The sequence below is a fragment of the Pseudomonas sp. OV226 genome (assembly GCF_003148705.1).
Taxonomy (GTDB): domain Bacteria; phylum Pseudomonadota; class Gammaproteobacteria; order Pseudomonadales; family Pseudomonadaceae; genus Aquipseudomonas.
Window position 1 is genome coordinate 1 of record NZ_QGGS01000034.1, and the last position, 42,735, is coordinate 42,735.

A 42,735-nucleotide genomic window follows, 5' to 3' on the forward strand; every position below is an offset into this window, starting at 1 on the left:
TCCCCAAACGGTGAGAGGCTCATGAAGATTCGTTTCGATAGTCAAAAAGAGCACAACCCCACTGAGGAGCATGGCCTGAACGTGCTCTACGCTCCGGGTAAGCGTATGGCATTTCGCCTACGTTGGTACTTGATCCTATTCTTGGTAGCTAGCCCTTTACTCTGGCTTTTCGGCAAGTTCTTCTATGGCGTCCTGGTGATTGACGCGCCGGCGCAACTGCTTTTGCCGATTCAGGAGGTGCGCTCACGAGATGCCGCTCGGGTCGAGCAGGTGTTCGTCACAGTGGGTGATCACGTGCAAGCCGACCAACTGCTGGTCAACCTCGACAATCCAGAGTGGCGTGCCCGGCTGTTACAACTTGCCGCCATGCCCGTTGAAGCTGCACGGCGTGGCGATTCCGATTTGGGTAGGAAAGAGCGTCAATTGCTCAAAGCCCGGGTGGGCAGGGCAGAGCAACGTGTTCAGCAGTTGGAGAGCCTGCTTCAGCAAGGCGCTGCCACTCGCGGTGAAGTGCTGGCCGCACAGGCCGAGCGCGATGGTTTTCGATCGGGTTTGTTGGCTTTCGAGCGTCGTGAGCAGACCGTTCTTCAATCGCCTCAAGGATTTGATCGAGAAGTGATCCAGCAAAATGCGGAACAACAATGGCTGAAGACACGGCTGGCCGCCTTGTTAGTGAAGGCGCCGCAGAGTGGTCGTATAGCAGAAGTGCTTGTTACTCCAGGTGAGAGCGTTGGCCCAGGAACGGTGCTGATGCGTCTGGAGCAGGTGACCGACCCATTGCTGTGGATTTACCTGGAGCCGCTTAACATCAACTATGCGCGGGCAGGTCAGCCTCTGAAAGTGCACATGCCCGATGGAGAGTGGCTGGATGCTCACGTGGTGCGGGCGGTAGACAGTGCCGCTCGCACGCCGACGGTGCTGCGTGGGCCATTTGCCGCGAGTGAGATGGGATTGCAGGTTGCAGCCAGGTTTGATCAACCATTGCCGGCACGGTGGAGAATCGATCAACTGCCATTGAGTGTTCATTTTCCCTATGATTGGCGGCGGATGCTGGGGGGAATCTCCCCTGAAATCAGTGTTCGTCAGAAGTAGGATTTCCGCCTAACCGGATCAAGGAAATTTTGCGTGAATACATCACGTTTTTCAGACAGCCAAATCATCGCCATTCTCAAGCTGGCGGCCGCTTTCGACTCAAAGAGCTCGCAGCGCATAGTGTCGCCGCGTCGGCCGGCGCTCTGGGACAAGGCTGACTCGATCCTAACGTACTATCAGGAGGCTGTAGCTCAAACCATGGTCAACAGCGAACAACTCGACAAATAGGAGGACTGGTACAAGCCGGTAAAACGCTTTAGGGGCGACCTCGGAGGTCCTTCATTTTCTCGCCCACCTTAAGTTAAGGCCCGACACCCGTCAGTTTTTCTTTTGTCTGTCTCGCCGACAAAAAACCTTCCACTTATTGAGGTCCAAGTACGTGCATATCCAGTGCTCTATGCAGCTCTGCAACACCGGAGTCTCAGATTCGAATGCATAAGAGCCATATGATACTCAGATCATATGGCTTTGTTTCAACTGAGATTACGTGTCTTGCCTGTTGCTCAAAACTTCTCCGGTAGCAGCATTGAGCTCTACATCCCACTCAATGCCATTGGAGTCGCGCAATTCAACTTGGTATTCGTAGCCATCGAAGTGGTTATCTAGGTCGGTATCGGTAATAGTCGTGCCAGGGTGTAGTTTCTGTGCGGTTTGGTTCAGCTCCTCCAGCGGCTTGATCTTGCCTTCTTTGACCAACTGCGGGATCCGATCCAATCGAACATCGGCTTGGGCCAAGCCTGCGGTGAGGATCAGGGCTGCTGCGGTGAACAGAGCTGTCATGGGGTTCATTTCATCTTTCCTTGGTTTAATAATTTTAAGTGAGAATCAGGTTGCTCGTTGGACCGCGCCCTTCCCGGGCGGGGCTTGTAGGCGTAAGGCCGGCCTCAGGGGTGAGTCGGAGTTCCGGCTTAATGCATCAGTTGGTTGGTACATAGGGCGGCATCTGCAGCATCGTGTGGCGACAGCGGTGCGAGCGCCTTGATCCGCTACCAGCACTGTCTTGGTGCAAGCGTTGAAGCATTTAGTCCAATGAGCCTCTCCACCAAAAGGAATGATTTGGTTGTCTGTCAGGCATCACATAATCTGAATCATCGACTAGATTGCCATTTTGGCAGGAGAGCTCCCCGTAACCGTTGTACAACGCCTCATTTATCTCGCGGGCTCGTTGTATCTTAATGACTTCCGCTCCTGTGCAGCTGTATCGTCGCCAGTAGCGCCGGGCTTCGCGCCAGTTGACCAGCAGCAGGGGAAACTTCATTTGGTACGCTGTGCCAATCAATTCAAATAGAAACATATCCCAATCACAGCAACGGCGATCAATCCATATCTCCTTGCAATTTTTATGGGGCATGTCGACTTTTCCTAATCGTTTGTCAGTCTCGTCAAATGTTGCACACACGCGCACCGCAATTTTCCTACTAGTAGGAGCTCATCGCATTTAGCTTGTGAGCGAACTGAACTTAAAAGATAAAGGTATCGACACCGCAAATATCGCCATTTTGCGACAAAGACAAGACCGTTTATGACAGTCGCAACCCAAGCGTTTTCTCGAACTTAATCGGGGGGGGGGGAGGGCGCAGAATTGAGGTGATCGAGTCTCGGACTCGAGACGATTTTCCGCTGTAGGCTCCATAGCCAATAAATGGAGTGCCGGCTTGACCCGGCAGTTCATCAAGGGAATTCCTAGAGGCCTCGTCTTGCCGTTTTTCTTCGGAATAAGCATCCTGCGAAACGGATGCGGTGTGTACGGTAGCCCCGTGTCCATTGATACAAAACGGATTCACTGAGCTCGCCACCAAGTTTCGAATAATCAGGGTTCGTTGAGGGATAACGTTTATTTCTCGTGAAACGCTTCCTGAACTCTCAAGATCGGCTGTAACAGGTAGTCCAGCATGGTCTTTCGACCTGTCAGGATGTCGACCGTGGCTGTCATACCTGGAATGATACGCAGCTCTTGGCTGCCGCCTTTAGTCAAACTATTGCCATGAGTGCGCACCATGACGCGATAGTAGGTGGTCTCTGCCCCAGGGCGATTCCTTGCCTCGTCGTCTTTCAAGGCACCAGGGCTGATGTGTTCAACGCTTCCCTTGAGTCCGCCGTAGGTAGAGAAGTCATAGGCAGACAATTTAATCATGGCATCCTGGCCCGGATGCAGGAAGGCGACATCGGCCGGTTTTACCTTGGTCTCCACCAGCAACGTATCGTCCAGTGGGGTTACCTCCATGATCTCAGCTCCTGGCTGGATGACGCCGCCTATCGTGTTAATCCGAATATTGTTGATGATACCGTTCACGGGCGAGCGCACCTCGGTTCGTTCCAAAGTATCGAGGCGCCCGGCCACTGTTTCCCCCAAGGTAGAAAGCTCGCCTTCGACTTTGGAGAGTTCAGCGCTGGCGTCGGATCGGTAGCGGTTGCGCCGTTCGATGATTTGTAGCTGCGCCTCATTGGCTTGACGCTTGAGTTTGAGCACCTCAGTGGCGGACAACAGGCCTTTGACGGACAACTCCTGAGCAATCCCTAGCTCCTGACTGACCAGTGCCCGTGCCTGATTGAAACCGGCGATGGACTCATCTAGCGCACGGCGCTTGGCGTTGTAGTTCTCCTGTTCACTGGTGACGATGGTCCGATCTACCAAAACTTCGGGCGGAAAAACCAGCTCTGTCCCTAGCGATTCGGCCCTCAAACGTGCCGCCTGGGCGCGCAGTGCTCGCACGCGGTTGGCGCTTTCCTTGAACGAAGCCTCAGCACGCGTGGGGTCGATGCGTGCCACGACCTGGCCTTTCTGGACCACGTCGGCCTCATGAACCAGTAGTTCTTGGAGGATGCCGCCCTCAAGGCTTTGCAGCACCTGTTCATGCGAGCTGGGCACGACGCTGGCAGTGCCTGTGGTGACTTCTTCGATCTGGAAGCAGGCCGCCCACAGGATTGCTGCTGCCAGCAGCGTAACTCCGCCCAAAGCCAGTATCAGCCAGCCGCTGGAGCGATCGTCGCGCACAGCGAGGGTGATCTCGTTGGAGAAATCATCGACGCTGTATTGATCTGCGTGCTGCGTTTTGAACTGATAGTTCGGCGCTTTGCCCGCTGACGCGGCTGCGAAGGTGGATTTTCGAAAAAATTTCATCATTGAGCTCAGTGTGCGAAGGTCGCGGTGGGTTGCCATGTCTTGGCGGCAGAGCGCAGCTCTGAACCGGAAGGGATTTTCCCACTGTTGAGTGCCTGGAGAATCTGCTCCTTCGGGCCATCGGCCACTTTAACTCCGTCGTCCATTACCACTATGCGTTCGACGAACTGCAGCAAGGCCGGCTTGTGGGTGACGATGATCACGGTGCGACCCTCCATCGCTGGTCCGAGTGCACTCATGAGCGTGCGTTCCGAGCCCATGTCCATGCCAGAGGTCGGTTCATCCAGAAGGAGCACGCTCGGCCGTGCGAGTAAAGCTCTCGCCAAGGCGATGGCTTGCTTCTGTCCCCCAGAGAGGGTATCGCCTCGTTCACCCACTGGCATTCCGAACCCCATCGGGTGCCGTGCCACGATATCGCTGACGCCGGTTAGCGAGGCGACATGCAACATTTGCTCATCGCTCGCATGGGGTGCCGCCATGAGCAGGTTGTCGCGCAGAGTGCCATACATCAGGCGCGGTTCCTGTGAAACCAATGCCACGTGTGAGCGCAGCTCGCCGGGATCGACCTGGCGGGAATCCACACCATTGATCACAATACGTCCCCCGGTCGGCTGATAGAGCCCGGCCAAGAGGCGCAAGAGGGTCGATTTGCCGCTGCCCATCTTGCCTAGAATGGCAATGCGCTCGCCTGGCCGCACGCTCAGCTCAAGGCCGTCTGCCACCGGGGGCAGCTCCTTCTTGTAACGGAAGCTGAGATCATGGCAGCGAAAGACCTCAGGTCCTTCGGCAGGCAATTGCACGTATACCTGTTTAGGCGAGCGATCCTTCGGTTTCGCCATGACTTGCTCAAGAGAAGCCAGCGAGGTACGCGCTTGCTGTAGGCGCACTGCCATTGCAGCCAGCACACCGATCGGTGCGATGGCACGGGCACTGAGTGTCATAGTGGCGATGATGCCGCCCATCGAGATAGTGCCATCGCCGACCAGATATGCGCCCCACAACAGCAGCGCCACCGTGCTGAACTGTTGAAACGACTGCAGCAGTGTCGTCGCCCAGCTGCTGAGAAAGCGTGTTTGCATGGAGAGCTGCGCCAGTTGCACGCTGGCCGCGTCATGCCGACTCGCGATCCAGCTTTCAGCTCGCAGAGCTTTGATCGTTTCTAGGTTGTCCAGGCTTTCCACCACAAGGCCGTGACGGTTGCTGGCGACTTTCATCGAGTTCTGCGAATCTCGCTTGAGCGGGATCTGGATCAACAGGGCTAGCGCTACGACGGCCAACATAGTGCCCACAACTACCCAGACCAATGGTCCAGCCACCAGGTATATAACCAGCAGAAACAACAGTGCGAACGGCAGATCCGCGACAGCCGTCAGTGTGGCCGAAGTCACCATGTCACGAACAGTTTCGAAACTTTGCACGACATTTGCAAAGGCACCGCTGGACTGCGCACGGCTTTCCAAACGGGTGGCGAGTACGTGGCGGAAAATCTTCGCACCCAGGATTAAGTCGATTTTCTTGCCCGCCCGGTCCAGCACCCAAGCACGGCCCACGCGCGCGCCGAATTCGAACAGGAGGGCCAGGCTGACGCCGATGGCCATTGTCCACAACGTTACATATGCCTGGTTGGGCAGGACCCGGTTGTAGACGCTCATCGTGAAGATGGACATTGCCAGTGCGAGCACATTGATGACCACCGAAAGTGCAACGGCTTCGGCAATGAAGCGCTTGAATCGCCAGACGGTACCCCAAAACCAGTGCTTTTCCTGAACCCTGACCAGCTCATCCGAGCGGTTGTCCACCCGTGTTTCGGCCTTGAATAGCAGCGCATTGCCGCTATAGCTCATGCGCAGCGCAGCGGTCTCGACGGCCACCGGCTCATCGCCCAAAGAAGGGTCGACGACCCGGCAGTGCGTTTCACCCAAGCGGTAGAGTACAACCAGCCGCTCCTCCAGCAGGAGAATTGCCGGAAGATTCGACGGCTTCAGCGCCTCGAAATCGACTTCATGCCATCCCGCATACAATCCATGGCGCCGCAGTGCATCCACACTCCATTGGCGTGAAACACTGGCGTTAGCCCCGTGGAGGTCTTGGATCGAAGGGGCGCTGGGCTGGTTATCGCCGAGATCATGCAGACTTAGAGAGTGGCCTGCCTGTCTCAATGCTGCACGCAGACAGCGCAGCATTGACGAGTTGCCCAGGTCCAAGGGTGGGGCGCTCTGCTGGTCCGATGTGTTACTAGTGTCGGCCTTCGCCGGCCTATGCATGTCCACGACTTTCATATTACTACCCAAAAGTGCTCGCTAGGCTCAACGTCAGCCGCGTAGCGAGGCAAATAAAAAGACTTTCCTGTAGGCGTTGCGACACTCTGATCACTTCAGGTTCGGTAACCCGGCCGCAGGCGTCGCCGACAAAGTGCTGTTGAGGCTGGCGCGTAATGCTTGAGCGTTCCGCGGGTTCTGCGCGGCGGAAGTATTTCCCGCTGGGCGATGCTTTCCGGTGGCGTTCGCGATATCGGCAAGGCGTGGTGTTTGCCAAGGGCGGCTTACGTCGGCCAGATCGGAAAGTTGGCCGAGGGCAGACATGATCAGCCACTGTGAGCTCAGGTACTGGATGCGCTGCTCTTCGTAGCTGATGCGGGCATTGTAATATTCGCTATCGAAACCCATTAGGTCGGTCAAGGGGCGGCGTCCAGCGAAGAACTGCTCCTCACCTGTTGCGCGCATCCGGTCTGCGGCGTCCACTGCCGCTTCCAATTCGGTAAGCTGCTGCTTGCGAATCGGCAGTGCAACCCACAAGCGCTGAAACTCCTGCTGCAATTCACGACTTGCATTTTCCACGGCAGATTCCGCCGCCGCCGCGTGTTGCGCTTGGCTGTGCGTGTTGGCTGCTCCGCCGCCGCCGTCTAGCAACGACAGGTTGCTACTGAGTTGGACCACCACACTGCCAAACTCCATTCCGCCGTTCTGTCGGTCGCGCTGGCTTTGCGCGCGAACATCGATGGTCCAGCGTGGGCGATTCCATTTCGAGGCCGCATCGAGTGCTGCAAGCGACTCGTCCTGGTGCGCGCGCGCGGCGAGCAACTCAGGGTGGTTTAGCAAAAGTTGTTCGGCTTGTTCTTCGGACTGGGGTAGCAACATCATTCGGCTCAGGTCCGGCAAGTCATGAGTCAAGGTCACCGGTTGGTGCAAAAGGTTGGTGATCTGCTTCCATGCTTCATGCTCGCCAATGGCGCGGCCTTCGCGGTTGGCCATGGCCGATGCAAGTCTAGAGTCGACTTGATGGACTTCAGAGGCTCTTCCCGGATCAATTCGGGCGATGGCCGAGACCTTGTCACGCAACGCTTGCAGAGTGTTGACTTGCTCCTGGAGAATATTGCCGGTGACATGTTGCGAAAGGGCGGTCGTATAAAGGGTTGTCAGCTGCTTGTTGATGATTTCGCGCTGCCATTTGACGCTAGCCAGCGATGCCTGATAGGCGGCGCTGCGTTCATTCACAGTCGCATCGAGTCGGCCATGGTCGTAAAGCAGCTTATTCGCCGAGACGAAAGGCGAGAAAAGCTCGTCGTGGTATCCCGGCTGGTCCGTGTAGCTCCGCGAGTCGATGCCCGCATTGACATGCACTTTTCCTTCAGCCTTGGCCACGGTGATATCTGACTCGCTCGCATTGGCTTCAGACCTTGCCGCCGCTACGGACGGATGTTCACCCGTCATGCGTAGCAAGTCTGGAAGCTCTTCGCAGTAGGCGCGTGGACTGGACAGGCATAGAGCGATGCTGGCCATGCCGATGTAAAGAGTCGGCGGCTTCGAAAATCGCCGCCAACGCTTTTGAACACCGAAAAATCTAAATCGCATGTCATTCTCCCGGCAACTTCAGATAGGAAGTGCCACTGGGGCAAATTCTATGAAGCGGCCTAGGGGATGTATTTAGGATTCGTCCTATACGCGTGCAGACTTGTACTATCTGGTCGCGCGGTCTGACATGCCGCCAGAGGATGGCTCGGGGTGCTAGGGCTGCGCCGGGAGCCTGAAGCGGATAGCCGTGAAATCGGATGGTGCCCGTATGACTTGAGCCAAGCGAGGGAGAATAAACTGCAGGGTGATGTTGCGGTTCTGTCGGATACGGCAAAGGTACTGCGCCCAGGGGCTGCTTACTCCTTGTCGGCCTCTTTCTGAACGCTGGGGTGAGCCTCAGGCAGAGTGCCTGTTAGAGAGGTGAAGCCGAATTCCTGGGCAAAACGGAAGATGTCAGCATCGCGTTCGATTCCGAGTTTTCGCATAGCGCTCATCTTTTGTGCGCTGATTGTTTGCTTGCTGCGGTGCAGTTGTTCGGCAATCTCTTTGACCGTGTGGCCTGCCACAAACAGTCGCACCACTTCGGCTTCTCGCATTGTGAGCGCATTCGTACCGTCAAACCAGTCTGTGATCAGGCCCGAGCGAGTACCACTGGGAAGGGCGCTGGGCGAAAAATAGATCGCACCTCTTCCAACTGCGTCGATAGCCGCCACGAGGTGAGCGATATCGTCTGCCTTGCTAAGTACCGCCTTTACGCCCAGGTTCGACATTTCCCTGGTAACGGCAGGATTGTCCAGCATTGTGAAAACAATGATGCACAAGGCGGGAAAGCGTCGGCGCAGGAATGACAGCAGTGATATACCATCGCCAAATTGGCCGCCGGGCATGGCGTAATCGGTGATGAGAATGTCGCAGGGTATACGTGCCAGCAATTCGACAATTTCTGTTGAATTGCTGGCGGTGCCGACCACCTGCAGAGAGGGGATGGAACTCAATTTGTACGATATACCGGCGAGCACCGCAGGGTGATCATCGGCCAGCACCAATTGAAGTTTTGTTTTGATCATCGAGTAGTCCGACTGAGTGAATGCCATACTACGGGCGAGGGTATAGCCGCTCATTTACAACTCTGATACAGAGTAGACGTTCTGAGGTCAGGGGGTACGCGCACGTTATCACCCGAGCTAGACTCGGTACTGTCCTCGCTGACCGCGCTAAATTGAACCGCCATTCGTTTGGATTGACCACGAACGAGCGATAGTAGCACTGTCCTTTTTCTCTCGGAAGGCTTGTGTCTCTGGGCTTGCCGGCGCCGATTGCTTTTCTTAGATTGCAGCTTCAGACAGATGGCCGAGTAAACGCCAGACTCACTGGATTGCAGGGTTCAGCCTGGTTGGCCCCAGAATGTCGATTGGGTGGTATTTCTGCCTCCAACATGTCATACCCCGGAGGCGGCGTATCCTGGGGGCTATGTAGTCAACTAACAGCCCGAGGCACAACAATGGCTACGCCCCGTCACTTCCGCCGTCTTGCAAGCTGCCTTCTATGCCTTCAATTCCTACTGCTCGCTGATGCGACAGCGACTGTCGAGCCATTCCCTGTGCGTATTGTCAGCAATATGCGTGTTGCCCGCGATGCCCTGCCGTTGAATACAGAGGAGTCCCAATGGCTGGCGCAGCACCATACGCTCACGATCGGCGTCGTCTCGAACGAAATGGTGCCCTTTGACATTATCGGACTGAGCAACGAATACGAAGGTATCTCGGCAGACTACCTAGGAGCCATCGCGGCTATGCTCGGGGTGACGCTGCAGGTCCGCACTTTCCTCACCGTCGAGCAGGCAAGCGAAGCACTCGCGGCAAATGAAGTCGATCTTCTTCCTTCGATACCGACGCAATGGTGGGGCAGCGGTAGGCTCACCAACCCCTACATCCCGGCCAGATTGGTCCAGGTGACCACGCCAGGCAAGCACCTGAACCCGCAGGCAGAGGTTACCGTGGGTTATGTTCGAGGACATGCCATGTCGCAAATCCTGCAGCGTGCGTTTCCGCACGCACGCCTGCAACCTTATGCAAGCACCTTCTTGGGGCTATCAGCCGCAGGCTCCGGCAGCATTGATGTGTTTGTCGATTACGGCGCCAGCGCTGCATACCTGATCGACCAATACCAATTGCTGTCTTTGCGCCCGGTGGAGCTGGAGGCGCCGGATATGCAGTTCCATTTCGCTGTGGGTACGGACAATGCCATGCTGGCGCGGTTGATCGATCGCGCATTGGCGGCACTCCCTGTGCGCGCCCGTAGTGAGGTTAAGGCACGCTGGACGCCAAACTACGATCCGAGCGACGTGTCCTCGAACGTCAGCTTGTCGGAGGCCGAGCGCCAGTGGATCGCGACCCATAGGGTCGTGCATTACGCGGCGGTGCATGACCGCATGCCATTTATCTTTCTCGACGCGGCTGGCCATCTGGGTGGCCTGAGCATTGAGTTGCTTGACCTGATTGCCGATAAAACGGGCCTAATCTTTCGTCCGGTTGACCAAGGGCAAGCCGACACAGCGAGCATCGATATGCAGCCAGTCGCCATACGAGACATGACACCCGAGTCGGGCATGGTCGTTACCGATGGTTACTTTCGTGGCTACTGGGTGGTTGTTTCGCGCGTCACCAGTGCCGATCACATCCGCCTAGAAGACCTGGCGGGCAAGCGCATCGCCTACCTACCTCCAAATGGAGTCGTCGAGCAAATCAAGGAGCGCATTCCAAGCGTTCAACTGCACCCTGTAAAGTCGATCAGCGACAGCTACAAACTGGTGGTATCAGGGGATGCCGATGTTACGGTTGGCAACATCAATACAGCGAACTATTTTGTCCGCTACTACGGCGACCTCCTGAAAGTCGCGGGCGGTATCAGTGAGGCCCCCGTGGACATCGCTTTCGGGGTGCGTTCGGACAAGCCTGAGCTGGTGAACATCATCAATCGAACGCTGGAAACTCTATCACCAGAGGATATGTGGCGTATGCGTTCCCACTGGATGCACGTGCGCCCGTCCGATATTGACTGGGCCCGCTATTACCCTTGGTTTTTCGGAGGCGCCGGAGGCCTATTGGCATGCTTTGCCCTGTTCTTGTTGTGGAACCGGTCCTTGCAGCGCCAGATCTACTTACGCAAGCGCAGCGAAGACAAGTTGCGCGATGAACTGGCGTTTCGTAATGCGATGGTGGATGCCATCCCGCAGGCCATTGCTGTGCGTGATCGCGATCTCAGGTTGGTGACTTGTAATGCGATGATGGAGCATTTGTACGGACTGCGGCGCGACGAATTGTTCGGGCGCAGCGTTTCAGAGCGACCTTTACCCGGCAAGACCAAGGCGCAATCGAACGAGACTGAACAACGTTATCGGGCCGTGCTCGAGAAAGGTGCGCCGATAAGCCTGGACATCGATTTGGTCGTCGCGGGGGTGCCGGCGAAACTGTCCCATTGGGTCTCCCCGGTCGTGCTGCAGGCAGGTGATCCTCCTGTTGCGCTCATTTCAGGGCTGACCGACGTGACCCCACGTCAGCGTCTGCTTGAAATGGTCGAGGCGGCCAGGACCGAAGCAGAAATGGCGAGCCGCGCCAAGTCGAATTTCCTGGCCACCATGAGCCACGAGATCCGCAGTCCGATGAATGCCGTTCTGGGCGTCCTTGAGTTGCTGCAGTGCAAGACCCGCCTGGATGAGGGAGACCGCACCTCCATTGAGCTAGCCTACAGCTCTGCTGCCTCGCTACTGCGACTACTCGACGACATCCTGGATATATCGAAAATCGAGGCCGGCGGTTTGGAAATCACGGCTCACACAGCGCGCCTCGGCCCCCTCGTCGAGGAGGTTGTCGCCGTCTTCGCCAGCCTGGCTCGCCAGCGCGGCTTGCGCATCAGCGTATTCATCGACCCCGCCATCTCGGCGTGGCACCACGTTGACAGTCTGCGATTTCGCCAGATCGTGAATAACCTCGTCAGCAATGCGATCAAGTACACCGACGCTGGCGAAGTACGGGTCAATCTGCGACGGAGCGGGGGTGACGCAAATTGCGAAACAGTCGTCCTCGAAGTGGAGGACACTGGCATCGGTATGGGGCCGGATGAACTGGCGAACCTTTCCATCCCATTCTACCAGGCTGAGGCAGCGGGCCCGCGCACGGAAGGGGGGACTGGACTGGGCTGGCCCATCGTGCATCGTCTGTGCTGTTTAATGAACGGTGAGGTTATTGTGGATAGCGAACCTGGCAAAGGCACTTGTGCCCGGATCACATTGACTCTTCCGCTTTCCGAGCCGCCAACCCAAGATTCCCCGTCCACTGCCGATGTGCCCGCACTAGCAGAAGCGGGCCCACAGTGGGGTAAGTTCAAGGTGCTGGTGGTGGACGACCACTTGGCGAACCGTATCGTGCTGCAGTGCCAATTGGCACATTTAGGTTTTCGCTGCGAGCAGGCGCAAAACGGTGAGATCGCTTTGCAGATATGGCGCGAGGGCGGCATCGATCTGGTGCTGACCGACTGCACGATGCCGGTGATGGACGGTTACCAGCTTACCGCCGCCATCCGCGCCGAAGAACGCTTGAGTGGGGCGATACGTTGTCCGATCCTCGGTTGCACGGCCCATACGCAGGAAGATCGCCTGAACCTTGCCTTGCAGGTCGGGATGGACGAATGCCTGACCAAGCCTCTCGAAGTCGCGCAATTGCTGGCCGCGCTCGCCCGCCATCTGTCCAGCGACGTCATTCCTGCACCAGAGTTGCCCGTGCCCAGCAGCAACGCTGTCGTGCCACCAGCCTTCGACCTTCGTTTGCTGCAAGCGTTTTTCGGCGGAGCGAATGACGCTGAAGTGCATTTTCTGGAAGTGCTTCACCAAACCAATACGAGCGATCTGGTGACCTTGCAGAACTTCATTGGCAGCGCTTCGCTTGCCGAAGCTTCGGCCTGTTGCCATCGCATCAAGGGGGCTGCGAGGCTGATAGGGGCCGCGCAAGTCTGTGGCGATTGCGAGGCGCTCGCCGACGCTATCCGCCGCGATGAAGCTGATGCCATCGCGGGTGCGGCCGATGCCATCGCGACCAGTGTGGAGCGCCTCAATCTCGCAATCACCACGCACCTATCCAGCTATCGCTGAGCCGTTTGAGCGTCATCCAGGCGCCAGCCTGTTGCTACTTTCGCCCCCCGCTGACGGCAGGCGGCGCAGGCGCTTCAGCTTCGATTAGGACAGACCCAAGCCATTTTAGGACTCGTCCTAATTTCAAGGCGTCGGCGTCTTTCTATGCTCGTCCTGAAGAATTCTTAAGGTTTCGAGCGTATGTCCAAGGAAGACTTTTCCGCCAGCTACAAAGTACTGCTTTTGTATGGTGCATTGAGCGAGGCAGATACCCAATTCTTCATGGCAACTCTGCATACGTACCTGCTCGCATCGCCGCGAGCCCGACGGACGTTGCTGCAGGTATGGCAGCGGGAGCTGAATCGCCTGCTGGAAAGCTCACCTGAGAAAGCGTCTTGCAAATTGAAGTCGCCCGTGTCCTGAGCTGGCCCCTGGCTGGTCGATGCTGGCTCCTGATGTCGTGACGAAGCACCTCCAGCTCCGTCATTCCCCCGTAGGAATCATGATCATGGTTGTAAAGAATATTTCGATTGTAGTGAGCGCGCATGGCAAGACCACGGCTCATGCCCTCGTCGCCAACGGAAGTGCACCTCTCAAGATTACAGCTCATGCCCACGACAAGTTCGTGCTAGTGGATGATCACGGGGTAGCGCCAAAAAACGTCAGGCTGCGTCGAGTAGGGAAGGATCTGCGAGTGAACCTAGAGGGGGAGTCCGAACCGGCATTGATCATCGAGGATTATTTTGTCGAGCCGGCTCCGGAGGGGCTGTATGGCGTGGCCGAAGACGGGCAGTTGCATGCCTACGTACTGGACGACGGTGCGGGCGCGGTGGCCAACCTTTCTACAGGCCAACTGGCGCCGGCAATCCTAAGCGCTAATTCGTTGGGCAGTGGGGCCGCCTATTTGGGCAGTAGCGGCATCGGCGGGATGGGACTGTCGAGCTTCGCGCTGGCAGCCGGTGGTCTGGCGCTAGCCGGCGGCTTGGCGGCAGCCAGCGGTAGCGGTAGCGGTAGCCACGCTAACGGGGACTTTGTGCTCAAGCCAACGGCGCCACCGCCGCCTAGCGCTCTCGTGGTGGACGATGCAAGTGGCGATGGCAAGATCGAAATCTCCGGGCAGGCCTTGCCCGGCGGCACCGTGACGGTGACTTGGCCCGACGGCAGCATCAGCCGAGTAGTGGTAGATGCCAACGGCAACTGGCGTGCCGAATCGCCGACGCCGCAGCCGGCACTGCCTCCAGTAAGCGTGGTTGTCACTGACCCCATAGGCAACGTGAGCCCGCCCGCGACGATTGCCGGCGTAGACACGGTGGCGCCGGCGGCAGCGAGTGAACTCGTGGCGAACGATACCGATGCTGGCGGCAAGATTGATCTGTCGGGCAAGGCCGAACCGGGCAGTACAGTGACGGTGACCTGGCCCGATAACAGCACAAGCCAGGTGCCTGTGAATGAGGACGGCACGTGGAACGTGGAGTCGCCCACGGTGCAGGTCAGCGGTCCGGTGAGCGTCGTGGTGACTGACCCGGCGGGACATGTGAGTCCCCCAGCGTCGATCGTCTACGTGGATACGGTCGCCCCATTGCCACCCAGCAGCTTGGTGGCCACCGATAGCGACGCCGACGGCAAAATTAACCTCTCGGGCATGGCCGAGCCCGGTACCACTGTGACGGTGAGTTGGACTGACGGCAGTACCAGCGAGGTGGTGGTGGAAGCCGATGGTAGTTGGAGCGCGCAATCACCCATGGGCCAGCCGGCAGGCTCAATCACAGTGGTGGCAAAGGATGCGGCAGGTAATACGAGCGACCCCGCCACGGTCGCCGGCATCGATACGTTGATCCCTACACAAGTCGTAACCATCACTGGCCTGACCGACGATGTCGGTGGTCATGTGGGCGCCGTGGCCAATGGTGGTACGACAGACGACAACACCCCCACCTTTTTCGGTACGCTGTCTGCGCCGCTGGGCGTTGGTGAATCGCTGCGTTTTTACGACGGTGCAACCTACCTTGGCGATGCAGGGGTGAGCGGCACTGATTGGAGCTTCACGACACCCTACGTCGTCGACGGCACGCATAACTTTAGCGCGAAGATCGTGGACGCAGCCGGCAACGCGGGCTTGCCGTCGAGTGTCTTCACCTTGACGACGGACATCCTCGTCCCGATCGCTCCGCAAATGAGTTTGGCCGCAGACACTGGTGGGGATACTGGCGACGGCCTGACCAACAACAAGCAGGTGTACGTCAGTGACCTGGAACCAGGTGCGAACTGGGAATACAGCAGCGATGCTGGTTTGACGTGGAACCTTGGCAGCGGTAACAGTTTCGAACTCAGCGAAGGCTCGCACGACTATGTCGTGCGTCAGATCGATGCCGCCGGTAATCTGTCCGACAGCCCAGTGCATACTTGGGTGCTGGACACCAGCGTGCCCGTGACACCGAGCCTCGCGCTGGCGGACGACACGGGCGTATCGCATACCGATGGAATCACTAGCAACAACATCGTCAATGTAAGCGGCCTTGATCCGGCCTGCACAAGTTGGGAATACAGCACCGACGGGGGCGATCACTGGCAAGTTGGCCAAGGCAGCAGCTTCTCCCTCATCGAGGGGCCGGGCAACTATACCGTGCGTCAGACCGATGCCGCTGGCAATGTCTCGACGCCTAGCTCGCCGGTGCCTTACGTGCTTGACACCATCACATCACCAGACGGCGTGCTGCCCGACCTGCTGATGCCCGAGTACAGCATCGGCAACTACATCAACCTAGCCGAGTCAATTTCGGGAGCGGGATCGACCATAGTCGTGGGGCCCTATGACGGTATGGCCATCGGTGATGTGATCAAACTGAACTGGAACGGCACGTTCATCGAGCACACTGTGGTTCTCGGCGAAGTGGGTCAATCGATCGACATGCTGGTGAGCACCGCCGACCTCCAAGCCAACAACGGCAGCTACAACGTTTGGTATACGGTTACCGACATCGCTGGCAACGTGAACAGGAGTATCCCGCAGTCGATGTTCGTCGACACCGAGCCGCCAGGTGATCCCAAGTACCCCGTGGTCATTAACGGCAGCGGCATCAACGCTGCCGAGGCTGAGCATGGCGTCAAGGTTTTGATCCGCGAGTACTTGGCCATGGACGTGGGTGATGTCATCACGCTGAATTGGCAGGGGCACACGGTGACCTACACGGTGAGCTCCGCCGATCTGGGCAAGGACATTGTGCTCGATATCCCGGCTGACAAAGTCATCGACCTCAACGGTGGGGCGTTTACACTCAGCTACACGCTGACTGACAGTGTGGCCAACGTAGCTCCTGGCTCGCTACAAACTCAAGTGGTCGTGGATATGAGCCCACCAGCCGTCCCGGGCCTGCTGTTGGCGCCAGGGAACGACACGGGCGCGGATGATACCGATGGCATCACTTCGTACCTATTTGCTGAGGTGAGTGGCTTGGAGCTAGACCCGGCCGGGTTCTGGGAATACAAGGTCGATTCCAACGGTACGTGGCAGGCTGGCCAGGGCAGTAGCATCACATTGATTGATGGTACGCACGACTACTATGTGCGCCAGATCGACGCGGCGGGCAACATCAGTGACTCCAGCGTAGCGCAGAGCTTCACCCTGGATACTATTACGGCTCTGCCAACTCTTGCACTGGCGCAGGATACCGGTACGAATACTGCTGACGGCGTGACCAACAACGATCAGATAACCGTAACGACCGAGCCCGGCGCGACATGGGAATACAGCAGCGACGGTGGCAACACTTGGCAGGCTGGCAGCGGCAACAGCTTTACGCTGACCGAAGGCTCCCACAGCTATCAGGTACGCCAGATCGATATCGCCGGTAACGTTTCCGACGTCACACAACAGACCTTTGTGCTGGACATCAGCGTAACGGCGCCGACTCTGGCGCTGGCGCAGGACACCGGCATATCGGTCGTCGATGGCAAGACCAAAATCGGTGTGGTCAACGTCGACGGTCTGGAACCTGGCGCAAGCTGGGAATACAGCAGCGACGGCGGCGCCACATGGCAAGTCGGCATGGGTGCCAGTTTCGTCCTCGACGAGGGCTCGCACAGCTATACCGTGCGCCAGACCGACAAGGCCGGCAACCTCTCGCCCCCCAGCCTGGCACAGACCTTCGAGCTCGATACGAGCGTGGGGGCTGCGACGCTGAGTCTGGCACAGGACACGGGCCTGTCGACCAGTGACGGCTTGACTAGCCAAGGCTCAGTGATTGTATACGGCTTGGAAACAGGCGCGAGCTGGGAATACCGCGTCGATGGCGGCGCCTGGCAGTCGGGTTCGGACACCAACTTCGACCTGAGCGAAGGCGCGCACAGCTACGTGGTGCGTCAGACCGATGCGGTCGGCAATGTGGCGGTTAGCCCGGCGTACAACTTTGTGCTCGATACCGGTGTGTCGACGTCGCCGACGCTGAGCCTGGAGCACGACACGGGCGCCTCGGACAGCGATGGCATCACCAGCAACAACGTCGTCAAGGTCAATGGCCTGGAAACCGGCGCAAGCTGGGAATACAGCAACGATGGGGGCTTCACCTGGCAACTCGGCTCGGGCACCAGCTTCATCCTCGACGAGGGTTCGCACAGCTACGCCGTGCGCCAGGCCGACGCCGCTGGCAACAGCTCGATTGCCAGCCCAGCGCAAACCTTCGTGTTGGCCAGCTTGGAGTTGGAGCCCCCGAGCGGCCTTGTGGTCAATGACGGTGACGGCGATGGGCGGATCGAAATCTCTGGCGTGGCCCAACCCGGTAGCACGGTCACGGTGACCTGGCCCGACGGCAGCAAAAGTCAAATACCTGTTGCTAGCGACGGCAAATGGAGCGCGGAAGCGGCGGCGACCCAGCCCATAGGCACGGTGAGCGTGGTTGCCTCCGATCTGGCCGGTAATGTAAGCCTGCCCGCGGTCATCTCCGGCGTGGACAGCATAGCGCCGCCAGCACCCAGCGACCTGGTAGCGGATGACACCGATGCCGACGGCAAGATCAGCCTGTCAGGCAAAGGTGAACCGGGGAGCACCATCACGGTTACTTGGCCAGACGGTATCAGCAACAGCCAGACGACGGTGGATGCAGACGGCAACTGGAGCGTCGAGTCGCCCACGGTGCAGACCTCCGGCCCGGTGAGCGTGATCAGTACCGATGCGGCGAACCATGACAGCCCGCCCGCATCGATTAATTACGTCGATACAGTTGCTCCGGCTGCCCCGACGGACTTGGTGGCCGCTGACGCCAATGGTGACCGCAAGATCGAGCTGGTCGGCAAGGCCGAGCCCGGCAGCACCGTGACCGTGACCTGGGCGAATGGCACGGACACCACCACCGTGCTGGTGGGAGACGATGGTACCTGGAGCGCTCAGTCGCCGGTCAGCCAGCCCCCGGGTTCGATCAGCGTGGTTGCAACGGACGCCGCCGGCCATAAGAGTGACGCAGCCACCATAGCCAGCATCGACACCTCGCTGCCTGCCTCCGCCATCACCATCGTCGGCATCAGCGATAATGCCGGTGGCCATACAGGAACCGTGCCCGACGGCGGTGAGACAGACGACAACACACCGACCCTGTTGGGCACACTGTCGGAAGCCCTGCAGCCTGGTGAAACACTGCGCATCTACGATGGCGCCACTTACCTCGGCGATGCGGTGGTGACCGACACGAACTGGACTTTCACCCCCCCCGTACTGGGCGACGGCACACACCAGTTCAGCGCGAAGATCATCAACGCAGCTGGCAACTCGGGCCTGCCATCGAGCTCCTTCACGCTGATTACCGACATTGTCGCTCCACTTGTCCCGGTACTAACACTGGCCGCCGACACCGGTAGCGACGGCAATGATCACCTGACCAATAACAACCGCGTAAACGTCGGCGGCTTGGAACCCGGTGCGAGCTGGGAATACAGCGTTGACCATGGCACGACCTGGAAGCCCCTCACCGGCAACAGTTTTACCCTTGTCGAAGGCTCGAACGACTGTGCCGTGCGCCAGACCGATGCCGCTGGAAATGTGTCCCAGAGCCCTTGGTATCCCTATGTGCTGGACATCACTGCGCCGCTGCTGCCCGCGTTCGCACTGGACGTCGACTCGGGTATATCAGCCAATGATCGCATCACCAACAATGGCATGGTGAACGTCAGTGGCCTCGACGGTAGCAGCCGCTGGGAATACAGTGCCGACGGCGCCGACTGGCACGCCGGTTCGGGAAGCAGCTTTGTGCTCAGCGAAGGCGAGCATAGCTACGCCGTGCGCCAGATCGACGCGGCCGGTAATATTTCTACGAGTCCGACCACCACATACACATTGGATACAGCACCGGCTGCAGCCCTCAGCCCCTTGCACATTCCAGAATACGAGAACGGGTTCTACATCAACGCGGCCGAAGCTGCAGATGGCACCTCGGTGACGTTGGAAAAATACTTCGGCATGGCAGCTGGCGACGTCATCAAGCTAGTCTGGGGCGGTCAGGAGTTCGAACTATGGACCGTCGACGCGAGCGAGGTGGGGGGCGATCTTAACCTGGTTGTGCCCGCTGCGATTCTTGAACTTATCAACGGCAGCTTCAATATCGCCTACTCGGTCACCGATCTGGCTGGCAACGTGAGCATGAGCACACCACAGTCGATGTTCGTCGACACCGTGCCCCCTGACGATGCCAAGCCTCCCGTGGTGATCAATGGCGGTGGGGGGATCAATGCTGACGAAAAAGCTGATGGGATTCAGGTATTGATCCGTCCTTATACCGGCATGGCAGTCGGCGACAAAATTAACCTGACCTGGGATGGTGCTCCAGTAATACAAGTGCCGCCGGCGGATCCTGTATACATCGTGACCCAAGACGATGTGGACAACGGTTATATCCTGCTCGACGTTCTGGACAAGTATGTCCTCGACACCGGCGGGTCATCCGTCCAGATCAGCTATACGCTTACCGACAGCGCCGGTAACGCTGTGGCCAACAGTAATACGGTCCTTTTGGAGTCCTCCATCGTTGTGGATCTGATCCCGCCGGTAGCCCCAACGCTGGCCTTAAGGTCGGACACGGGTGTTGCGGGCGACGATATCACCCAAGACGGCCAAGTGAATGTAACTGGTCTGGAGCCCGGCGCGACTTGGCAATATAGCCTCGACGGTGGTGCCACTTGGAATTCCGGCAACGGCGGCGCCCCTTGGAATCCCGGTGATGCCGCCAGCTTCACTCTCAGCCTAGGCTCACACAGCTATGCAGTGCGCCAGACCGATGCCGCCGGCAACGTCTCTGCGTACAGTGCGGCACAGAGTTATGAGTTGGACATCACCGCAGCCGCCGCACCCACCCTGACCCTGGCGGCCGACACGGGCAGCTCGAACGGCGACGGTATCACCCAGAACAATTTGGTCAATGTTGGCGGCCTGGAAGCCGGCGCTACCTGGGAATACAGCATAGACGGCGGCACCTGGATCTCCGGGAGCGGCGGCGCACCTTGGAGTCCCGGTAACGGGGCCAATTTTGTCCTGGGTGCAGGTTCTCACGTTTACGCGGTGCGCCAGACTGACATCGCTGGCAATGTCTCTGCTGTCGAGCAACAGACCTTTGTGCTGGACACCAGCGTGGCGGTGCCGACCCTGACCCTCGCGGCGGACACGGGCAGTTCGGCCAGCGACGGCATCACCAAGCACAACCTGGTCAACGTCGGCGCCCTAGAGGACGGCGCGAGTTGGGAATACAGCGCCGATGGGGGCACCACTTGGTTCCCGGGCACGGGCAACAGCTTCGCGCTCAGCGACGGCTCGCACAGCTACAAAGTGCGCCAGATCGACGTCGCTGGCAATGTATCGGTCGCCAGCGCGGCGCGGATCTTCGTGCTGGACATGAGCGTGGTGGTACCCACGCTGAGTTTGGCTGTGGACACGGGCAGTTCGGCCAGCGATGGAATCACCCGGACTAATCTGGTCAACGTAGGAGGCCTGGAAGCTAGCGCAAGCTGGCAATACAGTTACGACGGCGGCGCTAGCTGGAGTGAAGGCACGGGCAGTAGTTTCACCCTTATCGACGGTTCGCACAGCTATGTGGTGCGCCAGACCGACAAGGCGGGCAACCTCGCCATCAGTTCGACGCAGACCTATGTGCTGGACACCGGCGCGCCTGCGGCAGCGTCCTTGGCGCTGGCATTGGACACCGGTATGTCGAACAGCGACGGTATCACTAACAGCGGCGTAGTGAACATCAGCGGACTGGAAGCCGGTGCAAGCTGGCAATACCAGGTCGACGGCAGCGGTACTTGGGTAAACGGCAGTGGCACCAGCTTTACCTTGGGCAACGGTTCGCACACCTACGCAGTGCGCCAGATCGACACGGCCGGCAACCTCTCGGCCGTCAGCGCGACGCAGACCCTAGTGCTGGACACAACAGCGTTCAGCGCGCCGACGCTGGCCCTGGTCCAGGACACTGGCAAGTCAACCAGTGACAGTATCACCAACAATAAGCTGGTCAATGTGGCGGGCCTTGAAAGCGGTTACGCGAGCTGGGAATACAGCGTCGATGGCGGCGCTTGGCAGGCCGGCAGCGGCACTACTTTCTCCCTCGGCGAGGGCTCGCACAGCTACGCGGTGCGCCAGACCGACAAGGCGGGCAACGTCTCGGTTGCCAGCACAGTAAAAACCTGGCTACTGGACACCGTGGCGGACGCCCCGCAACTGGTGGTGAGTGATTTCGACGGCAACAACAGACCCAACGTGGTGGGCAAGGCCGAGCCGGGTAGCACCGTCACGGTGAAATGGCCCGATGGCACAACCAGCAACGTGCTAGTCGATGGCAACGGCAACTGGGGTACGGAAGCGTCGGCGGTGCAAAATGCCGGCCCGGTGCTGGTCCAGCAGACCGACACGGCGGGTAATGTCAGCGGCTGGACTACGGCCCAGTACTTCGTACCGGCCGCCCCGGTCAATACCTACACACTGGGTGAGCAGGCGCGCCCTGTAATCAGCAAACTCGGCGACGGTGGCTGGGTCGTGGTGTGGCATAGCCTCAACCAGCTTAATTCAGGTTCGGACTATGACCTCTACCAGCAGCGCTATGACAAGACCGGCGCCAAGCTCGGCGGCGAGACGTTGGTCAACACCGTCACCACCAACACTCAGGCCGACGCCAGCGTAACCCAACTCAAAGACGGCGGTTGGCTGGTGACCTGGTGGGCGGGCGGCACCAGCAACATCTATCAGCAGCGCTACAGCGCGGACGGCTTGGCACTGGGGGGGCAGACGAAGGTGAACACCGACGCCACTGACATCCCCGGGCCAGAAATGACGGCCAACGTCACCGCGCTAGCCAGCGGCGGTTGGGTGGTGGCTTGGGTAGACTCGAACGATGGTTCGGGCACGGGTATCTATCAGCAGCTCTTCGACGCTAGCGGCGCGGCGCTTGGCGGACAGACTCGGGTAAACAACACCACTACCAACGACCAGAAGGTCGTGTCCCTAGCAGGCCTTCCGGACGGCGGCTGGGTGGCGGCTTGGCAGAGTTATCAGGGCAATACTTGGGATATGTATACCCAGCGCTACGATAAGAATGGCACCAAGATTGGTCCGACAGAGCTGTTGGCAGGGTCGAACACGACCATGGACCACCACGGCGAGGTGAAGGTCTTGGCGGATGGCAGCTGGGTGCTGGTGTGGACCGGGAACGACGACGTCTGGCAGCAGCATTTCAACAGTGACGGCAGCAAGGCAGGCACCTATAGCCAAGTTAACAGTTACGCCACCAACGAGCAGCGCGAGCCCCAGGTGACAGCCCTGGCGGACGGCGGCTGGGTGGTGGCCTGGGAGAGCAACGGCCAGGACGGCTCCGGCACCGGCATCTACCAGCAGCGTTACAACGCCGTTGGCGCCAAGGTGGGAGGGGAGACGCGGGTCAATACCTACACCAGCGGTAACCAGGGCGGTTTCAACGGCACCAGTGACTGGAACGCCAGCGTCCATAGCTTTGATATCACGACCCTGAACGACGGCGGCTGGGTGGTGACCTGGCAGAGCACCGGTCAGGACGGTTCCTCCTCGGGCATCTACCAGCAGCGCTACGATGCCGCAGGCAACGCCGTGGGCGGCGAGGGCGGCAGCTTCGTGTTCAACCTCAATGCGAACGCCGTGGCTGAACTGTCGGGCGACGCCATGATCAGCCATCTATCCGGCAGCAACGGCGCCCGCGATGCCATCGTGCTGAACGGTGGCAACATCACCCTGGACCTGTCGCTGATCGGCCAGAAGTCGGCCGCCGATGCCGGCGGCGTGGCACGCCTGCAGTCGATCGAACATATTGACCTGACCGGTAGTGGCAACAACACCTTGCAACTGACGGTGCAGGACGTGCTGGATCTGTCGCAGAGCAACCAGCTGGTGGTCGATGGCAATGACAAGGATTTTGTTATCGCCCAAGGCTTTACCCAGACCGGCGTCATGACTGCCAATGGCCACACCTATGTGGTCTACACCGGTTCGAACGGCGCAGAAACCGCCCAATTGCTGATCGATACCACGATCGACCGCTCAGGCGTGGCCGGCGGGGTCACGCCGCCGATTGGATTGGTGCTGGCCTTGGACACAGGTATCGCAGGCGACGGCGTAACCTTGAACAACACGGTCGTCGTAGACGGCCTCCAACCCGGCACGAGTTGGGAGTTCAGCAGCGACGGCGGAACCACCTGGACTGCCGGTACGGGCAGCAGTTTCAACCTAATCAATGGCGCGCATTCCTATGCGGTACGCCAGACTCAGGGCAGCAGCCTCGTCACCAGTGTGCTGCAACACTATTCTCTGGACACGACGGTCGCCGCCCCGCAAATCGTGGTGGCCGACGCAGACGGTGACAACCTTCCTGAAGTATCCGGCAAGGCCGAGCCGGGTAGCACCGTCACGGTAAAATGGCCAGACGGTAGCAGCACCCAGGTGCTGACGGATTCCAACGGCTACTGGAGCCTGGAAGCGCCGCGGCAGCAGATCGCGGGCACGGTATCGGTAACGCAGACCGACGCGGCAGGCAACCTCAGCGCAGCGGCTACGGCGCCGTATGGCGTGCCTAATGCCCCGGTCAACACCTACACCACAGAGAACCAGGTGCACAGCGCGCAGACCCAGTTGCCCGACGGCGGCTGGGTGGTCGCCTGGCAAAGCAAAAATCAGTACAGCACCACGTCGGGCTGGGACCTTTACCAGCAGCGCTACGACGCGACCGGCAAAAAGGTCGGCGCGGAAACCCTGGTCACCACCACCTCTGTCGCGGGCGGCGGGCAGGCCGATCCCAGCATTACCACGCTGAAAGACGGCAGTTGGGTGGTCGCTTTTCATAATGGCGGCAGCAACGGCGACGACGTGTATCAACGCCACTTCGACGCGAACGGCGTACCGTTGGGCGCCGAAGTAAAGGTGAATGGTGGCAACACGGCGACGACTTCAGTTGATGCGGCGCCTGACGTCACCGCCCTGGCCAGCGGCGGCTGGGTGGTCACATGGATGGGCACGGACTCCTCGAATTGGGGCGTCTATCAGAATCTGTACAACGCCAGCGGCGTCAAGGTCTATGGCGACAGGCTGGTCAACGCCACGCAGAACACCAACCAGCAGAACGCCAACACGACCGCGCTGGCCGATGGCGGCTGGATCACGGTCTGGGAAAGCCTCCAGAACGGCAACCAGCCTGACATCTACATGCAGCGCTTTGATGCGGGCGGAAACAAACTTAAGCCGAACGGTACAGCGGGTGGGACCGAGTCTGTGGTGGGCAATCTCACCAACGAGGATCGTCATGCCGATGTGGCAGCCCTGGCGGGCGGCGGCTGGGTGGTGACCTGGGCCGGCTATAACACGGCCCACGATGTCGTCGATATCTATCAGCAACGCTTCACTGCCGCGGGTGTGGGGCAGGGTCAGGTCATGGTCAACACCAGTACGGCCTACGCCCAGGAAGACCCTGTGGTAACCGGCCTGGCGGACGGTGGCTACGTGGTGGCCTGGACGAGCAACGGCCAGGATGGGGCCGGCATGGGCATCTACCAGCAGCGCTACGATGCTAGCGGTGCCAAGGTGGGCGGTGAGACCCAGGTGAACACCTACACCACTGGTAATCAGGGTGGCGGTTACCTCTCTTGCGAGATCATTGACTTTGCGGACGGCGGTTGGCTCGTGACCTGGCAAAGCGAACAGGACGGTGCCAGCAGCGGCATCTACCAGCAGCGCTACGACGCCGCCGGCAACGCGGTGGGTGGTGAAGGCAGTAGCCGGGTCTTCAACCTCGATGCAGCCGCTGTAGCCGACCTGTCCGACACCCTGGGCGCCCCGCTCCTGGGTAGCAACGGTGGCTACGACGGCATCGTGCTGACCGGCGCCAATAGCACCCTGGATCTGACGGACATCGCGCAAAAAACCCTCACCGATCCCAGCTGGGCTGCGCGTCTGCAGTCGATCGAACACATCGACCTGACCGGCGTTGGCGACAACACGCTGAATCTGTCGGTGCAGGATGTGCTGGACCTGTCGCAGACCAATCAGTTGGTGGTCGATGGCAACGCTGGCGACAAGGTCATGGGCGCAGGCTGGACCTGGACCCGGACCATCATCGCGCACGGTCACACCTACGAAGTCTACATGGGCTCGAACGGTGCGGAGGCCGCCCAATTGCTGGTCGATACCACGATCGACCGCTCGGCGGTACTCAGCGGCGGTACACCGACGCTGGGCCTAGCGCTGGCTCAGGACACGGGCATCTCGACCAACGACGGCGTGACCAAGAACAGCCTGGTAAATGTGGGTGGCCTTGAAGCGGGCACGAGTTGGCAGTACAGCGTCGACGGCGGCGTCTGGCAGACTGGCACGGGCAACACTTTCAACCTCACCGAGGGCGTGCATCGCTATCAGGTGCAACAAGCGGACCATACCAGCGCGGAGCGCAAGCTGGTGCTGGCGACAACGGCGCCTACGCCGCAACTGGTGGTGAGCGACCCTGATGGCGACCATCTGCCCAATGTGGCGGGCAAGGTTACGCCAGGGGCAACCGTTATGGTGAAGTGGGCGGATAACTCGACCACCAACGTGCTAGCCGACGCCAACGGCTACTGGAGCGTGGAAGCGACAACGGTACCTAGCAATAACACGGTGCAGGTCCAATACACCGATCTGGCAGGTAACGTCAGCGCCTGGGCCTCGGCCCAGTGCGTGGTGCCGAACGCCTCGGTCAATACTTTCACGACAGGCCAGCAGATGCGGGGGGAACCCACCAAGTTGCCAGATGGTGGCTGGGTGGTTGTGTGGCAAAGTTTTAATCAGCTGACCGGGACCTCGAACTGGGACCTGTTTCAGCAACGCTACGATGCGACGGGTGCCAAGGTCGGCGTCGAGACCAGGGTCTCCGGTGGCCCCACCGGCGGTGTCCAGGAATCCGATGCGGCCGTTACCGCGCTTGCGGACGGTAGCTGGGTGGTCACCTGGCAGAGTCCTACTCTCAACAATGTCTATTACCGGCATTTTGACGCAAATGGCGTGGCACTGACCGACGCGGTGAAGATGAATGCCGGTAACACCGGGACGTCGGGGCCTGATGCGGCGACCGACATCACCGCACTCAAGGACGGTGGCTGGCTGGCGACCTGGCTGGGTACGGATAGCGACAGTCGGGGCGTCTTCCAGGACCGTTACGACAATCTCGGCAACAAAATCGGTAGCGGCGATACGCGGGTCAACAGCACAGCCACCGGCGATCAGTCCGACGCCAACACCACCGCCTTGGTTGATGGCGGTTGGGTGACGGTATGGCAAGGCGGTCAAGGCGGCTCGATCAACATGTATATGCAGCGCTTTAACCCGAATGGCAGCATGCGGGGGGGCGAAATACAACTCAGCGTTGACGACTTGGATCATCATGGCGATGTGGCGGCACTGGCCGATGGCGGCTGGGTAGTGACATGGAACTCGACCACTGGGACCACAAGCTCGGGCAATACCGGGATTGTCCAGCTCCGCTACAACGCCGCGGGCGAGGCCCAAGGCACGCCGACTTCGGTGAATACCACCGTAGCTGGCGAGCAGCGCGAGCCGGTGGTGACCGGCCTGGCCGACGGTGGCTGGGTAGTGGCGTGGGAGAGTGAGAACCAGGATGGTTCGGGCTCTGGCATCTTCCAACAACGCTACGCCGCCGACGGCAGCAAGCTGGGCGGCGAAATCCAGGTGAACAGCTTCACCGCCGGCAACCAGGGGCACTGGGGTGGTTTCAGCGATTGGTCCAGCTATCACTCGTTTGCGATTTCCGACCTTAAGGACGGTGGCTGGATCGTCACTTGGGAGAGCACCGGTCAGGACGGCAGCGCCGAGGGTGTCTACCAGCAGCGCTTCGATGCCACCGGCAACGCAGTGGGTGGTGAGGGTAGCAGCTTCGTCTTCAACCTCGACGCGCCCGCTGTGGCCGTTCTGTCCGCCGACACGATGAGCACCCACTTGGTGGGGAGCGCTGGCGGCCACGACGCTCTGGTTCTGAGTGGTCAAGGTATCGAACTGGACCTGACGCTAATCGGGCAGAAGTCGGTTGCCGATCCCGGCCATGTGGCTCGCTTGCAGTCGATCGAGCACATCGACCTGAGCGGCAGCGGTGCCAATACTTTGAGGCTTACGGTTCAGGACATGCTGGATCTCTCGCAGACTAACCAGTTGGTGGTCGATGGCAATGCCGATGACAAAGTCATCGCTCAGGGTTGGACGCAGACTGGCACTATGAGCGCGGCCGGCCACAGCTATGCGGTCTACATGGGCAGCAACGGCACGGAAGTAGCGCAGTTGCTGATCGACACCACGATCAACCGCAACGGCGTGATCGCCTGAGCCAGCTCTGAGGCCCTGGTCCGCCCAGGGCTTCAGAACTTACCACGCTGTTTCGTGCTTTCTGCACCGGAGTGGTCGGGACTGTGCGATAGGCAATGAACATGCTTGGAGACTATCCGTGTACTCTGGCGGAGCCAGATTGAGGTCGGTCCGGACGGGGAGGATTGCACCTAAGCGATTTTCGCCTCAGACCACAGATATTCACCATTCAGTAATACAGTCGCGAGTTACTCAAAATAACAATCGATACATTTACCTCTCAGCGCTTAAATATCTGGGTACCAATAAATGGATCATGGATTCTGGTGCTCCCGACCTGCCTCTTCGGGCTTCCATCCACTGGATAGCTTCAACGTCGTGACACGCAGCAAACTTGGAAACTCCGTTCAAAACCGTCCCATTCACGCTGCTGACCCTTATTACCATGAACCAGAAACACGAAATTTTTTTCTCCGTCGACGTCGAGACGTCCGGCCCGATTCCCGGTAAGTTCAGCTTGCTAACGATTGGTGCCTGTAATGTCGATGCACCTGACCAGGTATTTTCATGTTTGCTCAAGCCCATTTCGGCTGATGTCGACACCGAGGCGATGGCGGTGACGGGACTTTCTCTTGAGACACTCGCACTGGAGGGGTTAACTCCAGAAATCGCCATGCGCCAGTTTCAGGACTGGGTGTTGACGATTGCGGGCAAGGACAGCATGCCCGTTTTTGTTGGGCTCAATGCTTCCTTTGATTGGTCCTTCATCAACTACTATTTTCACCGTTATCTTCAGTCGAACCCATTCGGTTTCTCCGCACTGGATATCAAATCGCTCTACATGGGCGCGACAGGGTCATGTTGGACTGATACTCGCTCAAGCCGAATGGCTGAGACGCTGCGCCCCCAATCGAGAGGAAACCATAATGCACTACAAGACGCCCTATACCAGGCGGAACTATTTCGTTTGATTAGGGCAATCGTGCCAGGCCCCAGTGAGAACCCTAGCGCCTAAGTTGGGCGACCCAACGTCGAGCCTAAATGTTCAGGCTTCTCGGCGGGCATCGACTTTAGCTTCTCGGGAGTGGCTTCTCTGAGCTGAACCCACTTATGGGTCGATTGGTGGCTGGCCACCCAGACAGCCATACGGGGAACACTTCCTCGATTGCCGATGATCACCATGAGATATCGTGACCTGTCTCCGCGAAAAGCGTCGAGGTATTCCCTAGTGGTTGCCTGGTCTCTTCCTGAGGGTGTTGGCACGTTCTCTGGGTGCGTATGCCACAAACCCACGGCATGGCGGTTATGAGAAAATTCAATCTGCCTATATCTATCGGAGGCATTGATATTCGGATTCCAGGCGAAGCGGCTACGGCGATCAGAAGGGTGGGGCCCGGTTGCTGCCGTGATGATCAGCCCACCAGCATCCGGCTCTGAACTGAAAATCTCCCCGCCTGCTTCCTTCTGCCAAAGTCGCCTTTGCGCATACGCATACATGTGGAACAAGGCTTGCTCAGTGAACAGTACATATCGAGTATTGTCGGGATAGAAAAATATCCTGTTCATGGAAATGGCCTGGTCAGGATCAAACCGTCATATGGAGCGGCCGCCTGAGCCCATTCTTTGTGGACGAGACCTGGCCAGTGCTTATCCAGATAGGGTTGTCCGCGTATCCAGCTACGCACCGACGGCAGGGGATGCTCTGCTGCGTAGTCGATCATCTCCAGTGCACACTCCGCCACCAACGCAACGGCATGGGCTGCAGCTGCAGCGGTATAACTCTGGAAGCGACTGCTGCATCCGGGCACTTGTTGGATGACTTCCTTTGGCCAGACTACTGACTCAAGCATGAACAGTGGATCCTCGGCGCCCTGTAGCCATAATTGTCCCGCAGGTAGCAGGCAAGCATGGGCGGCAGCGACATAGGGCTCCATCCAACCAATAAGCAAAGGGCAGGCGTGCTTCTGCCGAGCCCGCTCGACTTCTACTCTTACTTCTGGCTCGCCGGTGAGGTCGATTACCGTATCGATGCCCGCCAAAGAGTTCTTGGTTAACCACTGCGCGGTGCTCATTGCGTATGGAATTACCTGCGTCGCCGGGTAGCCGGAGTTTATCCGCCGGGCGACTGCAGCCACCTTTTTTTGACCGATGGATTCGGCGCTTAACAGATGTCGCCCCACATTAGCGGATGACATGGAATCCGCGTCCACCACCGATATTCGTCCGAGTCCCGCCTTGGCAAGATGATCAACCAACGGACTCCCGAGTGCCCCTGTGCCTAATACCAGAATATGTTTTGTCTGACGCTTAGCCACCTCAGGGTGCTGATCACGCCCCGACATCCAACTCGGGTCTAAGCGGGATACCAAAAGTGGCAGCGGTTTACGGGGCGAAGGAAATGTTTTCTTTTGCTGTCCCACGTCCAGAACCACCGGTGGACCATGTGGCAAAAGATAGGCGAAAGCAGCTTCATCACTCCTCAACAGCACCAAACGATGCGTGCTTTGACCGCGGCGGCTGCGAGAGGCTTGAAACTTTGAATACTCAGCGGGCGTAAGCCGGCCTTTAAGTAGTCGATCTAAATCGGACAACGTTTGAGGCCAGGTTGCGGGAGTCAATGCATGGGAAATGGGAATATCAGCCACCCGCACTCCAATACGTTGCTGTGTCCTCGGACCCACGGTCTGGACGAGGCGGCTGGTGATCAGTAACTGCTCATCCCCGGCAACGAGGATGCGATTGGGCATCAACAGCAGGCCGCTCCTGATCCTGGATTTTTTCGGGGGCAGATCAACTGTCCACACTTCCCGTACGGGATCAGTGTTGGAGCGAGCACGGCCAACCTCGATCGCCCAGTAATTGAGTGCTTCAGTCTCAAAGTCGCCGTCGAGATCGCCCTGCAGCCAAGGTTTGAGAAACCGTTCCAAGTAGGCGTGTAGAAGGAGAAGAATTCGATCTTCACTGGAGTAACCAAGACCTGGACCTGGATCACCTTCCATACAAAGGATACCGGCGTCATCGAGGTGTGGAATACGCAATACCGCATCGGGGGAGAGTTGAACGAATGCTTTGCCGCGCTCAGGGAATCCTTTTGGCAGACGCAGCTCCGCCCATTTGAATTCTCTTCCCAGCTGAAAAACTGGCAGCTTTAGCGAGTAGGCTGTCATTCCAGCATCCCGGACCAGGGACGAAGGCTGCAAATCCGGGAATTTATCGCGAAGTACAGCCAAGTTAAGACTCAATTAATTCACCGTAATCATCAGGCCAGCCCGCTGCTCGCCGGCGTAGCTCTAGGCGCAGGCGGTTGGAAGGTCGTCAGGCCGCTGCTACCGCCAGCAGGCGCTGGAATTCCGAACACCTCACGCACACGCTTGGAAATCGCCTGAGGATCTGTGAGGGCCAGAATGGTTTTCAGATCAGCCGAAAGTGTCTCGCACCAAGTCATGAATGATCTGTAGCGCTCCCCCTGATCGTCGTTCCATTTCTCGGCGAAGTTTTCGCCCTCAACGGTCGGGTTATCAACGCGATGCTTGCCATCGAGTGTAAAAACCAGGTGCGGCAGGAATGCCCCGAGTTCAGCCAGCAGCTCTACGGGATGCTCAAACGAGCGATTGAGGTCAGCCAGTCCCTCGTAGCAAGTAGTCAGCAGGGTGACAATAATGATGGAGATGGGCTTGGTCCCTGCATCAATGATACCTCGCCTCACACACATATCTCGATGACGCTTGAACAAGCGGATGGCCACCCGCAACGTGTCGGTAATTTCCACCGCCTGATCTGGGACCGGCGCAACACTGGCAAGTGCCCGATCAGCTGCAAACGCTTCCTTCACCACGTTGAGAATGAGAGGACGTTTGGCGGTATCGTCCACCCATTGGCTGATCCCCGCTGGGTTGGAGGTTTTCCATCTCTTGGTAGGGGTGTCCACCACCGCCAATGCCGTATGCTCATATCGCGAGGCGCGATAGCGGGGCGCCATAGCGTACAAGGTTTGCGCGGGTACAGTTTTCAGGGGGACGGATGGGGTGAATTCGAGGTAAAACGGCTGTCGGGGAAAAGGGATACACCAGCAACGCCGTTTGGCTTCAGCCTCTAGCTCGACCAGCGCTTGCCCTATGGACTCAAAGAACGCCATGGGGTCGGTGGCTTCCACGCGTGAAATGTCTACTTGGCACACGGCGTCAATGTCGAACTTCTCACCACCATTGGGCGAGCGAATCAAGGTCCTGGTGCTGGCTGAACCTTGAGGCAGAATGGATATCGTTTCCGGCGGCCAGAATAGATTCGCCGCCAGCTGCATAGCCACTTCCTGATATGCCTCTTTCGCAGCCTCGACTTCATCATCCCTTACCGTGATGTGTACGTTCGCCTCATTCAGCGCCTGCGCCCAGTGCCGGTATTCAAGTCGTTGGGTTTTAGCGTCTGCAGCAAAATTTTCCCGTATGTCCGTAAATGACCCTAGCGCTTTTGTCAGTCGAGCGGGGCGTCCCTGCTCGGCATGGATCACTAGATTTGCGCTTTTAGTATGACTCATGGAATCAGGCTCTTTCAGGCGGGTTAGCGAAGGGGGATGCTGATGGAATGTTGCCCATCAGTGGCGGATACGTGGTGACCCGTAATCGATAGTGCTGGCACAAATTTGTAATCACGCGCCGCACGGTCGTAGACGATGTACTCTGGGTGGTGGCCCGCCTGGAGCATCTGACCAAAACGGAAAACCGTGCTGGCAGGACTGATTGCGATCAGGTGCACTTTTTGAACCCTCATCACGTCTTGAGCGTGCACAATCGCTTGTCTGGCGGTTTGCGCGAATTGGTCTAGGTCTTCTGGTCGGCCAATGCAGTTAAAGCCGGTTTGGGAGGTGGTTACGCGGATCCGGGGTATGTAGCCTAGATCCACGGCAGTTTTCAACTGCGCAGGCAATGCGTCCTCGTCGAGGTGCGCTGACAGCTCAAGCGTAATCAATACTTCCTGCACTTGCTGCTGCGGCAGAACGTCAACACTAAACGTGCCTGGTGGATGGGCGTCGGTTTGTGAGTTCCAACTCCAGGTTTTACGATCCTTGTCGTATTGAAAGACTTGAATGGCCTGCGCTTCACCCATCACACGCCCCGCCAGTACCAATGTCGGGATGTGGTGTAGAGGAAAAATGGCCAAGCTTTCGGTGCTCAAGCCGCTGCTTGAGTTGAATCCATCGACCAGTTGGCGAATGTGGTTTTCGTGCTCCCTGAGATATTGGTACCAAAACTCAGGAAGGTGGCGGTCGTCACGCTGAGACTTTCGACGCACGTAATGAATTACCCCGGGCGCCATCGCTCGTCTGGTCGCCACAATGGCTTCGATCAGCTCGGAATCGTGAAAATAAGTTGGCACGTTTGCCAGATTGGCGTGTAGCGTCACCGCCTTCGTGCGTGGGAATGCCAAGGAATCAAGGTAGTTGCGTACGATGTCCCGGTGGGACTGTCGCATCTCGTTCAGGATCTCGGCGGTGTAGTAGTGAGGTGCGAAGGAGTCGATCAGGCGATGGTGCTCATCACACATCAACATAATGTTGTCCGGGTTGTTTGCCAGCCGGTGAGAGTCTTGTTGATTTCCCCGTGGCCCTTCGGGGTCCGATGCAACGATGTGGGCCAAATAGCCTACGCGGGCGGCTTTCGTCCAAAGCGAAATCTCTGACAGATCGTCACCGCAGCCTTCGAACATGCACCGCGCACCCGCATCCGCCCAGACCTTCTGTGCCGTTCTTTCGGTAATCTCGGGGCCTCTACCGTTGGTTTTGCCTAATGCGCCAGCACGCGTGGCGATCAGCGTATCTACAATTGTTTTGGCCAATACCGGCAAATAGGTCCAACCTGCTGCGGCCACCTGCGTGTTAATCAGTGTCTGAAACGACGACTCCAGACTGAAAAGCAGCCGTTTGCTGGCTAACTTTTTGAGCAGTGGCTTGGCTTCGAACTCCGGGTCAGCAGGGTAAAGCGTAAGGCCGGGGTCATCGAGATCAACCAGCTTGCACAGATATCCGGCGTACACATAAGCAACACGATGTTTTTGCGTTAGGCAATCATCGAGCCAGTTGGACAAAGCCTGTCCGCCAAGATTGTCCAGCGGGGGAGGGCCAGCTACCGGAGTAGAGGGTGTAGTGGGCATATTCGCTCTTTCCTTGACCGTGAGTCATGGGGTGCTGCGTTAATGTGCGGGTAGATAATGCAATTGCAATGGCAAATTGCCATTTTATTTGCAGCGAGTCTTTGGACGCACGGTTAAGGGGTTAACGCACGGTAAATTACTTGACCCCAAACACGTCGTGGCAAGCAAAACCAAGGCACCCTAAATAGCAGCTCTTTATCTGCGTATGCTCAACGTAAAGGTTGTGGGATTGAGAAGATCGCCCGTTTACGCCAATCTCATGACTTGGCGCGCCAGTCGCATATTCCTGAGACGGCCCCAACAACTTCCGCTCTCATGCGACGATTGCTCTAGCTGCCGATGTTTTTCGTTGTCCTACCCGCGAATGCTGTTCTTTGATCTTGGTAAGTGGTCCGGATGCATCATTTAAGATCTAGGAGTTTGGCTAGCCCGGAAACGGAAACTGGAAACGGTGAAAGGGCGAAAGGGCGAAAGGGCAGAAGATAGAGCTGTTTTTGTACTGACAACTAGCCCGCCAGGCTTGCGTCGTAAATGCATCGCGCCTGTTCTGTAGGCTCCGATCGCTGGTTTAGACTGAGCAGTGAGTAGCATTTGCCACTGCCCATGTCGACGCGGAAAAGAATGCCGGCCGATGGTTTGTCCAAGCTCACTTACAAACGCATCACGCGCTCCATACGCCAATGCAGTGAATGATTCATGGCGGGCGGTTCGTACCGAACCATCAGCCGTTAGTTGCTCTAGCACAGCTTTCAGATGAGCAAGATCAGCAACCAGCAGCATGTGTTCAAAATCGAAGCCGTCCTCGTGCAGTCGAGGCATAAATGAAACCGGCGCTTCCAAATAACGCCTCACCCAGTGTCGTCGAATTATCCCCCCGCGCAAGTGGCCTCCAGGACGGACTGTTTCAACCACTCGGGGTCGAGCGGTAGCGAGCACAGACCGGGGTGTAAATTGTCTATTAGAGTCCATTGCTCGGCCTGCCAATAACACACGCTGAGCATCGGCCCGAGGAAACACAAATGCTGCTGGACGCGCAGACAGGCTAGAACACGACCCAGTACGCGGCTGTCATGGAACCGATAGAGCGTCGGATGAGGCGGCTCCCCGCTGACCAGTCGCTCGCGCCAGTGTGTGGTCAGTGCATCAAGATCACCGTCATTGGCACTGGCCAGCCATCCCCAATGATGCTCCGGTGTTCGGAGAAGCTTCTGTATTAGTGGTTGCGTAATCGACTCTAGCTGAAACAGGTGTGGCCCGATGTGCGCCATAGCATCCGCAGGTGTACCGCTGTAGAGATTGCGGTATAGGTCAGCGCCCAGCTCTCCAGTGAGCGCATTTCTGACGTCAAGCTGGCCATCAGAATCCAACATCAGGTAGATGCGTCGCCCCAATCGAGTTTGTTCCTCTAGCCATTGCGTCGGGGTGTTCATGCATTTTCTCCCATGCTACACATACTTTCGCGACAGGTCTGATGTCGCGCGGGTGTCCGCCAATTAAAAGCACTTAAAAGGCCTCTCTGATAGCTTGCTCAGCTTGAGAGTGACAACGTAAACACTTTTGTTTTAAGAAAATCGCCTGCTTGCGCCAACCTTGTGACCGTATGCGTCAGACTCTTTTGTGTTTGAACCCCCCACCGAGACGCCGAAGTTACAGCGGCAGGCGTACGGCTTGTTTTCTAGTACACGAGAGATCACGATGCGTGAAAATTACGCTTCTGTCGCAGTAAGCGAACAGAGGCCTAAAAACCCGAGGAGCCCCTCTTTCATTGGCCAGGGAATAGAATTGTTCTGCGGCAGACATATTTCCCCGCAGCCCAGCAGGTGGCCTTTGATAATCATGTGCATGAACTCGATGCCCGCCAACAGGATGTTGGCACAACGAAAACTTTTGAAACCGAGCAAAAGCCGACTGACTCGTTTAACCGCTCGATGATCCTGTTCAACGATGTTGTTTAGGTATTTGACCTGGCGTATGACAATGGTGCGGGTAGCAACCATCTGCTTAACACCAGCACCATTACCGGTGATGTGGTCGTTGGTGGCGCTAATAACCAACTGACGCTTGCGAGCGGTACGGTGACAGGCAACATTGGTTTGACGGGGGCAACCGGCACGAACACGGTGCTGCTGCAGAGTGGCGCGACCCTCAATACGTTGGCCGGATCCGTTGGCAACGACACCGTGACGATCAAAGGCCAGGGCAACACGTTCAACACGCTTGATGGCGGCACCAGCGGTAACGACATGCAGGTCTTTGATGGTGCTCTCAATACTCTTGATGGCACACAAACGGCGCCGAACTTCGACTAGGTCAACTTGAGCAACGGTTCGACGCTAATACTGCAAACCGTCCTCGGCGGCAAGCCCGTAGATACGGGTGGCGCGGGTCTTGATATCTACGGCACCTCCACGTTGGCATTGCAAGCCAGTCCGGTCGCAGCTTGTACCTTCGCCAATCACCTGGCCGGCAGCGGCTTGCTGACGGTGGATAATGGCGGCAACATTAAGTTCAATGCCCTGGTACCTGATCAAGCGGGGGCGACCAGCACCATTACGGCAAGCACGTTTTCTGCGAGTGGTACCGGTGTGGCTGGCATTAGGGTGTAGCCGGTATTTGTACGAGCGCACCTAATACACCAAATACCGTCAAATTGCTCCAACAAGACGACGCCAACATCGGGGTGAAATTGCTCCGCGCGTCGACCGTCAGTGGCAGCCCTAGTGCGTTGGTTCTGCAGGTTCAACTCGGGAACGCCATCACGGCCGCGCGACAGTTCGACAGTTCGACATCGCTCAGGGCGGCACGACGGTGGCGAAAGGCACCTACGATTTCCGTTTGACCACTGCAGCCCATGACGGTGCGACTGAAGACTGTCTGTACGTAAACTATGGCCTGATGCAACTGGACGTGCAGCAGTAAAAAACACTGACCTTGGCAGAGACCGCGGGCGCTATCGGTGGTACTTCCGATATGTCGGCACGGATTGTCGGTGGCGGCAACCCCAATATCGACGCAGCAAGCGGGTTTGTATCGCTGCCCAACATAACCAACAATTACCGCGGTGATACCTCGGTTTCCGAGGGCATGCTGCGTACGGATGTTGATCATGCCCTGGTAATACCCAAACGTTGCATCTCGCCACCGGAACTACGTTGGCATTGAACGGTACGAGCCAGACAATTCAGCAGTTCGACGGTAAATCAGGCTCAAGTCTGAAGGTTGACGGCAGCACGTTAACCATTGCTCACGGCGATACCTCCTTGGGGCATTGCAGGGTGATGGTTAGTAGAATCTTACGGGGGGCCAATGTGGCGCTCAAGGCTGGCACGTCCATTTCCGCTGGCGGCACTGTGCTTTTGGACAATGCGGGTGGACTGGGTACTGATAACGTCACCGACAATGGCACGCTGGTGCTGGATGTCGCCCAAGACGCTGTATTCACCAATGCGTTGTCGGGCGCGGGCGATCTGCTCAAAAAAGGCGCTGGATCGTTAGCGGTTGAACGCTCGCTGAGTCATACCGGAGAAACTGATGTGTAGGCTGGGGTGTTGGTAGTCGGTACTACGACCAATCCAGCTGTGACCTTGGGCGGGCAGGGTGCGGGCACGTTGACCGTAGAGTCCCCGGGTACTTTGCAGGGGGCGCAAAAGACTACTCGGCGGATAAAGTGGAGAGGGGGGGGGAGATTCGCCTTTTAAAGATCAAACGACGAAAAGGGAGCGTGGCAAACATCTGAGTTTAAGGGGCTAACCCAGTTTGGATTTTTGCTGCGGGCAATCGAAGAAAACCGGTGTTTGAACAGGCACCGTTTTTTTTTAAGCTTCTGGTTCTGGGGCTGGGATTCCAATGTCCCGCAACTCCGGCGAACACGCCTTGCTAATCAGCGGAACCCTTCAAGGACAGCGAGCAAGTCTTGCGGTAAAAGTCCGTATGTACGGGCACATTCGTTACCTATACGCCGTTTCTAGATGAGTGTTTGCCAAACAAGGGCCTCCATGTGTGTCCGACGAAGTCACCTATAGTCCGGTTGCTCTATGAGGTGGATGAGAAAGGCGACCAGTTCCCCGCTGACGACCAACGGACGGCAGCGCTTATGAGTCTGATTCAGCCGTTCAGGCTCAATGATCATGATCCGTATGCCTATTTGAAGGAAGGGTGTGCTGACGCGACTGCCACCGAATCGGGCGAACGAGATAGTTGAGTTGTTGCCCCTTAGCTGGATGCCGTTACGCAATCTGTAATCACCGAGCACTTATGTTTGACCATTAGGCACGTCCTTCTGGCAAGCGTTCTCGCGAAAATGCATATCAGCCTTAATTGGGCTTGACTGATTGGCGCAATGGGTCAAATAGTTGGCGCAATGGGGTGATATTTAAAGCCTTAGCAGCCTTATCCTTGGAGGCCACATATGGTGGGTTTTGTTTTTTTACGACTAAATACTTTAATGTGATTAATTATTCAGTTTTATACTTCTGAAGGTTTGAGACTTGAATAGTATTAATTATTGATTTCAATTGCGAGTTATCTGCGACTTGATTTTTGTATTGGGTGGCGCTCGGCCAATTGCTTTACATGGTTTGCTACAGATCTGCAGGGGGGGGGGGCGTCTTAAAACTTTGTTCTTAAATCATATCGAATTTTAGACTGTTAAAATTTTTTATTTACGCTGCAAAGTTTAGCGGCAGGTGTCGCCTTGCTGTGTGGGTATTTGTGTTTGGTTTCTTTGTATCTATCCGTAAATAACTACCGCTGAGTTAAGCGTGCATGGCGGCCGCTCGATTTTTTAAGTGTTTTTTTGCTTGGATGATGAGAGGCACCAATTTGTAGTTTTTTTTAAAAGAGGTTGCTGATGAAAATTCTATATCGAGACTCTAATGGGTCCACGTTTGCGGGAGGAGAAATGGCCGAGCCGCAAAGACTATGCGTTAGTTTTGGGCTGCTCGTGAAATATTGGGTGACAACAATCAAGTTATTTTTGAGGGCTTCTGTAGTTGTCGTGCCTTTTGGTTTCGGAATGTTTAATGCTTGTGCTTCGACCACTCTTTCGGCAAGTGAGCTAGTACCATCTTCCCCTGGTCAAGTTACGTACTCTCCAAGTGATGAAAGTGCTGCGATTTTAAAGTTGGCTGTTTTAAATGATGCGACCGACCATCATGAAAAAGCTCGAGTGCTGTATGACTTATTAAGGAGTGATGAGTTTAATCAAAATGCTTCTGTTTCATCAGCGGTCAATTTGGCGGTACTTGGTCGTTACGACGAGGCTAAAACTGCATTTACTACAATAGTGAGCAAGGGGGACGTGAGGGCAGCGACTTATGCGCAGTTTTGGCAGTTGTGGCTCACCGCAAAAACATTCAAAGGCTCGGTAACTGCTCTGCAAAAAGAGCTTGAAGAAAAGGTGTCTCATCTTAAACCTCAAACTGCTTATCAGCAAAAATTAGTTGATGTGTACGCCGGCATAGGGAGTGTCGACTCGGTGTTTGCTGAGATTGCCAAATTAACATTCGATGAGCGCTCCAGGCGCGATGCTCGCGTTGAAATGGCATTTTTTGCTGGAGGCTATTTAGAGTTTGTACACAAAGACTTGATCGGCGCCAAACAACTGTATGTGCGTGAGCTTCCTTGGTCAAGTGAGTCTATTGAGAGACCACTTCTGGAGCAAGCCATCAACGCACTCTGAAGCAAAAAATCCAAGGCGTTATTAATAAATTTTATTGACTGGTAGGGACGTATGAATAGAACATTTCGTTTGGTATGGAATAAAAGTTTGGCCTTATGGGTTGTCGCTTCCGAACTAGCTAGCGCCAAAGGAAAAAAAGGTTGCGTTCGTTCGGCGGGTGTGCTGGGGGGGGGGGGGCGCGCTTGCGCTACTGATGTTTGCGGGAAATGCCAACGCGTGGATTGCAGAAACTGGTGCTAGCAACCCTGTATTAGATGGTGGCATTAGCTCAAACACGTCTGTGAATGGTGGTATCGCTTTTGATCCAGCGGCTACGACTCCCAATGGGAATACTGCTGTGGGTACAGGTACTGTTGCAACGGGTGGCAATAGTGTTGCCTTGGGCTCCGGAGCGAAGGCTACAGGCACACGTACAATTGCAATCGGGTTGAACGCTTCGGCAACAGCAGATGCTGCTATCGCTATCGGTGACAACACACAAGCGTTGGGTAACGGTAGCGTTGCTCTTGGTCGCAATTCATATATCGACGTCGCTGGCATCGATAGTCTTGCAATTGGTACGCGCACTGTCGCGACGAAAGACAATATCGTTGTTATCGGTAACCAAGCGCAATCCAATAGTGCGCGCACGATCCTCATTTCTCCAAACTATGGAATCGCAGGTAATCTTCCAGAAGTGCTAATTGACGATCAGTCGGCTGGGACTGTCGTGGTCGGTGCGAAATCATATGCATTGGTGTCGCCTAATTCGGTGGTTCTGGGTAACCAAAACCGTTCAGTCAATGCCCCTAACAGCGTCGCAGTAGGTGACGGGAATAATCTTACGGGTGATCAGTCAGTGGTTATGGGGCGCTCTACATCTGTCACCGGCGACATTTCTATGGCTCTGGGCTCCAACACAAGCGTAATTGCGGACCATGCCATCAGTATCGGTTCAAACCAAGTCATTACTGCTAATAACTCCGCAACTATTGGTCAAGCAAGTGTTAATAGCGGTGTCGGAAGCTACGCGCTGGGTAATAATAATACGATAGGCGCTAATAATGCTTTTGTTGTTGGCAGCAATATTAACGTCGCTCCCGGGTTGGACAGCTCTATCGTATTAGGCAACAACTCCACGGTTGCCGCAGCCGTAGGTACGACTGGAACCAGTATTTATGGTGGGTATCACGCATTCGCAGGCGCAACGCCCTTAGCGGCAATGAGTGTTGGTGCCGCTGGCGCAGAGCGGGCAATTACTAATGTCGCTGCTGGCCGGATCAGTGGCGTAAGTACCGATGCCGTCAATGGTTCACAGCTTTCCGCGACCAACTCATCACTTACTGCTCTAGCTAATGATTCTCTGCTGTGGGATCCGACTGCCAACGGTGGTAACGGTGCGTTCAGCGCTAGCCATGGTGGTGCCGGTCCAAACAAAATTACCAATGTAGCCCCTGGCGATGTCAGTGCAGGCAGTACTGATGCCATCAACGGCAGTCAGCTGTTCGGGCTCGCAGGAGATACCAGCAATGTGTACACCGATGCCAATGGTGTCGGGATCCGTTATGCACGTACCAATGAAACCGGTTTGCCACCGCTGGATGCTTTTGCGCATGGCAAAGGTAGCACCGCCGTAGGGTACAACGCCGTGTCTGACGGTGTGAGTAGTTTGGCACTGGGTAATAATGCTAGTGCGACGGCCGATAACAGTGTCGCACTGGGTGGTGGTTCGAAAGCGGATGGTACGACTTTGGGGCAGCAGGGTTACCTGGTCGGCGGCACCGCAAGTTCCGAGGTGAACATCGGTGATCGTCGTATCACGGGCGTGGTCGCCGGTGCGACGGATACCGATGCGGTCAACGTCGCGCAATTGAAAGCGGCAAGCACTGCCTCGGTGGCTGATGCGGTGATGTATGACAACAGCACGCACAATAACATTACCTTGGGCGGTTCGACTTACGACAACACCACTCACACCGGCGGCACGACCATTACCAATGTGGCCAACGGTGTGGCCGATAGTGACGCGGTGAATATGTCACAGTTGAATCAAACCAACTCGCAGGTGACGAACAACACCACCAATATCCAAGCGTTGGCCAACGACGCACTGCTATGGGATCCGACTGCCAACGGTGGTAACGGTGCGTTCAGCGCCAGCCATGGTGGTGCCGGTCCAAACAAAATTACCAATGTAGCCCCTGGCGATGTCAGTGCAGGCAGTACTGATGCCATCAACGGCAGTCAGCTGTTCGGGCTCGCAGGAGATACCAGCAATGTGTACACCGATGCCAATGGTGTCGGGATCCGTTATGCACGTACCAATGAAACCGGTTTGCCACCGCTGGATGCTTTTGCGCATGGCAAAGGTAGCACCGCCGTAGGGTACAACGCCGTGTCTGACGGTGTGAGTAGTTTGGCACTGGGTAATAATGCTAGTGCGACGGCCGATAACAGTGTCGCACTGGGTGGTGGTTCGAAAGCGGATGGTACGACTTTGGGGCAGCAGGGTTACCTGGTCGGCGGCACCGCAAGTTCCGAGGTGAACATCGGTGATCGTCGTATCACGGGCGTGGTCGCCGGTGCGACGGATACCGATGCGGTCAACGTCGCGCAATTGAAAGCGGCAAGCACTGCCTCGGTGGCTGATGCGGTGATGTATGACAACAGCACGCACAATAACATTACCTTGGGCGGTTCGACTTACGACAACACCACTCACACCGGCGGCACGACCATTACCAATGTGGCCAACGGTGTGGCCGATAGTGACGCGGTGAATATGTCACAGTTGAATCAAACCAACTCGCAGGTGACGAACAACACCACCAATATCCAAGCGTTGGCCAACGACGCACTGCTGTGGGATCCGACTGCCAACGGTGGTAACGGTGCGTTCAGCGCCAGCCATGGTGGTGCCGGTCCAAACAAAATTACCAATGTAGCCCCTGGCGATGTCAGTGC

General features: G+C 57.3%; 22 protein-coding genes and 1 pseudogene. 11 read left to right on the forward strand and 12 right to left on the reverse strand.

Annotation, left to right across the window (positions count from 1 at the left end; genetic code table 11):
- Together C7534_RS30625 and C7534_RS30630 are read left to right on the forward strand one after the other, a co-directional pair.
- A partial coding sequence (locus tag C7534_RS30625; protein ID WP_256594850.1) for an HlyD family secretion protein occupies positions 1-1,092 on the forward strand: 1,092 nt, incomplete at its 5' end.
- A 33-nt stretch (positions 1,093-1,125) separates the two neighbouring features.
- Entirely contained in the window at positions 1,126-1,320 is a 195-nt protein-coding gene (locus C7534_RS30630) for a hypothetical protein (RefSeq protein WP_109788072.1), read from the forward strand.
- A gap of 255 nt (positions 1,321-1,575) precedes the next feature.
- Here C7534_RS30630 and C7534_RS30635 read toward each other — a convergent pair whose 3' ends face one another.
- From C7534_RS30635 to C7534_RS30665, 6 genes are all read right to left on the reverse strand, one after another.
- Complete coding sequence (locus C7534_RS30635; RefSeq protein WP_109788073.1) at positions 1,576-1,881, reverse strand: PepSY domain-containing protein; 306 nt, start codon at positions 1,879-1,881, stop codon at positions 1,576-1,578.
- 232 nt (positions 1,882-2,113) lie between these two features.
- Positions 2,114-2,443, reverse strand: coding sequence for a hypothetical protein (locus C7534_RS30640; RefSeq protein ID WP_146206225.1), 330 nt, complete (start codon positions 2,441-2,443; stop codon positions 2,114-2,116).
- Positions 2,444-2,926: 483 nt separating this feature from the next.
- Positions 2,927-4,213, reverse strand: coding sequence for an HlyD family type I secretion periplasmic adaptor subunit (locus tag C7534_RS30650; protein ID WP_109788076.1), 1,287 nt, complete (start codon positions 4,211-4,213; stop codon positions 2,927-2,929).
- An 8-nt stretch (positions 4,214-4,221) separates the two neighbouring features.
- The gene (locus tag C7534_RS30655; RefSeq protein WP_158283944.1) at positions 4,222-6,417 is read right to left on the reverse strand and encodes a type I secretion system permease/ATPase; all 2,196 of its coding nucleotides are present in this window, start codon (positions 6,415-6,417) and stop codon (positions 4,222-4,224) included.
- Between the two features lie 165 nt (positions 6,418-6,582).
- Positions 6,583-8,064 (reverse strand): TolC family protein, encoded by a 1,482-nt coding sequence (locus C7534_RS30660; protein ID WP_109788078.1) that lies wholly within the window; start codon positions 8,062-8,064, stop codon positions 6,583-6,585.
- Positions 8,065-8,360: 296 nt separating this feature from the next.
- Positions 8,361-9,125 carry a response regulator transcription factor gene (locus C7534_RS30665; protein WP_256594851.1) on the reverse strand — a complete coding sequence of 255 codons (765 nt, stop codon included), beginning with the start codon at positions 9,123-9,125 and terminating at the stop codon, positions 8,361-8,363.
- 479 nt (positions 9,126-9,604) lie between these two features.
- Here C7534_RS30665 and C7534_RS30670 point away from each other — a divergent pair, with 479 nt between their 5' ends.
- The 4 genes from C7534_RS30670 to C7534_RS30685 all read left to right on the forward strand — a co-directional run bounded on the left by C7534_RS30670 (position 9,605) and on the right by C7534_RS30685 (position 28,980).
- On the forward strand, positions 9,605-13,150 hold the full coding sequence (locus C7534_RS30670; RefSeq protein ID WP_158283945.1) for an ATP-binding protein: 3,546 nt from the start codon (positions 9,605-9,607) through the stop codon (positions 13,148-13,150).
- Positions 13,151-13,330: 180 nt separating this feature from the next.
- Positions 13,331-13,552, forward strand: a complete 222-nt coding sequence (locus C7534_RS30675; RefSeq protein ID WP_109788080.1) for a hypothetical protein — start codon at positions 13,331-13,333, stop codon at positions 13,550-13,552.
- 271 nt (positions 13,553-13,823) lie between these two features.
- Entirely contained in the window at positions 13,824-27,986 is a 14,163-nt protein-coding gene (locus C7534_RS30680; RefSeq protein WP_158283946.1) for an Ig-like domain-containing protein, read from the forward strand.
- Positions 27,987-28,359: 373 nt separating this feature from the next.
- A complete protein-coding gene (locus C7534_RS30685) occupies positions 28,360-28,980 on the forward strand; it encodes a 3'-5' exonuclease (RefSeq protein WP_335739954.1) in 621 nt (206 codons plus the stop codon).
- Here the strand turns inward: C7534_RS30685 and C7534_RS30690 are convergent.
- From C7534_RS30690 to C7534_RS30715, 6 genes and pseudogenes are all read right to left on the reverse strand, one after another.
- Positions 28,977-29,531 carry a Mov34/MPN/PAD-1 family protein gene (locus tag C7534_RS30690; protein ID WP_109788082.1) on the reverse strand — a complete coding sequence of 185 codons (555 nt, stop codon included), beginning with the start codon at positions 29,529-29,531 and terminating at the stop codon, positions 28,977-28,979. The genes C7534_RS30685 and C7534_RS30690 overlap by 4 nt on opposite strands.
- Positions 29,528-31,195, reverse strand: coding sequence for a HesA/MoeB/ThiF family protein (locus C7534_RS30695; protein WP_218278096.1), 1,668 nt, complete (start codon positions 31,193-31,195; stop codon positions 29,528-29,530). The genes C7534_RS30690 and C7534_RS30695 overlap by 4 nt, the downstream gene beginning before the upstream one ends.
- A 29-nt stretch (positions 31,196-31,224) precedes the next feature.
- Complete coding sequence (locus tag C7534_RS30700; RefSeq protein WP_109788083.1) at positions 31,225-32,499, reverse strand: nucleotidyltransferase domain-containing protein; 1,275 nt, start codon at positions 32,497-32,499, stop codon at positions 31,225-31,227.
- 23 nt (positions 32,500-32,522) lie between these two features.
- A complete protein-coding gene (locus C7534_RS30705) occupies positions 32,523-34,112 on the reverse strand; it encodes an SAVED domain-containing protein (protein ID WP_109788084.1) in 1,590 nt (529 codons plus the stop codon).
- An 866-nt stretch (positions 34,113-34,978) separates the two neighbouring features.
- A complete protein-coding gene (locus C7534_RS30710) occupies positions 34,979-35,542 on the reverse strand; it encodes a DUF4123 domain-containing protein (RefSeq protein WP_109788085.1) in 564 nt (187 codons plus the stop codon).
- A 396-nt stretch (positions 35,543-35,938) separates the two neighbouring features.
- A pseudogene (locus C7534_RS30715) lies at positions 35,939-36,091 on the reverse strand (DDE-type integrase/transposase/recombinase); the annotation flags it as partial.
- Positions 36,092-36,427: 336 nt separating this feature from the next.
- Between C7534_RS30715 and C7534_RS30725 the strand changes: the two are divergent.
- The 5 genes from C7534_RS30725 to C7534_RS32555 form a co-directional block, all read left to right on the forward strand.
- The gene (locus C7534_RS30725; RefSeq protein ID WP_109788087.1) at positions 36,428-36,718 is read left to right on the forward strand and encodes a hypothetical protein; all 291 of its coding nucleotides are present in this window, start codon (positions 36,428-36,430) and stop codon (positions 36,716-36,718) included.
- Between the two features lie 546 nt (positions 36,719-37,264).
- On the forward strand, positions 37,265-37,651 hold the full coding sequence (locus tag C7534_RS30730; RefSeq protein WP_109788088.1) for a hypothetical protein: 387 nt from the start codon (positions 37,265-37,267) through the stop codon (positions 37,649-37,651).
- A gap of 1,310 nt (positions 37,652-38,961) precedes the next feature.
- Positions 38,962-39,792 (forward strand): hypothetical protein, encoded by an 831-nt coding sequence (locus C7534_RS30740; RefSeq protein WP_109788089.1) that lies wholly within the window; start codon positions 38,962-38,964, stop codon positions 39,790-39,792.
- A 51-nt stretch (positions 39,793-39,843) separates the two neighbouring features.
- Positions 39,844-40,032: an ESPR domain-containing protein gene (locus C7534_RS33435; RefSeq protein ID WP_109788090.1), complete on the forward strand. Its 189-nt coding sequence runs from the start codon at positions 39,844-39,846 to the stop codon at positions 40,030-40,032.
- Between the two features lie 97 nt (positions 40,033-40,129).
- Positions 40,130-42,735 (forward strand): beta strand repeat-containing protein (locus C7534_RS32555; RefSeq protein ID WP_442963238.1); only part of this gene is annotated, 2,606 nt, incomplete at its 3' end.

Bases quoted from the DNA above. Each gene is read 5' to 3' on its own strand.
- C7534_RS30635 (WP_109788073.1), bottom strand. From the start codon at position 1,881: ATGAACCCCATGACAGCTCTGTTCACCGCAGCAGCCCTGATCCTCACC.
- C7534_RS30640 (WP_146206225.1), bottom strand. From the start codon at position 2,443: ATGCCCCATAAAAATTGCAAGGAGATATGGATTGATCGCCGTTGCTGT.
- C7534_RS30650 (WP_109788076.1), bottom strand. From the start codon at position 4,213: ATGAAATTTTTTCGAAAATCCACCTTCGCAGCCGCGTCAGCGGGCAAA.
- C7534_RS30660 (WP_109788078.1), bottom strand. From the start codon at position 8,064: ATGCGATTTAGATTTTTCGGTGTTCAAAAGCGTTGGCGGCGATTTTCG.
- C7534_RS30665 (WP_256594851.1), bottom strand. From the start codon at position 9,125: ATGAGCGGCTATACCCTCGCCCGTAGTATGGCATTCACTCAGTCGGAC.
- C7534_RS30675 (WP_109788080.1), top strand. From the start codon at position 13,331: ATGTCCAAGGAAGACTTTTCCGCCAGCTACAAAGTACTGCTTTTGTAT.
- C7534_RS30690 (WP_109788082.1), bottom strand. From the start codon at position 29,531: ATGAACAGGATATTTTTCTATCCCGACAATACTCGATATGTACTGTTC.
- C7534_RS30700 (WP_109788083.1), bottom strand. From the start codon at position 32,499: ATGAGTCATACTAAAAGCGCAAATCTAGTGATCCATGCCGAGCAGGGA.
- C7534_RS30705 (WP_109788084.1), bottom strand. From the start codon at position 34,112: ATGCCCACTACACCCTCTACTCCGGTAGCTGGCCCTCCCCCGCTGGAC.
- C7534_RS30710 (WP_109788085.1), bottom strand. From the start codon at position 35,542: ATGAACACCCCGACGCAATGGCTAGAGGAACAAACTCGATTGGGGCGA.
- C7534_RS30740 (WP_109788089.1), top strand. From the start codon at position 38,962: ATGAAAATTCTATATCGAGACTCTAATGGGTCCACGTTTGCGGGAGGA.
- C7534_RS33435 (WP_109788090.1), top strand. From the start codon at position 39,844: ATGAATAGAACATTTCGTTTGGTATGGAATAAAAGTTTGGCCTTATGG.